At 64.6% G+C, this 55,529-nt stretch carries 54 protein-coding genes and 1 tRNA gene (2 of these 55 running past the window's edge); 24 read left to right on the top strand and 31 right to left on the bottom strand.

Translation table 11 applies throughout. The annotated features are described in order from the left end of the window. On the bottom strand, positions 1 to 952 hold the 5' portion of the coding sequence (locus AC1RQK_RS27800; protein ID WP_492812400.1) for a porin. It extends 206 nt beyond the left edge of the window; only the first 952 of its 1,158 coding nucleotides appear in the window; the start codon lies at positions 950 to 952; the stop codon falls past the left edge of the window. A 355-nt stretch (positions 953 to 1,307) separates the two neighbouring features. Between AC1RQK_RS27800 and AC1RQK_RS27795 the strand changes: the two genes are divergently transcribed. From AC1RQK_RS27795 to AC1RQK_RS27785, 3 genes are all read left to right on the top strand, one after another. Beyond that, a complete protein-coding gene (locus AC1RQK_RS27795; protein ID WP_492812398.1) occupies positions 1,308 to 3,653 on the top strand; it encodes an arylsulfatase in 2,346 nt (781 codons plus the stop codon). An 11-nt stretch (positions 3,654 to 3,664) separates the two neighbouring features. After that, positions 3,665 to 4,918: an alkyl sulfatase dimerization domain-containing protein gene (locus AC1RQK_RS27790; protein WP_492812396.1), complete on the top strand. Its 1,254-nt coding sequence runs from the start codon at positions 3,665 to 3,667 to the stop codon at positions 4,916 to 4,918. Positions 4,919 to 5,030: 112 nt separating this feature from the next. Further along, on the top strand, positions 5,031 to 6,014 hold the full coding sequence (locus AC1RQK_RS27785) for a Bug family tripartite tricarboxylate transporter substrate binding protein (protein ID WP_492812440.1): 984 nt from the start codon (positions 5,031 to 5,033) through the stop codon (positions 6,012 to 6,014). A 305-nt stretch (positions 6,015 to 6,319) separates the two neighbouring features. Here AC1RQK_RS27785 and AC1RQK_RS27780 read toward each other — a convergent pair whose 3' ends face one another. The 9 genes from AC1RQK_RS27780 to AC1RQK_RS27740 form a co-directional block, all read right to left on the bottom strand. Further along, a complete protein-coding gene (locus AC1RQK_RS27780) occupies positions 6,320 to 6,631 on the bottom strand; it encodes an SDR family NAD(P)-dependent oxidoreductase (protein WP_492812394.1) in 312 nt (103 codons plus the stop codon). A gap of 333 nt (positions 6,632 to 6,964) precedes the next feature. After that, entirely contained in the window at positions 6,965 to 7,531 is a 567-nt protein-coding gene (locus tag AC1RQK_RS27775) for a tripartite tricarboxylate transporter substrate binding protein (protein ID WP_492812392.1), read from the bottom strand. Positions 7,532 to 7,680: 149 nt separating this feature from the next. Beyond that, complete coding sequence (catC, locus tag AC1RQK_RS27770) at positions 7,681 to 7,956, bottom strand: muconolactone Delta-isomerase (protein ID WP_416051852.1); 276 nt, start codon at positions 7,954 to 7,956, stop codon at positions 7,681 to 7,683. A gap of 95 nt (positions 7,957 to 8,051) precedes the next feature. Further along, positions 8,052 to 8,387 (bottom strand): 4-carboxymethyl-4-methylbutenolide mutase MmlI, encoded by a 336-nt coding sequence (gene mmlI, locus AC1RQK_RS27765; RefSeq protein ID WP_492812390.1) that lies wholly within the window; start codon positions 8,385 to 8,387, stop codon positions 8,052 to 8,054. Between the two features lie 58 nt (positions 8,388 to 8,445). Next, positions 8,446 to 9,744: an MFS transporter gene (locus AC1RQK_RS27760; protein ID WP_492812388.1), complete on the bottom strand. Its 1,299-nt coding sequence runs from the start codon at positions 9,742 to 9,744 to the stop codon at positions 8,446 to 8,448. Positions 9,745 to 9,817: 73 nt separating this feature from the next. Then, the gene (locus tag AC1RQK_RS27755; protein ID WP_492812386.1) at positions 9,818 to 10,480 is read right to left on the bottom strand and encodes a 3-oxoacid CoA-transferase subunit B; all 663 of its coding nucleotides are present in this window, start codon (positions 10,478 to 10,480) and stop codon (positions 9,818 to 9,820) included. 5 nt (positions 10,481 to 10,485) lie between these two features. Then, positions 10,486 to 11,232, bottom strand: a complete 747-nt coding sequence (locus AC1RQK_RS27750; RefSeq protein ID WP_416051848.1) for a 3-oxoacid CoA-transferase subunit A — start codon at positions 11,230 to 11,232, stop codon at positions 10,486 to 10,488. Positions 11,233 to 11,525: 293 nt separating this feature from the next. Then, positions 11,526 to 12,440 (bottom strand): LysR family transcriptional regulator, encoded by a 915-nt coding sequence (locus AC1RQK_RS27745; protein WP_416051847.1) that lies wholly within the window; start codon positions 12,438 to 12,440, stop codon positions 11,526 to 11,528. A 106-nt stretch (positions 12,441 to 12,546) separates the two neighbouring features. Then, positions 12,547 to 13,437 carry an MBL fold metallo-hydrolase gene (locus AC1RQK_RS27740; RefSeq protein WP_492812384.1) on the bottom strand — a complete coding sequence of 297 codons (891 nt, stop codon included), beginning with the start codon at positions 13,435 to 13,437 and terminating at the stop codon, positions 12,547 to 12,549. 340 nt (positions 13,438 to 13,777) lie between these two features. Between AC1RQK_RS27740 and AC1RQK_RS27735 the strand changes: the two genes are divergently transcribed. The 10 genes from AC1RQK_RS27735 to AC1RQK_RS27690 all read left to right on the top strand — a co-directional run bounded on the left by AC1RQK_RS27735 (position 13,778) and on the right by AC1RQK_RS27690 (position 21,861). Next, positions 13,778 to 14,317, top strand: coding sequence for an ATP-binding cassette domain-containing protein (locus AC1RQK_RS27735; RefSeq protein ID WP_492812382.1), 540 nt, complete (start codon positions 13,778 to 13,780; stop codon positions 14,315 to 14,317). Beyond that, entirely contained in the window at positions 14,287 to 14,817 is a 531-nt protein-coding gene (locus AC1RQK_RS27730) for a hypothetical protein (RefSeq protein ID WP_492812380.1), read from the top strand. Before AC1RQK_RS27735 ends, AC1RQK_RS27730 begins: the two co-directional genes overlap by 31 nt. A gap of 173 nt (positions 14,818 to 14,990) precedes the next feature. Further along, positions 14,991 to 15,608 (top strand): GbsR/MarR family transcriptional regulator, encoded by a 618-nt coding sequence (locus tag AC1RQK_RS27725; protein ID WP_492376826.1) that lies wholly within the window; start codon positions 14,991 to 14,993, stop codon positions 15,606 to 15,608. A 4-nt stretch (positions 15,609 to 15,612) separates the two neighbouring features. Next, positions 15,613 to 16,992, top strand: a complete 1,380-nt coding sequence (locus AC1RQK_RS27720) for a cytochrome ubiquinol oxidase subunit I (RefSeq protein WP_416051818.1) — start codon at positions 15,613 to 15,615, stop codon at positions 16,990 to 16,992. Beyond that, positions 16,989 to 18,011, top strand: a complete 1,023-nt coding sequence (locus AC1RQK_RS27715; protein WP_150986716.1) for a cytochrome d ubiquinol oxidase subunit II — start codon at positions 16,989 to 16,991, stop codon at positions 18,009 to 18,011. The genes AC1RQK_RS27720 and AC1RQK_RS27715 overlap by 4 nt, the downstream gene beginning before the upstream one ends. Positions 18,012 to 18,078: 67 nt before the next feature. Next, the gene (locus AC1RQK_RS27710; RefSeq protein WP_492387154.1) at positions 18,079 to 19,053 is read left to right on the top strand and encodes an oxygenase MpaB family protein; all 975 of its coding nucleotides are present in this window, start codon (positions 18,079 to 18,081) and stop codon (positions 19,051 to 19,053) included. Positions 19,054 to 19,108: 55 nt separating this feature from the next. Then, on the top strand, positions 19,109 to 19,729 hold the full coding sequence (locus tag AC1RQK_RS27705; protein ID WP_253932072.1) for a 3'-5' exonuclease: 621 nt from the start codon (positions 19,109 to 19,111) through the stop codon (positions 19,727 to 19,729). Positions 19,730 to 19,886: 157 nt separating this feature from the next. Beyond that, positions 19,887 to 20,381, top strand: coding sequence for a hypothetical protein (locus AC1RQK_RS27700; RefSeq protein ID WP_492376816.1), 495 nt, complete (start codon positions 19,887 to 19,889; stop codon positions 20,379 to 20,381). 85 nt (positions 20,382 to 20,466) lie between these two features. Then, a complete protein-coding gene (locus AC1RQK_RS27695; RefSeq protein ID WP_492376817.1) occupies positions 20,467 to 21,264 on the top strand; it encodes a YdcF family protein in 798 nt (265 codons plus the stop codon). 36 nt (positions 21,265 to 21,300) lie between these two features. Beyond that, positions 21,301 to 21,861: a hypothetical protein gene (locus AC1RQK_RS27690; RefSeq protein ID WP_492376818.1), complete on the top strand. Its 561-nt coding sequence runs from the start codon at positions 21,301 to 21,303 to the stop codon at positions 21,859 to 21,861. Positions 21,862 to 22,112: 251 nt separating this feature from the next. Here AC1RQK_RS27690 and AC1RQK_RS27685 read toward each other — a convergent pair whose 3' ends face one another. From AC1RQK_RS27685 to AC1RQK_RS27645, 9 genes are all read right to left on the bottom strand, one after another. Continuing rightward, positions 22,113 to 22,565: a hypothetical protein gene (locus AC1RQK_RS27685; RefSeq protein ID WP_492812375.1), complete on the bottom strand. Its 453-nt coding sequence runs from the start codon at positions 22,563 to 22,565 to the stop codon at positions 22,113 to 22,115. Between the two features lie 583 nt (positions 22,566 to 23,148). Then, positions 23,149 to 23,439 carry a barstar family protein gene (locus AC1RQK_RS27680; protein WP_150985393.1) on the bottom strand — a complete coding sequence of 97 codons (291 nt, stop codon included), beginning with the start codon at positions 23,437 to 23,439 and terminating at the stop codon, positions 23,149 to 23,151. A 122-nt stretch (positions 23,440 to 23,561) separates the two neighbouring features. Continuing rightward, a complete protein-coding gene (locus tag AC1RQK_RS27675) occupies positions 23,562 to 24,011 on the bottom strand; it encodes a hypothetical protein (protein ID WP_492387152.1) in 450 nt (149 codons plus the stop codon). A 152-nt stretch (positions 24,012 to 24,163) separates the two neighbouring features. Further along, entirely contained in the window at positions 24,164 to 24,658 is a 495-nt protein-coding gene (locus AC1RQK_RS27670) for a hypothetical protein (protein WP_492387151.1), read from the bottom strand. 359 nt (positions 24,659 to 25,017) lie between these two features. Beyond that, complete coding sequence (locus AC1RQK_RS27665; protein ID WP_492387150.1) at positions 25,018 to 25,476, bottom strand: DUF2846 domain-containing protein; 459 nt, start codon at positions 25,474 to 25,476, stop codon at positions 25,018 to 25,020. Further along, entirely contained in the window at positions 25,473 to 25,883 is a 411-nt protein-coding gene (locus AC1RQK_RS27660) for a hypothetical protein (RefSeq protein ID WP_492387149.1), read from the bottom strand. The genes AC1RQK_RS27665 and AC1RQK_RS27660 overlap by 4 nt, the downstream gene beginning before the upstream one ends. 91 nt (positions 25,884 to 25,974) lie before the next feature. Continuing rightward, entirely contained in the window at positions 25,975 to 26,277 is a 303-nt protein-coding gene (locus tag AC1RQK_RS27655) for a hypothetical protein (RefSeq protein WP_492376835.1), read from the bottom strand. Then, on the bottom strand, positions 26,277 to 34,103 hold the full coding sequence (locus tag AC1RQK_RS27650; RefSeq protein WP_492812371.1) for a two-partner secretion domain-containing protein: 7,827 nt from the start codon (positions 34,101 to 34,103) through the stop codon (positions 26,277 to 26,279). Before AC1RQK_RS27650 ends, AC1RQK_RS27655 begins: the two co-directional genes overlap by 1 nt. A 78-nt stretch (positions 34,104 to 34,181) precedes the next feature. Continuing rightward, positions 34,182 to 34,988 carry a peptidylprolyl isomerase gene (locus AC1RQK_RS27645; RefSeq protein ID WP_492812369.1) on the bottom strand — a complete coding sequence of 269 codons (807 nt, stop codon included), beginning with the start codon at positions 34,986 to 34,988 and terminating at the stop codon, positions 34,182 to 34,184. A 938-nt stretch (positions 34,989 to 35,926) separates the two neighbouring features. On the opposite strand from AC1RQK_RS27645, the gene AC1RQK_RS27640 reads away from it, so the two are divergent. After that, a complete protein-coding gene (locus AC1RQK_RS27640) occupies positions 35,927 to 36,091 on the top strand; it encodes a helix-turn-helix domain-containing protein (RefSeq protein WP_492812438.1) in 165 nt (54 codons plus the stop codon). Between the two features lie 310 nt (positions 36,092 to 36,401). Here the strand turns inward: AC1RQK_RS27640 and AC1RQK_RS27635 are convergent, their stop codons facing one another. Beyond that, positions 36,402 to 36,797 (bottom strand): DUF1484 family protein, encoded by a 396-nt coding sequence (locus tag AC1RQK_RS27635; RefSeq protein ID WP_492812367.1) that lies wholly within the window; start codon positions 36,795 to 36,797, stop codon positions 36,402 to 36,404. A gap of 177 nt (positions 36,798 to 36,974) precedes the next feature. Continuing rightward, positions 36,975 to 37,268 (bottom strand): DUF1484 family protein, encoded by a 294-nt coding sequence (locus AC1RQK_RS27630; protein WP_492812365.1) that lies wholly within the window; start codon positions 37,266 to 37,268, stop codon positions 36,975 to 36,977. A gap of 350 nt (positions 37,269 to 37,618) precedes the next feature. Between AC1RQK_RS27630 and AC1RQK_RS27625 the strand changes: the two genes are divergently transcribed. From AC1RQK_RS27625 to AC1RQK_RS27610, 4 genes are all read left to right on the top strand, one after another. Next, positions 37,619 to 37,864: a helix-turn-helix domain-containing protein gene (locus tag AC1RQK_RS27625; RefSeq protein WP_492812363.1), complete on the top strand. Its 246-nt coding sequence runs from the start codon at positions 37,619 to 37,621 to the stop codon at positions 37,862 to 37,864. A 510-nt stretch (positions 37,865 to 38,374) separates the two neighbouring features. Further along, on the top strand, positions 38,375 to 39,505 hold the full coding sequence (locus AC1RQK_RS27620; RefSeq protein WP_492376292.1) for an FAD-dependent monooxygenase: 1,131 nt from the start codon (positions 38,375 to 38,377) through the stop codon (positions 39,503 to 39,505). 51 nt (positions 39,506 to 39,556) lie between these two features. Further along, positions 39,557 to 40,420 carry an IclR family transcriptional regulator gene (locus AC1RQK_RS27615; RefSeq protein ID WP_492812361.1) on the top strand — a complete coding sequence of 288 codons (864 nt, stop codon included), beginning with the start codon at positions 39,557 to 39,559 and terminating at the stop codon, positions 40,418 to 40,420. A gap of 25 nt (positions 40,421 to 40,445) precedes the next feature. Next, positions 40,446 to 41,267, top strand: a complete 822-nt coding sequence (locus AC1RQK_RS27610; protein WP_492812359.1) for a DODA-type extradiol aromatic ring-opening family dioxygenase — start codon at positions 40,446 to 40,448, stop codon at positions 41,265 to 41,267. 132 nt (positions 41,268 to 41,399) lie between these two features. Here AC1RQK_RS27610 and AC1RQK_RS27605 read toward each other — a convergent pair. Continuing rightward, positions 41,400 to 41,474 (bottom strand) — tRNA-Thr (locus AC1RQK_RS27605). Positions 41,475 to 41,773: 299 nt separating this feature from the next. Between AC1RQK_RS27605 and AC1RQK_RS27600 the strand changes: the two genes are divergently transcribed. Genes AC1RQK_RS27600 through AC1RQK_RS27585 form a run of 4 tightly spaced genes read left to right on the top strand, consistent with a single transcriptional unit; the run spans position 41,774 to position 46,828 of the window. Beyond that, entirely contained in the window at positions 41,774 to 42,517 is a 744-nt protein-coding gene (locus AC1RQK_RS27600) for a DUF3348 domain-containing protein (protein WP_492812357.1), read from the top strand. Between the two features lie 9 nt (positions 42,518 to 42,526). Further along, the gene (locus tag AC1RQK_RS27595; protein WP_492812355.1) at positions 42,527 to 45,514 is read left to right on the top strand and encodes a DUF802 domain-containing protein; all 2,988 of its coding nucleotides are present in this window, start codon (positions 42,527 to 42,529) and stop codon (positions 45,512 to 45,514) included. Next, on the top strand, positions 45,511 to 46,158 hold the full coding sequence (locus AC1RQK_RS27590; protein ID WP_183035725.1) for an OmpA family protein: 648 nt from the start codon (positions 45,511 to 45,513) through the stop codon (positions 46,156 to 46,158). Before AC1RQK_RS27595 ends, AC1RQK_RS27590 begins: the two co-directional genes overlap by 4 nt. Before the next feature lie 7 nt (positions 46,159 to 46,165). Then, a complete protein-coding gene (locus AC1RQK_RS27585; RefSeq protein WP_492376296.1) occupies positions 46,166 to 46,828 on the top strand; it encodes a DUF2894 domain-containing protein in 663 nt (220 codons plus the stop codon). Between the two features lie 21 nt (positions 46,829 to 46,849). On the opposite strand, the gene AC1RQK_RS27580 is transcribed toward AC1RQK_RS27585, so the two are convergent. The 8 genes from AC1RQK_RS27580 to AC1RQK_RS27545 all read right to left on the bottom strand — a co-directional run bounded on the left by AC1RQK_RS27580 (position 46,850) and on the right by AC1RQK_RS27545 (position 52,154). Beyond that, positions 46,850 to 47,245, bottom strand: a complete 396-nt coding sequence (locus AC1RQK_RS27580) for a hypothetical protein (protein WP_492376287.1) — start codon at positions 47,243 to 47,245, stop codon at positions 46,850 to 46,852. Between the two features lie 28 nt (positions 47,246 to 47,273). Then, the gene (locus AC1RQK_RS27575) at positions 47,274 to 48,590 is read right to left on the bottom strand and encodes a hypothetical protein (protein WP_492376286.1); all 1,317 of its coding nucleotides are present in this window, start codon (positions 48,588 to 48,590) and stop codon (positions 47,274 to 47,276) included. Then, positions 48,571 to 49,296 (bottom strand): hypothetical protein, encoded by a 726-nt coding sequence (locus AC1RQK_RS27570; RefSeq protein WP_492812352.1) that lies wholly within the window; start codon positions 49,294 to 49,296, stop codon positions 48,571 to 48,573. The genes AC1RQK_RS27575 and AC1RQK_RS27570 overlap by 20 nt, the downstream gene beginning before the upstream one ends. Positions 49,297 to 49,379: 83 nt before the next feature. Then, positions 49,380 to 49,580 (bottom strand): hypothetical protein, encoded by a 201-nt coding sequence (locus AC1RQK_RS27565; RefSeq protein ID WP_492812350.1) that lies wholly within the window; start codon positions 49,578 to 49,580, stop codon positions 49,380 to 49,382. Between the two features lie 220 nt (positions 49,581 to 49,800). Beyond that, positions 49,801 to 50,688 carry a DUF4261 domain-containing protein gene (locus AC1RQK_RS27560; protein WP_492376283.1) on the bottom strand — a complete coding sequence of 296 codons (888 nt, stop codon included), beginning with the start codon at positions 50,686 to 50,688 and terminating at the stop codon, positions 49,801 to 49,803. A 138-nt stretch (positions 50,689 to 50,826) separates the two neighbouring features. After that, positions 50,827 to 51,438, bottom strand: coding sequence for an ATP-dependent Clp protease proteolytic subunit (locus AC1RQK_RS27555; RefSeq protein ID WP_492376282.1), 612 nt, complete (start codon positions 51,436 to 51,438; stop codon positions 50,827 to 50,829). Between the two features lie 45 nt (positions 51,439 to 51,483). After that, positions 51,484 to 51,843 carry an SRPBCC family protein gene (locus AC1RQK_RS27550; RefSeq protein ID WP_492376281.1) on the bottom strand — a complete coding sequence of 120 codons (360 nt, stop codon included), beginning with the start codon at positions 51,841 to 51,843 and terminating at the stop codon, positions 51,484 to 51,486. After that, a complete protein-coding gene (locus AC1RQK_RS27545; RefSeq protein WP_183035720.1) occupies positions 51,840 to 52,154 on the bottom strand; it encodes an ArsR/SmtB family transcription factor in 315 nt (104 codons plus the stop codon). Before AC1RQK_RS27545 ends, AC1RQK_RS27550 begins: the two co-directional genes overlap by 4 nt. A gap of 227 nt (positions 52,155 to 52,381) precedes the next feature. Between AC1RQK_RS27545 and dhaL the strand changes: the two genes are divergently transcribed. Beyond that, complete coding sequence (gene dhaL / locus AC1RQK_RS27540; RefSeq protein WP_492376280.1) at positions 52,382 to 54,094, top strand: dihydroxyacetone kinase subunit DhaL; 1,713 nt, start codon at positions 52,382 to 52,384, stop codon at positions 54,092 to 54,094. A 24-nt stretch (positions 54,095 to 54,118) separates the two neighbouring features. Here dhaL and AC1RQK_RS27535 read toward each other — a convergent pair whose 3' ends face one another. Then, a complete protein-coding gene (locus tag AC1RQK_RS27535; RefSeq protein ID WP_492812442.1) occupies positions 54,119 to 54,544 on the bottom strand; it encodes a hypothetical protein in 426 nt (141 codons plus the stop codon). A 610-nt stretch (positions 54,545 to 55,154) separates the two neighbouring features. On the opposite strand from AC1RQK_RS27535, the gene AC1RQK_RS27530 reads away from it, so the two are divergent. After that, on the top strand, positions 55,155 to 55,529 hold the start of the coding sequence (locus AC1RQK_RS27530; protein WP_492812346.1) for an efflux RND transporter periplasmic adaptor subunit. The gene runs 816 nt beyond the window's last position; the window shows 375 of its 1,191 coding nt (coding positions 1-375); it begins with the start codon at positions 55,155 to 55,157; the stop codon falls past the right edge of the window.

Below are 55,529 nucleotides of genomic sequence, written 5' to 3'. Positions count from 1 at the left end.
GCGCCAGATACTGCTGCGGATTCGGTGGATTGACCTTGCTGCCGGCGATGGTGGCCTGCTTGATGTCGTCGTAGTAATAGGCCAATGTCAGGCGCAGCGCCGACGTCGCTTCCCAGTTCAGGCCCAGCCAGTACATATCGTCGCGATGCGGCAGCAGCGTAGGCGTGCCGGTGGCGGGCGCCACCGAATTGCCCCAGCGGTAGCCGCCCATCAACTTGACCTTGCCAAGCGTATAGCTCGCGCCGATGGCGGCGCGCATGTCGCGGCCATAATCGTTCGAGCCGGAAGCGCCAGTGGCCTGGGCAGTGTTAAGCGTCTTCACCTCGTCATAGGCCACACCAAGGCCAAAGCCATCGGAAAAGTAGGAGGCGCCGATGCCATAAGCCGACCCCGCGGCCAGGCTGCCACTGCGCTCGCCAAGGGACCAATGCGTGTTCAGCGAGACCCCACCGAACTGGCCCTGGTACTGGACCATGTTGTTCTCGCGGAAGTTCGGACCGGCAAAGCCCACTACCGGTTCGAACTCGGGCGCGTAGGCAGCGGGCATGAAGTTGCCCATGGTCAGGAAGGAAGACGTGTACTGGCGCCCGAAGGTCACCCGCCCGTAGCCGCCCTTCAGGCCCACAAAGGCTTGCCGGCCGAACAACAGGCCACCGCCAAGCTGGCCGTTGTCGGTGTTGAACTGACTTTCGAGCACGAACAGGCCCTGCAGCCCGCCCCCGAGATCCTCCACGCCGCGCAGGCCGAAGCGCGACTGGGCGATGCCCGACGAGTTCATCAGGTATTGGGAGCCGCTGCCGGGCGCCAGCACGCCGTTGGCTACGTTTTGCGCGTGGTTCACGTACTGCATGCTTGCGGTCACGACGCCGTACAGCGTCACCGACGATTGCGCATAAGCCCCCTGCCCCAATACGCTGGCAGCGGCCACGGCGAACAGCACTTTCTTCTTCATCAGTCTTCCTCCGTTGTGTTCGTTGAAGGGATCGCACATGGACACGCGTGCCGCGCTCGACCGCGCCATGCCCTTGTTTAATCCGATGTCTTAATTTGTAATGCGAGAGATTAAGCGCACGAATTCGTTCGGGCATCTGGGGATTTCCCGATCGCGTTGCGTCCTGTTCTCGGCTCATCAATGATGGCGTGTATCTTGCAGCACAATTTCGACACAGTTGCGGCCAGGACGCCACATGACTGGCGGTCCGCGCATCAGCTCGCTAGGGATAATGCTAAGTATTAATGCAGGAGATTATTGCTATCCTGACCCGTCCAGTACACGTATGCAGCGCCAAAACATGGAGAGAGACGACATGGAGAAGCCCGAAAAGACCGAGGCCGGGTCCGGTATCGGCACCTACAACACCACCCCCGGTGCGGGCAGCCACCTGCCCTTTCCAGCGCCGCCCAGTGCCAGCGTGGCAGGACGCAAGCTGTCCGAGTCCACCCACCAGCGCCGCAAAGCGGAGCCGCTGCTGCGGGACGCGCCCAACGTGATGATCGTGATGCTGGACGACGCGGGTTTTGCGCACCCGGACACCTTCGGCGGTGAAATCCATACGCCCACGCTCACGCGGCTAGCCGACAGCGGCATCCGCTACAACGCCTTTCATAACTGCGGCGTGTGCTCGCCCACGCGCGCCTCGCTGCTCACCGGGCGTAACGCGCACCGCGTCGGCTACGGGCATATTTCCGAATACGCCACGGACTGGGACGGCTACGTTGGGGTAATTCCCCAAAGCGCCGGCACCCTGGCCGAAGTGCTTCGGGCCTGGGGCTACAACACCGCCGCCTTTGGAAAATGGCATAACACACCCGCCAACCTGACCACGCAGATGGGCCCGTTCGACCGCTGGCCCACAGGTCACGGTTTTGACCACTTCTACGGCTTCCTGGGCGGCGAAAGCTCCCAGTACGAGCCGCGCCTGGTCGAGAACACCACGCTGATCGAGCCACCGCATGACGAGAGCTACCACCTGACCGAGGACATGGCCGAGAAAGCCGCGCGCTGGCTGCGCCGCCATACCGCCATCACGCCGGACAAGCCATTCATGATGTACTGGGCGCCTGGCGCGGTGCATGGGCCACATCAGGTCTTCAAGGAATGGACCGACAAGTACAAGGGCAAGTTCGACGACGGATGGGATGCCTACCGGGAACGCGCTTTCGCGCGCCAGAAAGAGATGGGCTGGATCCCGGAATCCGCAGAGCTCACGCCGCGCCCCGACACCCTGCCAGGCTGGGACAGCATCCCCGAAGCCGAACGCCCTTTCCAGAGGCGGCTGATGGAAGTCTATGCGGGCTTCCTGGAACATACCGACGCGCAGCTTGGCAAGATCATTGATGAACTGGAACGCCTGGGCTTGCGCGAGAACACGCTGGTGTTCTTTGTGTTCAGCGACAACGGCGGCAGTGCGGAAGGACAGAACGGCACCGTTGTCGAATTGCTTGCGCAGAACCGCATCCCCAGCACGATCGAGCAGCATCTTGACGTTCTGGACGGCCTGGGCGGGCTCGACGCGCTGGGCGGCCGCAAGACCAACAATATGTACCACGCCGGCTGGGCCTGGGCCGGATCCACGCCATTTCAGAGCACCAAGCTGATTGCCGCCCACTTCGGCGGCACGCGCACGCCCCTGGTGGTCTCGTGGCCACGCGGCATCAAGCCGGATAGCGTGCCGCGCACGCAGTTCCATCATGTAAGCGACATCGCGCCCACCATCTACGACATCCTGGGCATCACTGCGCCGCTTGAACTCAATGGCGTGGCGCAGGATTCGCTGGACGGCATATCGATGGCCTACACCTTCGCCGAGCCGGCCGCGGCCGGCCGCAAGGGCGTGCAGTACTTCGAGGTCGCCGGCAGCCGCATGGTGCATCACGATGGCTGGACGGCAGGTGTGTTCGGGCCGCGCATTCCCTGGGTGACCACGACGCCTGGGCTGGATACCTGGGATCCGGACAACGATGTCTGGGAGCTTTACCACATCCGCGCGGACTATTCGCAGGCACGGGACCTGGCCCAGGAACAGCCCGGGAAGCTGGCGCAGATGAAGGATATGTTCGCCGCGCAGGCGGGGATCAACAAGGTCTACCCGTTGGGCGCGGTCTATCGGGTGGTGATCCATCCGACAGACCGCGTCGCCCCCAAGCAGGCTGCCTGGCGCTTTAGTGGGGACATCACGCGCATTCCCGAGAACGCCGCGCCGAACATCCGCTCCCGCGACCACATCGCCACCGTGGATGCCGAGTTCGGCGAGCGCGCCAGCGGCGTACTCTATGCCATGGGCGGCTTCAACGGCGGCGTCAGCCTCTTCATGGACGACGGCTACCTCGCCTACGAATACAACATGCTGGGGATGTGCCGCTACAAAGTGCGCTCGCCCGATCGCCTCCCTGCAGGCAGGCACGCCCTGGAGATCGAGTTCACGATGTCCGAAGGCCGGGCACCCAGGCGCGCCGCCAGCTATGTGCTACGCGTGAACGGCGAGCAGATTGCCGCGACGGAGGTGGGCATCACGGTGCCTGGTGCCTTCAGTGCATGTGAAACCTTCGACATCGGGTGCGACCTCGGCTCGCCCGTCGCGCATGAGTATTTCGACCGCGCACCGTTCCGGTTCAGCGGCACCGTCCATGAAGTCTGGCTGCGCTACAAATAAGGAGACAGAACATGCAAGACATCGAAGACCGTCCTTCGGCACTCGTGACAGGCACTGGCTGCGAGGCCGTGGCAGAAGGCGTATGGCTGCTGCACGGCCAAGGTCAGTCTTTCGTGGCCGACGTTGGCGGCGGCTTGCTGGTAGTGGATGCTGGCCCCGGCGGCAAGGTCACGCGCGGCATGATTGCCGCCCTGCGCGCCAGTACGGACCTGCCGGTCATCGCCATCTGCTTCAGCCACGGCCACATCGGCTACAACGCCGCCCTGCCCGAATGGTTGGCACATGCGAGCGGGCGCGGCGAGCCGGCGCCGCGCGTGCTCGCCCACGCCAATGTGATCGGCCGCCGGGCCCGTTACCAGGCCACCATGGGCCTGCAGGAACGCATGGCCGAAATCCAGTTCCGGCACCGCGCCGGCAAGCTCGCCGGACGCCTGGTTTGCCCCGCGCCGACCGAGACCTTCACCGATGGGATGACCCTCGGACAGGGCGCGCGGCGCGCCGAGATCATCTGGGCCCCGTCGGAAACCGACGACGCCATCGCCGTCTGGCTGCCCGGCCTGCGGCTGCTGTATGGCGGCCCGGCCGTCATCGATTCGATCCCGAATATCGGCACACCTTTCCGCACCCTGCGCGACACCGTGCGCTGGGCCGAGACGCTGGAGCGGCTTGCCGCGCTCCAGCCAGGCACGGTGGTACGCGAGTTTGGCGCAACCCTTGAAGGCAGCGAATCGTGCCAGCACGTCTTGACGCAGACGGCGCGCGCGCTGCGCTGGCTGCGCGCCGAGGTTGTCAGGCTGATGAATGCGGGCTGCGGCGAGCGCGAGGTACTGGCGTCGCTAGAACTGCCGCCCGAGCTGTTCGACCAGCCCTGGATGCGGCCGACCTATGGCGATCCGAGTTACATCGCACGCGACATCTACCGCTCGGAGAATGGGTGGTGGGACCGCAACCCGACCTCCCTGCATCCGGCGCCGCCCGAGCGGGCGGCCGCGGAGATCGTCGCGGCCATCGCCGACCATGACGCCGTGATCCGCCATGCGCAGGCGCTGGCGGAACGCGGTGAGACTCAGCTCGCCCTGCATGTGATCGACGTGCTGGCTACCGCGCGCGACGATACGCCCACGCTCGCCAAGGCAAGGTCGCTCAAGGCCCGCTGGCTGCGGGAGCGCGCTGGCCAGGTCCGAAGCTATGTGTCGCGCAGCCTCTATACGGCAACCGCGGACATGATCGAGCAAGGCAACGGGCACGCCTTTGGCATTCGCTGACGCTGGCACAGGCCCCTCACGGGCTCCAAGAGAGACAAACATGTCCAACATCGCAAAGCAATGCCCATCGCCCAACCCTGTGCGGAGCGGCGTCATCTCACGGCGGCATGCCATGCGCAGCCTCGGCGGGATCGCCATGGCGGCATTGGCAAGCGCCGGCAACCTGGCGGCGGCTGGCGCGGCCCATGCCGAACCCGCTTGGCCGGCGCGGCCTATCCGCCTGGTTGTGCCGTCTTCGGCCGGTAGCGGCACCGACCTCTTTGCCCGCCTGCTAGCCGAGCGCCTGGGCAAAGCGCTCAAGCAAAGCATCGTGATCGACAACAGGACCGGTGCTACCGGCATGATCGGCAACGACGCCGTCGCCAAGGCCAAGCCGGACGGTTACACGCTGTTGTTTACCTATGCGGCGTCCGTGGTGATCAACCAGACCCTGCAACCGAAGCTGCCCTACGATGCCTTGCGCGACCTGATCCCGGTGGCCCAGGTTGGCTCAGGGGGCAATTTCTTGGTGGTTTCGCCGGATTTCCCCGCGCGCAACCTGAAAGAGTTCGTCGCCTACATCAAAGCCAATCCCGATGCCTACGACTACGCCTCCTGGGGCGTGGGCTCCGGCGGCCACCTGACTATGGAGTCGCTCAAGATGCAGGCCGGCATCAAGCTGCGGCACGTGCCATACAAGACGGTGCCGCAGATCCTGAACGACCTGCAGGGCGGCATCGTCAAGGTGGCCTTCGTCGATTCTTCCTCGCCCTTGCAGTTGATCCGCGCCGGCAAGATCCGGGTCATCGCGCTGAGCGGCACGCGCCGCGGTCCGGCCCTGCCCGACCTTGCCACCATGACCGAGCAGGGCTTTCCCTTCCATACCGATAGCTGGTATGGCATGTTCGCGCCGGCCGGCACACCAGCGCCGATCGTGCAACGCCTTAACGCGGAGGTGAACCGCGTGCTGGCCGACCCGGAGATGCGGGAGCGCTTCATCCAGTTGAACATGTCCGAGATGCCGCCCAAAAGCAGCGAGCAGTTCGCGCAGACCGTGCGCAGCGATATCCGGATGTGGAGCGAAGTCATCCGAGCAAACCAAATCAGCGCCGAGTAAGACGCTCTCCATCTCCGGATTGCCAGTCACCAACCCTCTAGTGCCTTGCGGTCTTGGTGGCTGGGGCGTTGATCTGAGTGAGCTCGGCGACATTGCCTTCACCATCGACGACAAACCTCCGAACTTCTCCGACACCGCCACCATACCGCGGCATGGTGTTCACGGGCGCGCCCAATCTGGTCTGGGTCTTCGGGTATTTCCGTGCGAGCCGGATCATGCCGCATCGGCCAGTCTTATCAATGCCTTCCGCCGCTGGCATGGGCAGACGCCGCATCCGTTCCGGCCGGCTAGCGGGGCCAGCCCCGCTAGCCGGCGCGCCGCATCAGGCTGAAGCTCTGGGCAGTCGGCCCGGCATCACCCAGTCCTACCAGGAACAATGCCAGCGGCACCACGTCTTCCGGATTCTTCATCCATTCCCCGGCTAGCGCGAGTGTCTCGCCGAAGCCGGTCATCTCGGTGCGAACAGGCCCGGGGATCAGTTCATTGACGCTGATGTTGGCGTCCTGCAATTCCACGGCCAGTGTCTGCATGAGCATCCACATGCCTAGCTTGGCGCTGGCGTAGAATGACATCCCCGGATTTGGCCGGTAGCGCGAGCCGGAACCGGTAAAGATCATCTTGCCGCCGCCACGCCGCCACGCCGGCGCAGATGCGCGATGGCGGCGCGCGCCGTATGGAAGGCGCCAATCAGATTGACCTCAATTCAGGGATTTGCCGCGAATCGTGCCTGTGTCCGCCCTTCGCGTATCCGCACCACGCTGTCGGAGCCCTTTGCATATTCGATCGACGCATCCACGATGCCGAACAAGTGCATAGTCCCCGCGCAAACATCGCCTGCCAGCAACGCGAGTCCCCAACACCGTCCATACCTTGTTCTTCGCCTGCTCTGTCTCCCGTTCTCGCTAGTTGTTTAATCTCTTTTGATCTGGCGTCGCGCCGCTACTCCGCCTTCAGCCCGGCGATCTTGACGGCTTCGCCCCGGGCGGCAAGGTCGTCGCGCACCAGCCGGCCAAGGTCTTTGGGCTTGGACGGCGCGCCGGGCCGTAGGTAGATGGCCTCGAAGCGCGCTCGGTGGGCGACGCGATTATCTTGCTGATCTCCGCGTTGAGCCGCGAGACGATCGACGCCCGCAGGTTCCGGGGCCCGAACACGGCCAGCCAGCTGGCGTAGTCGAACTTCACCCCCTGCTCCGACATGGTTGGCACGTCGGGCAGCGGTAGCAGCCGCTCCGGCCCGGAGACCGCCACGGCGCGAATGCGGCCGGACTTCAGGTGCGGCAACGCGGATACCGAATCAGCGAAGCCTATCTGCACGTGCCCGGCCGCCAGGTCGTTGCTGCATTGGGTGGCCGTCTTGTAGGGCACATGTCGCAGCTTGATGCCCGTCCTGGCCTTCAGGACCTCCATGGCGAGATGGCCGCCGGAGCCAACGCCCCAGGAGCAATAGGCCAGCTCGGTCGGGCTGGCCTTGACGTAGTCGAAGGCGAACCTGCCGTACGACCCGGTCAAGGACTTCACGCCCAGGCCCAGCGAGAGCGTGCTCTTCGTGGCGCCGATCGGCTCGCCCAGGCTATCGGCTGGGATCTCATGGTTGTCTCACGCAAGGCCGGCCGGCTTTGTCATTGAAGCGGTCCGCGGCGGTATGGCCAGAGCCTGCCCCGCCGCCATCAGATCGCCGACGGATGCTGCGCCAGCGGCGTGACCTGGACGGTCATATAGGGAAACAGCGGCAGCGACGACAGCAGCGCGTGCAGTTCATCGTTACTCTCCACATCGAAGATGCTGACGTTGGCGTAGCGGCCCACGACGCGCCACAGATGAGGCCACTTCCCGGATTTCTGGATCTCGATGGCCCGCGCCTTCTCGGCGGCCTTGATGGCGTCGGCCTGTTCGGCCGGCAGGGAGTCGGGGATCTTCACTTCCATCTGCACGTGGTAAAGCATGGTGTGTCCTTGAAGGATGGTTGCTTGGCGGGGCACGGTCGCGCGATGCGCCGGCCGGGGCCCGCCCGGTAGTGGACAGCGTGGGCTGGTCCGGCTCAGCCCGCGCCGTCGCCGACCGTCTCGGTGCGCAAGGGCTTGAGCCGGCCGATGAAAGTCTTGCCGTGCTCGAACCAAGTCTTGCGGATGTCGGAAGCCATATAGGTGGCGTAGGCCGCTTCGTTCTCGAACCAGCATTCGCCGATGGCATCGACGTGGCCGATGCTAAAGAAGGGCACGTGGGTGTCGGTGGGCTGCTCGGCGACGAGTCGGACCTCGTATTTGTGAAGGCCCGGCACGTCGTGCGACATGTCGTAGTGCCGCCGGCATTCGGCGCGGAAGGTGGCATCGGACATGCCTTCTGGCTTCACCAGCAGGTACAGCATGCGGATCATCGTGTCTCCTCTTGGTATGGATCAGTTCTGTGTGGCGCGCGCCTGCCGGCGCCGCGCATCAAGTATGCGCCCGCGCGGGCTCGGCGAGCGCTGTCACGGCGCGGGTATCGGCGTTGGCGCCTTCCGCCGCGCCGATGTGCTCGATGACGATGCCTCGTGTCTCGGGCAACAGCAGGATGCCGAGCACGGCGACGGCATAGGCCACCAGGCAGAAGGCGCCCATGGCGTTGGCGAGGCCGATGTGGGTGGATAGCACGCCGACGCCGACGACGGAGCCCGCGCCCACAGACTTGCCGACGTTGTAGGCGAAACCCATGCAGGTGGTGCGCACCTGGGTGGGGAACATCTCGCTCAGGAAAGGCCCCAGCGCGGCGAACATACCGATCGCGGAGAAGCCGACCAGGAAGCCGAGCACGGCGGCCAGCACCGGGTTTAGCGGCAGCAGCATATAGCAGGCGGTGACGATCCACGCGCACACGGCCAGGCCTATCAGCGTGGGGCGCCGGCCGATGCGGTCGGCCAGGTCTGCGGCCACGGCGAAGCCGCAGAACGAGCCGAAGGACATGATGAATACGGTGACGATCATCGAGGACGCGGCCACCTGGCGCTGGGCGAGCAGCGAGGGCAGCCAGATCAGGATGGCGTAGCAGCCGGCCTGCAGGCCGATCACCAGTACGCTGGAGAGGATCAGCGAGCGCGCGTACTGGCGGCTGAATACCGAGGCCAGCGAGGCGCGCGCCGTGCGGCTCTGCCTGGCGCGCTCGAACATGGCCGAGTCCTTGATGTGGCGGCGGATGAAGAGCACGATCGAGGCCGGGATCACGCCGCTCCAGAAGGCCACGCGCCAGGCCAGCTCATGCGGCAACCAGGCCAGCAGCGCCGTGGCCACCACCACCGCCAGCGCCCAGCCCAGGGCGAAGCCGGATTGCACGAAGCCCATGGCCTTGCCGCGGTGCTTGGGGTCGATCACCTCGGCCATCAGCGCGGCGCCGACGGCCCATTCGCCGCCGAAGCCCAGCCCTTGCAGCGTGCGCGCGACCAGCAGTTGGTTGTACGACTGCGCGAAGCCGGCAAGCACACCGAAGAACGTGAACCAGACGATGGCGAACACCAGGATGCGCGCGCGGCCGTAGCGGTCGCTGAGGATGCCGGCGCCCCAGCCGCCGATGGCAGTGACGACCAGCGCCACGGTGCCCAGGACGCCCACTTCGGCCTTGCTCAGGCCCCACGCCGCGGTTAGCGCGGGCAGCAGGAAGCTGAACATCTGCATGTCGAAGGAATCCAGCGCCCAGCCGGAATAGCAGGCCCAGAACGTCTTCTTCTGCTGGGCATTCCCAGCCTTGTACCAACCTGTCATTGTCGTCTCCTGTCTGTTCTGACTCTTCTGTCTTTTCTTGGTCCTGCTGCCGTGCGCGGCTCCCGCCCCGTGCTCAGGCGTACTCGGCCATGACCATCGTCGTGAAGTCGAGCGCCACGTCGGTGACCGACTGCAGCGCCTGCGGCGACATGTCGCCGACGATCTCGATGACCGACACCCCTTGCGGGCCGATGGCGAAGGTGCCGAGTTCGGTGTACACGCGGCCTACGCATGCCATCCCGGTGAGCGGGTAGCTGCACTGGTGGCGCAGCTTGCTCGCGCCATCCTTGGTCAGATGGTCCATCATCACGAACACCTGCTTGGCGCCGATAGCCAGGTCCATGGCGCCGCCCACCGCGGGGATGGCGTCGGGCGCGCCGGTGTGCCAGTTGGCGAGGTCGCCGCGTTCCGAGACCTGGAAGGCGCCAAGCACGCAGATGTCGAGATGGCCGCCGCGCATCATGCCGAAGGCGTCGGCGTGGTGGAAAAAGGCCGCGCCGCGTTCCAGCCGGATCGCTTCCTTGCCGGCGTTGATCAGCTCCCAGTCTTCCTGGCCGGGTTCGGCGGCCGACCATTGCCCCAGCACGCCGTTCTCGCTGTGCAGGATGACTTCGCGGTGGCGCGGCAGATGGTTGGCCACCAGCGTGGGCAGGCCGATGCCGAGGTTGACGTAAGCGCCGTCGGGGATGTCGCGCGCGACGCGCGCGGCCAGCAGGTTTCTTGCCACTTGGTCCATTTGCCTCACCTTGCCTGTACGTTTGCGTTTGCGCTTGCCTGCAGGTTTGCCGCCGCGCCTTCCAGCCCGCGCATCGGCAGCGCACGGGCACCGTCGCGCAGCACCACGCGCTTGACGAAGATGCCGGGCGTGACGACGGCCTCTGGGTCCAGTTCTCCCAGTTCGCACACACGCGTCACCGCGGCGATGGTGGTGGTGGCGGCCATCGCCATCACAGGTGCGAAGTTGCGCGCGGTCTTGTTATAGACGAGGTTGCCCCAGCGGTCGGCTGCCGCGGCGTTGATCAGGGCCACGTCAACGTGGATGGGATACTCGAGCACGTAGTCGCGCGCGCCGATGCGGCGCGCCTCCTTGCCTGCCGCCAGCAGCGTGCCGTGGCCGGTCGGCGTATAGAAGCCACCGATGCCGCAGCCGGCCGCGCGCAGGCGCTCTGCCAGCGTGCCCTGGGGAATCACTTCGAGCTCGATCTCGCCGGCGCGGTACAGTGCCTCGAAGACATAGGCATCGCGCTGGCGCGGGAAGGAGCACATCAGCCTGCGTACGCGGCGCGCCTTGAGCAGCGCGGCGAGGCCGGTGTCGCCGTTGCCGGCGTTGTTGCTCACCACGGTGAGATCCTTGGCCCCCTGTTCGACCAGGGCATCGATCAATTCGTCGGGCATGCCGGCGCCGCCGAATCCGCCGATGGCGATGGTGGCGCCATCGGCCACGTCGGCCACCGCCTCGCGCGCTGTTGCGTAGAGCTTGTCGATCATGTCTCGCGTCGTTGTTATCGGGTACGGCAAGATTGCCATGCACCTGCCAGCCAAACAATTTCGCGATTTGCAAGCACCCTTAGCACTGCGTTAAAGACTGGGTCAGGGCCGTCGTGAAGGGCCGGCGGGAAGCCTTCGGCAAGGTGCGCTTATGCCATGCGCGACGAACGGCGAAGGGCCTCGCGCGCTGTGCCGAGGGCAACTGCGAACGGTGAAAGGAAGGCGAAGAGAAGGGAAAGAGAAGGCGCCCCGGGTGGGCGGGAAGAGTGACAGGTGGCCCGCCGCCCCCGCAGCTAGGCCGCGCCGCCGGCGGGCGCGTAGTGGCCGATCAGGCGGTTGGCGAACTCGCGCGCAAAGCTGGACAAGCCTTCCAGGTCCCGCGCGCAGACCTGGAAGGTGCGCACGGCCCAGTCGTCGAGCAGGTCGCTGCAGCCGATGCGCTGCTCGGCCTTGAGGCGCGCGAAGGCGGCCTTGGGCATGATGGCAATGCCGGCGCCGGCGGCCACCATGCGGCAGGTGGCGTCGTAGCTGGCCACGTGCACCCGGATTGTCATGGGCTTGTGCAGCGCGCCCGCAGCGCGCGTCAGGAACATCTGGTAGGCGCTGCCCTCGAGCAAGGCGACGAAGGCATGCTCAAGCGACTGCTCGAACCACACGGCCGGCTCCGCGAGCAGCGGATGGCCGAGCGGCGCGACCAGGATCAGCGCGCTCTTGACGAAGGGCACTGCCTGCAGGCCCGCGGTAGGCACATTGCCGGAGATGATGCCGAGATCGGCGCCGCCCTCGCGGACCACGCGCACCACGTCATCGCTCAGGCGCTCGCGCACGTCGATGCGCACATCCGGATGGGTGGCGAGGTACTCCCCGATGACCGGCGGCAGGTATTCGGTTATGGCGGTGGTGTTGGCCACCAGCTTGACCTGTCCGCTCAGGCCCGCGGTGAAGGGCTGCAGGTTGCCGGTGAGCCGCTCCAACTCGGCCAGCACCACGCGCGCGTGGTGCAGGTAGACCTCGCCGGCAGCCGTCAGCGCCACGCCCTGCGGCGAGCGCTCCAGCAGGCGTACGCCGAGCGTGTCCTCGAGATTCTTGATGCGGTTGCTGACCGCCGGCACCGAAAGAAACGAACGCTCGGCGCCGCGGGTCAGGCTGCGCGTTTCCGCCACGTTGACGAAAAGGCGGAAGTCGGTGATGTCGAAGGGAACAGCCATGCAGCAGGTCTCGCGGCTCAATCATGTAGCAGGGAATGATAACCCCGATGCGGGAGAAACCTGGCGCCATGGCGCGGGCGCCGGCGCGCAGCCCGGCCGCCTTGTGCTACCAGCCCGCCGGCTCGAAGCGGAAGCCCTGGCCCTGGCGCCGCACGTAGCCACAGTACGGCTCGCCGAAATGCACTGGCAGCACCAGCGCGCCGGTGTCTGCGGCCTGGTTGAGGAAGGTCAGGCGCGTGCTGCGGGCAAGGTCCGGGCGGATACAGTAGCCGGAGTTCACGTCCGGGCGCACGATCTGCAGCGGACTGTGCAGGATGTCGCCACAGAAGATTGCCTCCTCGCCGCGCGAACGGACCCGAAACGCGACCTGTCCCGGGCTGTGGCCGGCGGCGGACTCTACCTGCAGGCAATCGGCGATCTCGCGCCCCGGCTCGATCATCTCGGCCAGCCCCGCGTCGACCACCGGCATCACGCTGTCGAAGAACGATTCGCCGAACACGTCCACCACGCCCGGCTCCTTGTTGCGGCCCTGCTCGCAAAAGACGAAGTCGTCCTTGGGGAGGTAGTAGCGCGCGTTGGGGAAGGTGGGGACCCAGCGGTTGTCCTGCCAAGTGGTGTTCCAGCCGACGTGGTCGGCATGCAGGTGCGTCATGACCACGTGGGTGACCTTCTCCGGCGGCGCCCCGGCCGCGATCATCCATTCGCGCACCAGGGTATTGAGCATGTTCATGCGTGCGATGCCCGCGCGCGGCTTGAAGTTGCCCACGCCGGTATCGACGACGATGATATGGCTCCCCGCGTGCACCACCCAGAACTGGATCGTCACAATCAGCTTGTTCATGTGAGGGATCCAATGGTGCGGCGCCATCAGGCCGGCATTCGCATCCAGGACCGAGCGGTCGATGTCGGGGAACAGGAAGGCCGGATCGTGCGTGGGACCGGCATATTCGAGGATACGGGTGACCTTCAGGTCGCCGACGGTGCGCGTTTGCATCATGATACGGTGTCTCCTTCTTTGTTCTATGCGGACCGGGACCGGTGCGCCCGGCGGCTCCGCTTGGCAGGCTCCAAGCATCGACGATTTCGCCGCAGGTGCCAATTTCGCTTTCCGAAAGTGGGGTTTCGGACGGCGTTACCCGCCGCAGCCAGCGGCATCCGGCGACGTCCGCCCCTGCCCTCCGCCTCGCCTGACTGCCACCCTCCCCCTGCGCCGCCTGAGAGGCTGCGACGGCAGTTCCCCGACTTGCTCCCTGTGCTCGGCACAAAACCGTGTCGTATTTCCAAATTGTGAGGTGTGGGAAGCGTATCAGCAGGGTGAAGGCCATCCGTGGGGCAACATGCTGTCTTCCGGCCGCCCCTATATCGAATCCGCTGCCTGGCTGGGCATTGCCCCGAGCGTATGCATAGCGCTGACGCTGCTCAGCGCGGCCGGCGCCCAGATCCTCAACGGCATCTCGTTCGACATCGTGCCGGGCGAAGTGCTGGCGCTGGTCGGCGAATCCGGCAGCGGCAAGACCATGGCCGGCCGCGCAGTGATGCGCCCCTTGCCGGCGCAGGTGCACCAGACCGGCGGCACCATCGCGCTTGCGGGCAGCGACATCGCTATCCCTTCGGAGCGCGGCATGCGCGGGTTGCGCGGTCAGGTGGCGGGCATGGTCTTCCAGGAGCCCATGGTCTCGATCAACCCGGCGATGACGGTAGGCGCTCAACTGCGCGAAGGCTTGATGTTGCACGAGAAGCTGACGGCGCAGGCCGCGCGCGAGCGTGCCGTGGCCATGCTGCGGCGCGTTCAGATCGCGGACCCGGAAAACTGCATGGCGTCATACCCCACGCGTTCTCGGGCGGCATGCGCCAACGCATCATGCTGGCCTCGGTGATGCTGCTCAAGCCCCGCCTGCTGATCGCCGACGAACCGACCACAGCGCTGGACGCGCTGAGCCAGCGGGAAGTCATGCAAATCATGGCCGACCTCACGCGCACCAGTGGCACCGCCGTGCTATTGGTGACGCATGATCTGCAACTGGTCGCCCACTACGCCGACTCGGTGCTGGTGCTAAGGCGCGGCAGCCAGGTCGAATCGGGCCCGGCCGAAGATGTGTTGCGCAACCCGCGCGAGGCGTATGCGCGCAGCCTGATCGACGCCCTGCCAAAGCGCGACGACAATCGCCCGCCCGTGCCGGGCCCGTCGAAGTGGTTGCGGTGGTGGGCGGCTCTGGCTCCGGCAAGACCACGCTGGGCAGCGCTTCCCTGCCAACGCAGCAATACGAAAATGCCGACATCTGCACTTCTGGTTATGTGTCGTTCGGGACAAAACTCAACAACTTTGAGACGTGACACTTGGCATGGCGCCCCGCCGGCCGTTCCTTTTACCCACTAACTTTGTTTGAGAATTCAACCCACTAACTGCGAAACAAAACCCACTAACTTTGAGACGTGACACGTGACAGTGACGCCAGACAGCAGCGACCCGTTGTCGCACCCCGCACCGCAGCATAGATCGCCTTTTCGTACTAAACTTTCACAACTTCCTAAAAATTCAAAACAAACAAGATGCATCTGTCGCCCCTGATCCAGCGCTTCGTGCTTCACTTCGGTGAAATGGGCAGCCGCTGGGGCATCAACCGCACGGTTGGGCAAATCTATGCCTTGCTGTTTACCGCCTCCCGCCCGCTCAACGCCGACGAAATCGCCGAGGCGCTGGGCTTCTCGCGCTCCAATGTCAGCATCGGGCTGAAGGAGCTGGAGTCGTGGAACCTGGTCAAGCTATCTCACCAGCCGGGCGACCGCCGCGAGTATTTCTCGGCACCTGACGATGTCTGGGCGATTTTCCGCACCCTGGCGGAGGAACGCCGCCGGCGCGAGATCGACCCCACGTTGTCCATGCTGCGCGAAGTCCAGCTGGAGACCGTGAGCGATCCGGACGATCGCCATGCGCAGGAGCGGATGAAGGAGATGTACGGGCTGATCCTACTGGTGACGAGCTGGTTCGGCGAGATCCAGAAGCTGGATGTGGCCACGCTGGAGAAGCTGATGAAGCTCGGCTCCAAGGTCAACAAGCTGCTGGACGTGAAGGACAAGCTCAGCCTTGCCATCGGCGGAAAAGCCCGCGCCGGCACGCCCCCTGCCAGTGCCGTGAAAGCCAAGACGACCCGCACCCGGAAGGAGTAATTGCATGTTCTCGTCGCTCGACCCGGTGGTGCTTGCGCGCGTGCAGTTTGCCGCCAACATCACGTTCCACATCTTGTTTCCCACCATCAGCATCTCGCTGGGCTGGGTGTTGCTGTTTTTCAAGCTGCGCTTCAATAAAACCGGCGATGAACGCTGGATGGCGGCGTACCGTTTCTGGGTGAAGATCTTTGCGCTGACCTTTGCGCTGGGCGTGGTCAGCGGCATCACCATGAGTTTCCAGTTTGGCACCAACTGGCCGGGCTATATGGAGACCGTGGGCAACGTGGCCGGTCCGCTGCTGGCCTATGAGGTGCTGACGGCGTTCTTCCTGGAGGCGACCTTCCTCGGCATCATGCTGTTCGGCATGCGCCGGGTGAGCAACCGCACGCATACCATCGCCACCTTGCTGGTGGCGGGCGGCACCACGTTGTCGGCGTTCTGGATCCTGGCGCTGAATTCGTGGATGCAAACCCCGGCGGGCTTCGAGATGATCGATGGCCGCGCGCACGTGACGAGCTGGCTGGCGGTGATCTTCAACCCGTCGTTCCCGTACCGCTTCGTGCATATGCTGCTGGCGTCGGGGCTGACCGTGGCGTTCCTGCTGGCAGGCATTTCGGCCTATCGCTGGCTGCGTGGCGACCGCGCGCCGGAGGTGCTGTCGTCGCTGCGCACCGGCGTGACCATTGCCGCGGTGCTGATCCCGCTGCAGATCGTGGCGGGCGACCTGCATGGCCTGAATACGCTGCACCACCAGCCGGCCAAGATCGCCGCGATGGAGGGGATCTGGAAGACGGAGAAGGGCGCGCCCGCCGTGTTGTTCGGCGTGCCCAACGCAAGCACGCAAAGCAATGATTTCGAGATCGCCATTCCCAAGCTGGCCTCGCTCTACCTGACGCATCACATGGATGGCGAGATCAAGGGCATCGATGCCTTTGGCGACAAGCACCCGCCGGTGGCGCCGCTGTTCTTCGCCTTTCGGATCATGGTGGGCGTGGGCCTGCTGATGCTGGCGGCATCTTGGGTGGCGGCGTGGCAGTTGCGCCGTGGCGGCCAGCCCGCGCCGTGGATGGCGCGCGTGCTGATTGCCATGACCTTCTCCGGCTGGGTGGCCTTGGTGGCTGGCTGGTACGTGACCGAGATTGGCCGCCAGCCTTACCTGGTGTACGGCGTGCTGACCACAGCGCAGGCCGCGTCCAAGGTGCCGGCGGCGATGATCGCCTCCACGCTGGCGATGTACCTGGCACTCTACCTGGCGCTGATCGCGGCCTATGTCTCGGTGGTGTTCCACCTGGCGCGCAAGGCCGGGACCGACCCGAAGGCGGATAACCCGCGGACCGAACCCCCTCAAGCCGTGTTGCCTGGCGAACTGCGGAGCGCAGAATGACCGACCTGACCCAACCCGCCGGCTGGATGCCGCTGGTGTTCCTGGCCCTGATGGGCATCTCCATGCTGGTCTACGTGATCCTGGACGGCTACGACTTGGGCGTGGGCGTGCTGCTGCGCCGCGCGGACGATGCCGACAAGGACACCATGATCGCCTCAATCGGCCCGTTCTGGGATGCCAACGAGACCTGGCTGGTGCTGGGCGTGGGCCTGCTGCTGGTGGCCTTTCCCATTGCGCACGGCGTGATCCTGACCCAGCTCTACCTGCCGGTGGCGCTGATGCTGGCGGGGCTGATCCTGCGCGGCGTGGCGTTCGACTTCCGCGTGAAGGCACGCGCGCACCACAAGCCGTGGTGGAACCGCGCGTTCTACGCCGGCTCGCTGCTGGCCGCGTTCTCGCAGGGCCTGATGCTCGGCCTGTATATCACGGGATTCCAGCACGGCTGGCTCGACCTGGCCTTTGCGGTAGTGGTGGGCTTGTGCCTGGTGGCGGGCTACTGCCTGCTGGGCGCGGGCTGGCTGATCATGAAGACCAGCGGCAGCCTGCAGCGGCGCGCCATGTACTGGGCGCGCCGCAGCCTGTGGCTGACGGGCATTGGCGTGGCGGCAATCTCGCTGGTCACGCCGATGGTGAGCCAGCGCATCTTCGACAAATGGTTCTCGCTGCCCAACATCATCCTGCTGGCGCCGATCCCACTGGTCACGGTGGCGCTGTTCATCCTCATCGACCGCCTGCTGCGGCGCCTGCCGGCCATGCACGACCGCGGCAACGACCGCTGGTGCTGGGTGCCCTTCGCCGGCACGGCGGTGATTTTCCTGATGGCGTTCAACGGCTTGGCCTACAGCATCTTCCCCTACCTGGTGGTGGACAAGATCGATATCTGGCAAGCTGCGAGCGCGCCGGAGTCGCTGGGGGTGATCCTGGTGGGCGCGGCAGTGGTGCTGCCGACCATCCTGGGTTACACGGTGTATGCCTACCGTGTATTCTGGGGGAAGGCGACCGACCTGCATTACTACTGAGCATTACTACTGAGCATTGACTGAGCGGCGCTCGATCAACCTCGCATATCTCGCACCCCAGGCACCTATGAGCGGCTCACAAGGCCAACAACCCGGCACCCCACCCTCGACGCCCCAGGCCGTCCCCCTCCCCCGGCGGCTGCTCGACCGCCTGCGCGCCCGTGCCGGCGCGCAGGTGCGGGGCCTGACCCGCAGCAACTCCGGCCTCAGCCTCGACTACGACAACCCGCCCGGGGATTCCGGCCTGTTCGGGCCGGACGCAGTCTGCTGGCGCGTGCACGCGGATTTCCCCGCGATGCTGGCCGGCGGCGTCAGCGCCCTGCTGATGCAGACCATGCATCCGCTGGCGCTGGCCGGAGTATGGGATCATTCCACCTTTCGTACCGATATGCAGGGCCGCCTGGGCCGCACCGCGCAGTTCATCGCCGGCACCACCTACGGCAACCGCGCCGATGCGCTGGCGCTGATTGACCGGGTCAGGCGCATCCACGCGGCGATCAAGGGCACGGCGCCAGATGGCCGCCCCTACGCGGCCGACGATCCGGCGTTGCTGACCTGGGTGCATGTGGCGGAGGTGTCGAGCTTTCTCACCGCCTACCTGCGCTATGTCGGCCCGCTCTCGGTCACCGAGCAGGACCGCTACTACGCGGAAGTGGCACAGATCGCCGAGCGCCTGGGCGCCACCGGCGTGCCACGCAGCGCCGACGCCATCGCCGGCTACCTGGAGCGCATGCGCCCTCAACTGGTAGTGAGCGAGCGCACCCGCGAAGTGGTGCGGTTGGTCATGGCCATGCCGGTGGCCAGCCCGCTGCTGGTGCCGGCGGTGCGGGTCATGGGAGACGCTGGCATTGCGCTATTGCCGCGCTGGGCGCAGCGCGAGCTCGGGCTGCATGGCAGCACCGCGATCCGCCGTCCGGTCTCGCTGGCCGGAATGCGCGTGCTGGCGCCCACGTTGCGCTGGGCATTGGGCAGCGGCCTGGCGGCGCGCGCGCGGCGGCGGGCGATGCAGCCCGCACCGGCAGCGCAGACGCAGTCGTCCTGACCCGCCACCCCGGGGCGGGCGATTCACTAACCATAGGAAACAGGAAAAGAACACCATGCAGACCGTTGCGGTTCTGGATTTTGAAACGACAGGACTGTCACCGCGTCAAGGCGACCGTGCCACGGAAATCGCAGTCATGCTGCTGCGCGACGGGGAAGTCGTCGACCAGTATCAAAGCCTGATGAACGCGGGCAGACGCATTCCCTCGGACGTCGTGCACCTTACCGGCATCACCAACGACATGATTGCATCGGCACCCGCAGCGTCGAAGGTGATGCGGGAGGTGGCCCAGTTCGTCGGCAAGCATCCCGTGGTAGCCCACAACGCGGGGTTCGACCGCAGGTTCTGGCAAGCCGAGCTCTCGCTGCTGGGCATGCCGGCCGATCAGACCTTTGCCTGTACGATGCTCGTTTCGCGGCGCGTCTACCCGCATGCGCAGAACCACAGGTTGTCGACGCTGGTGGATATGCTGCGCCTGCCGAAGGCCGGGCGCGCCCACCGGGCCATGGCCGACGCGCAGATGACCTGCCACCTCTGGCACCGCCTGCAGCACGATATCGCCGAGACTTACGGCATGCGCCGGGTGGATTACGATCTCATCACCCGCGTGCAGGCCACCAGCAGCGCCAAGGTGCCGGCCCTCCTGCGTTCGCTGGGCGAGAGCCAGGCTCGATGATGCGTGGGCCGAACGCCGGCAATGCACCCGTGACGCAATGACGCATCCTGTGCCCAAGCGGTGGTTATGGCTGGACACCGCGCTGAGCTGGATTGCCCTTCTGGGCATCCTGACGTGTCTTGGCCTGATCGACTTCCATGGGATGCGGCCACTGGACGTGGGCGGCACCCTGTTCGGCGGTAGTTTCAATCAAATGATGTATGCCGGCGCCTGGATCGCGGCGATGGCGGGCTTGCTCCTGGCAACGGCATTTCGTCTGGACGGGCACCGCGCAGCTTGGTGCATGGCCGGGATCGTGCAGACAGGCGCGGGGGCCTGGTGGCTGGTGCACTATCCCGCAACGCACGATGGCAACCTGTTGCTATCGCCAGAGCGGGAAGAGATTGCCGCGGCGATGCTGGTCGGCGTGGCGCTACTGATTGGCGGGGTATTCCTGCATGTCAGAGCGGCCCGCGCACAGCGCCATCGCCCGATATCAAGCACAAGGATGCTCGCGCGGTCCGTGGTTGCCGGCTCATTGATCCTGATCTTCGTCGCCATCCCCCTCGCCAACGCGCTGCGCGCGCCGCTACCGCATTGCGCCTTCAGCAAAGCAGGCTCGCAACTGACCGTTTGCCTGGATGCAGGTGACACGCCCGTCATTGTCGATTGATCTGAAGGCCGCATGGCCAGGCAGCCAGCGCCTGGCCTTGCATCACGCTTAAACATACTGACTAACGATATGGGTCCAAACAACAATGCATGACTTGAAGACTGGCGCATTCTGGCGGCGCGCCTGCCTTGCCCTGCTTGGCGCACTGCTGGTGGCCGATGCCATCGCCCTGATGCTGATGGGGCTGTTCAACTTCGGGGTCGTCCTCCCTCTGGCGATCGGCGCGGCCTTTCTCGCGCTCTCATGGCGCTGGGAGCGGGTAGCGCGATGGCGCGCGGCCAGCCCACGGCATCGATGGATCTGGGCGCTGGGCCGCACAGCATTTGCCGTGTGGCTGGTGACGCTCGGGATGTTCTTCTATTTCATCAGCGCCAGCAACGCGAACTTCCCGGCAACGGGACCGACGGCAAACACCATCCTCATACTGGGCTCCGGCACGCCACGTTGCGCCGCGTCGCCCACCCTGGCTGCACGGCTGGACAAAGGGCTGGCGCTGGCGCGGCAATGGCCGGCAGCGCGAGTCGTGGTGAGCGGCGGCCAGGATTTCGGGCTGCGGTGCAGTGAGGCGGACATCATGGCGGACTACCTGATCGCGCACGGCCTGGCACCGCAGCGCCTGATCCGGGAGGACCGGAGCACCAGCACGGAGGAAAACCTGCTCTTCAGCCACCGGTTGCTTGCGCAACAGGGCGTGAGCGCCGCAGACCCGCTGGTGCTGGTGACCAGTGATTTTCATCTGGTGCGCGCAAAGCGGATCGCGCGTAAGGCTGGGTTCCAGGCAGTGTCTGGCGCAGGAGCGCCAACGCCGCTTTACTTGCGTTACAACGCCTGGCTGCGCGAGTATTTTGCGTTTATCAGTGGCTGGGTATTGCGTGAATTCTGACCGGAAAGAGGCAAGGAAAACGATGAAAGGAAAACGATGAAAGACCGAGGTGACGAAGTACGTGCCGGAATCAGTCGGGAGACGCGCCCAGGTGAGGCCGCACGTTACCAGAGATGGATTGGTGCCCTCACCATGATGCTCGGGCTTGCGCTTGCTTCGCCGCCTGCCGCAGCCGATACCCTGCCCCGGGCGCAAGTCGCAAGCGCGTGCGCCCCATTTCTCATGGCGTATTTCATTGGAGAAGAGCGCGAAGACCTGCTTCATATTGAACGCAACAGCGGCGGCGAGTACGTGCTCCGGATGGATGCCCAATCGGCAGAGCTCCATGTTATTTCCGGGAAGGAAGAGCTCTCCGAGCTTGCCCGGCTTCTCCATGTCGATGCGATCGGCGAGTGTGTTCTGCAAAGCCCTGGCGGCCTCTACGTAAAGCTTCCGATCGGCAGCCGCGTCAACAAGACCGAGGTTGTGAAAACGGGCTATGTATTCGTCGAGATCGGCATCCAGTTTGGCGCAAAGGGCCTGAATTCCGCTGGCAAAGCCTTCATTGCCTCAATCAGCACCGTCTACCCCGTGAACCGCGAGCAGGCAGTCAAATAAGGAGATCCGCCCGTCAATGTGGCGGCCGGTACCGCGCCGCCGAGGGCTGCCACGGGACCCAGCGGAATGACTTGCTGCGTGCCGGTTGCGTGCGGCGTGGCATTGGTCAGGTCGCCGGTGCCGGTGAGATTCAGGTTGCCTCCGGCGGTGAATTGGCCGGCTTTGCCGAGCTGGTAGCTGGTGGTTACCTGGCTGGGCGCGGCGACAGCCGCGCCAGTGGCAGGCTGGCGTATCGCGCCGCCGGACCACAATTATTGCCTGGACACTGCCTTTCGCGGAATGTCGACCTGTCCGAAGGAGCGATACTCCATCACCCCGCCGCGGACAACGATCAACGCACCAACCAGCGCGGCGGAATCTGCAGGCATGCAGGCCGCATCGAGCACGAGGCGCGCTGCGATGTCCGCACCCGGGCGCAGCGTAAGTAGCTGCGTCGGGAGATCCGTGCCAGCGGTAATCGGCAAATCTGCAGAGCTGAGATCTCTGCAAAGCCCGGTGTGCAGGTCCTTGCCTGATAGTGCAATCTCTAATACATCGGTGCCAGGGTTGGATATGGACACACGGAGATAGCCAGGATCGTCGTCATCAACGGCCTTCAGCGCACCGACAGAGATTTTGACGGGCGTCTGTAGCGCTTCAGATGGCCAGTGGCTCACAACATCGCCAGCAAGCGCTTGCGTTAATGCATCGATTTGTCGGCGCATACCCGCTTGCCACTCCAGCATCGCAGGCGTCCCACAGCCATTCGTCATGTTCAGCAGCGTCTGAATGTCTTTGCCGAGGATAGATTGCCACGCGGAACTCTTAGTCAGCTCCTCCGCATATCGTCGGGCAGAGAACCTATGGGACGGGGCAACCGCCTGATCGATGCGATCGAGTCGCCAACGCTCATCGGCCCCCCCCCCCCGGACATTCGCTTTGGATCTTTTGCAGGATAGTCCAGCTCCGCACGACCGCCATCGCGCCGTCAGGCTGGCCGGATGCCGCATTGGCACGCGGAATTCCTTGCGTGCCACCCAACATTGCGGCTACCACCAACAGATTGGCAAGGCGCTTGAATTGCCCCTTCGTCGAAGGCAGGAAATAATCCGTCCAGTACATAAATGCACGATCTCCAGTCGCAATTTGATCTGCCGGCCGATTGGCGAGCCAAATGCCGGAGGGCCGGAATAGCTGCCAGGCCCCTGGCCGTTTAGGCGAAGGTCCGGTTGGATCGCCGCGCCGAACATGGAGGCCGAGCGTAAGAAGTACATGTAACAAAATTGAGATGATCAGTATTTTCTCGCCCTAAAAATCGATCTTATAAGTAAATTTTTCAACCCAACCGAATCCCTCATCCTGCATTTTCACTCTCTCCAGGATGTTTAAAATATCAAAATACGATTTACCCATGATTTTTTTTGAGACACCTGCATTCACCCATCTTAAAAAAATGGGCCTCCCCACACCTGAACTAAGCAGGTCCCATAACGCGTCCGTATTGAAGCCGTAGGATGACTCAACCCCAAGGATGGAAGCTAGTTCTCGATGAAAATCCACCTCGCTTCTCACCACTTCGCCATTTATCTGAATATTCATTGCGCACCTTACAGCCATCCCCCGCCGCCACGGCGGCTCCACGCCGAGCCGTGCGGCCCTAAATCCAGGGAAAATCGCTCCCTCACACACACAGGATTGCCCGTCCGGTCACGTCGTGGTGTTCACTTGCCCGGCGCTTCACAAGTCTTCAGAAACCTGGCGTCTACCGGACGCTTAAGAGCAACGCCATCAGGCCCGCCTGCCTCTACCTTGGAAACGGTCAATTGGCACGCGCTGCCCGTCCAGTGAAGCACCGCCTCATAGGCTGCCCCGGACTCCGGGCTCCACAATGCGGCGACACGACATTGATATGAATTTTGAACGTTGGCGCCTATGACAAATGCATCGAGCAGGAAAGGCCTGCCTGCATGAATGTAGGCTTCCGAGAAACGCTGGCTAGCCTGGGCGTCATTGCCGGGAATCCCAAGGCTGGCGTTGTAATGAGCCAATGGGTTGTCAAACAGAGCGATACGCTGCTCGCCAAGCTCCACGCCCTGCTTGATACAGTCTCCCGCCGGCATGTTGGAAAAAGTGTGGAAGCTTGTGCTTGCCGACGGACCTGTCTTCACCATCCGGATCCTGGCACGGTCGCCCGACGTGGGCTCCGGATATCTCGTCACGCAAGCGGTCAGGACGAGTGCACAAGCGCTCAAAATCAAGGTTCTCATCATTCCTGGCATGGAGGTTGGCTTTCACTCATATCAATGTTGCTCATTTCGCGAAGTTAGCGCTCGGCCACCGCCCGGGGCCGCAGCATGAACGGCACGCGGTTGTCCGGGCCTGCGCCAGGCTTGAGCTCATAAGCGAGCAGTCCGCATCGTCCATTGCCGCCAATCGACGTCCCTTGCAGCAGAACGACGAGCTCGTAATCGTGCCCTGCTTCAGGTGTCATCACTGCCGCCGCGCGACACACAAGACTGCCGTCAAGCGTGGCCGTAAACATTAGCGAGAGCGGCTGTCCCGCGCTCACGTAGCGCTCGAGCACGGGCATGTTGGTATCCTGATCTGTCGAGGCCGGCATGCCGATGCGCTCGCTTTCCTTCGGGGTCTTGCCGATCCCTGCCCATCCCTTCGAAAAGACGGCAAGCAACTGCCGCTTGGGTTCGTTGTCCTGCTCGACGGTCCCAAGAATGATGGCGGGATACGCGTACATATCCATCGCTTTGATGCGCAGGCGTGCCTGCGTGTCAGGGGCGCCTTTTGGCGCGTATTCGGGCATTACGGCACATCCGGTGAGCAAAAGCGGTAGCGCTATCAGCGCACCCAACAATGACCGGCGGGGCAAGAAAGACGTCATGGGAGAACTTTGAACAATTGGGAATTTGGACGTCGCGTGCAGCGCGAGACGACGCCCGTTGGGCCGGCGGCGGCATCCTCATCCGCCGCGCACTGGCTGTCGCCGTAGGTGCCACCGGGATTGCAGCCTCCAGCCACCGGGCGATCGCGACGAAGGACGCGGCGGAAGGTCACCCGTAAAGCGGAGGGAAGTGGACGGCGCTAAAAAAACTGTTCGCCCACCCTTGTTCCTCGATCAATCGAGCGATGCCAGCATGACGCCGCCCAGCCTGAGTTTCCAGCTCACTTTGCCGACGCCTTCACCACGTCCCCGGTATAGCTCAAGGACGACAGCTCCTCCTTGGCTTTGTCGGGCGTTTCCAGCTCCAGCACCACGCGGCCCACCATCAGGCCCATTGACGGCGAACTGCGCACATACTTCGTTTCCCCACCGTCCAGGGCGAAGCTGAGCGTCTTCTCCGTTTCCGTCGCCGCCGAGGCCACATATTTGCCGGCAGGCCGGTCCACGAAGAAGAAGCCGCCTGGCTTGGATTCCCCCACAACCTGGCCGTTTAGGCGAAGGTCCGGTTGGATCGCGGCGCCGAACATGGACGCCGAGCGCAGGAAGTAGATACGCCCCTCGCCCGGCTTGATCGTCGGGATCGAGGCCGCCATATCGGAATGCTTCACACCCGATGCGCAACCCGCCATCAGCAACGACATCGCCATCCCACCCATTGCCATACGTACAACTCGTTTCATTCGGTTTCTCCAAAGGTCAGAGGTACTACGGTTGAAAGCGGGGAGTAGTTCTGCTCCCCCGGCAAATAGAAGCCCACCAGTTTTTTGTCTTTGAGGACAAGGTAGGCTTCGTGGACCTGACGGCCCTCGATCGTGAAGATCGTTCCGACCGGCCGGTAGACGGCCCCTTGCGGCACGCGTCCCACCGGCTTCCATACGGATTTGGCAGCCAATGTTCGCGAGTACCCCGTATCGAGCTGGATCACTGCTGGTGCCTGGATCGTGATGGATCGCGCCGTGGTCCCATCCTGTGCAAGTTCGACGGATGACGGTGTTGTTGCGATCATCGGGGCGCAACCGGACAAGGCCACGCCGCAGGCAAATAGCACCCAGAGGCGGCGCAGACGCATCAGAGCTAAGGTGTTCATAGGAGCGTATGTTTGGATTTAGTTTCTGAAAGCCATCAACCATCGTAGCGGGCAGCGAGCCATGCTACCAATCATTGGTCTCATAGCGAACTCACCGGGTGTCACGTATCAAACGAATGAATTTTCGCCACCCGTATCGGGATACTGCATAAATATTTAACAAAATAAATCCGAGAAAAATAAATATTTCACCATTTAATAGATATTTAACGTAGAACCACTGCCATCCATCGCCACGGTACACCCTGACAATCGCAACAAACAACCATCCAACCGGATACATCAGAAGCAATCCGATAAATCTATTTACCCCCCACATAATCCCCGGATCGCGATCATCACGTTTGGGTTGACAATACAATTCTGCGAAAATTTTTCGAATATGTTTATCCACTATGGTTTCCTCCCATTAGCTGCAGGCGTTTCCGGTAGATGCACGCCCCCGCCGGCGGCAGGCAACAGCATGCCATTCATATCGCGTAGGATACTTGGCAAACTACTTTGAACGGGGTTGACTATCAACCGCCCTCCTGCTGGCTGAAGCAATACACCAAGAGAAGGGTCGTATTGTCTCGTGTAGTTCAGTACGCGGCCCGCAAATAGTCCTGTGGTATCCCCGAGAAATTTGGCTCCGGCTCCGAAGGTCATGCCTACTGCTCCGGCCGCCAAGATTGAATCATTCGAACCAGATTGACTATTGTTATAAGCCGTGGCAGCCGCATTGGCGCCGCCACCAAGCAGTGCGGTGCCAGCATAGCCGGAAAAGACGCCGGCGAACGGCGCCGTCGCGGCGCCAATGATTGACGCATTAACTATGCGCTCATAGTTGAATGAGCCGTCGCCAAACAGAAATTGATTTAGCGCTTCGCCGCTGCCAGCACCAAATCCGGTCGCTAGGCCAACTGTGGGGTTGGCAAGCCCTAAGCGAATCAACGCCGCTGCAGTAATGGGATCTGCCGTCGGCACCACAGCTCCGCTACCCGCTCCAGGCAGCTTGGCCGCGACCCCCGAAAGCTCCTGCGCACTTGGCTGATAGGCTGCCAGACAATCAACCACCCCACCACCACAATCTTTCACGTCTCCCTTCGCGATCTTGTTCAAAAGCGACACCGCCGATTGTGCGGTTTGGCATGCAACTGCGCTTCCGTTCGCGCAAGCGTCCGCCAACGCATTCAATTGCTTGCGTGAAGTCGCGTCCAGCGACAATAGCTGATCCCGCAGAGTACACTGGGACGCGTCACCTGCGGCGCATTGCGCCTTGGCTCGCTCTAGCGCGCCGGCTTGCTTTGGCGACAGGTAGTTGTTTGCGGCCTCGTTCTGGGCAGCACCTGCCGCCGATATGCCATTCTGCCCAAGCGCGTTGGCAAGGGCACCGCCGGCCAACATCGAAGCACCGATCACGACAACCTGATTCAACATATTGGACCGGTCAGCGTTCGTCTCGATTCCCAGCGCCCCGCCAACCAGCGGCGACATGACCGCACCGGTAGCCCCACCAATGGCGCCGGCCGCGCAATCGCCGCTTCCGGCCACGCCCGCGACGCATCCAAGCGCCGCATGGCTGGCGATGCTCTCGAAGGAACCCGCTTCGGTATTCGCGCCGATGCTGTTGGCACCCAACGCCCCCGCCTGCGCCACCAGGCTGCCCTTGAGCGCATTCCCAAAGCTGCCCCCGTTGAACACCGTGCTGACCCCGGCATTGATCAAGCCCGTGCCAACGAAGCCCACGGCCTGCTGTGCCAGCGTGCCGGTCGCGCCATTCTGGGCCGCCTGCATTACGCCACCGACGCTGTTCGTGCCCGCCAGGTTTGCCAGGGTATTCGTTCCCTCCAGGGACTTCCCCCATGCACTCACCCCGAAGCTGCTGCCGTCAAAGGTGATGCCCTTGGTCAAGCCCGCCGTGATCGCGCCAATCGCACCGGCCGTCGCCAGCTTCCCGAAGTTCAACCCTTGGCCGGAAACGAGTTGGGTGAAAGCGCTACTGGCCATGCTGGAGAGGGCGGCCACGATCATCGCCTGCGCCAGCGTCATCTGCGCCAAGGCCACGCCCATGACCGCCGCAGCAGCCCCCGCAGTCACGATCGAGATGGCAACCGCCGCCACCATCATCACAATCTGACCAAGCGGTCCGAACCCCTTCTTCTCCTTAATAAACTGCGTATGAATATCGTCAGCGACCGTGCCTTCGGTGTAGTTCAACCCCAGGTTGGCCTTCAGCTGATTCACCAGCGCCACGGTTGCGGCCTCGTCGACCGTGCCGTCGGCGTTGCGGATCAGGAACGCGTTGTTGACCGCGTGGATGCTGCCGGCCTCGATGTTCATGCGCATGGCGCTCATGAACCCGCCGGGCTGCACCACCGTGCCGGTGATCACGTTCCAGCCGCCCTGGGCCTTGTAGGCTGAGGTGCCGATGTCCACCACGTTGGGGCCGGCGTCGATGCTGCCGGCTTTCACGTTGAGCGTGTCGGCTGCCGTGATGGCGCCGCTGTTGCGCAGTTGGCCGGCGATGTCCAGGCTCACCTTGTCGCCGGCGATGGTGCCGCCGATCGGCTTGGTGAGCGCCTGTGCGTAGCCCTCGGGCAGGTACACCTGCGGCACCAGCGCGTTCACCGTGGGGCACGCGGTGCTGGCGACCGTGTTGCAGTTCGGGTCGGGTACGGCTTTCTGCACGTACCAGAGCAGGGGCTTGTCGAGCTCGTTGACCTGCGTCTGCGTCAGCGCCGTGCCCAGCGCGATGTTGTGCGCTTTGGCATAGTCGGCCGCGTTCTTGTAGAGGCTCAGCTTTTCCTGGTCGGTGACCGAGAGCTGGTTCTGGCTGTCCCAGGCCAGGCCACTCACGAAGCTGGCTTGGCCGGTCTGTTGCAGCGCGGCTTGCTGGAGCCTTTGTCCTTCGGTGTAGGGGTCGTAGTAGAAGCTGACCTTGCCCGGGCGCAGTTCGGCGGGCAACTGCGCGAGCAGGCTGTCGGGCGTGACGCCGGCCAGCACGGCGGTGGCCGGGCTGTTGTTCAGGTATTGCGCGCGGTCTGTGGTGCCGTTGGGCGCGGTGACCGGGTTGCCGGCGAGGTTGGCGTTGAAGTGCCAGTCGATGGTCGGGCTGCTGCCGGTGGTGGGCGCTGCCGGTGTGGCCACGATGACCGAGTTGAACTGCCAGGGGGTGGTCGGGTTGTTCACCGGCGTGGCGGCCGGTACCGCGCCGCCGGGTGCTGCCACGGGGCCCAGCGGGATGACTTGCTGCGCGCCGGTTGCGGGCGGCGTGGGTTGCGTGGGGCTGGTGTAGCCGTTTACCAGCGCGGCGCCGGTGACGTCGACCGTGCTGCCCATCAGGTTGCCGGTGTTGAGCACCTGGCCGCCGGCCGTCACCGACAGCGCGTTGCTGGCCTGGATACCGGACTCCAGGCTGCCGAGCGTGGCGCGCCCGCCGGTGTTGTGCCAGCGGTCGCCGCCGCTGTGGTCTTCCTGCCAGCGTCCTACCCAGTCGGCGTTGAGCGGGATGCTGTTGTTGTCGATGGTGCCGGCCATGCCGACCGTGACGTTGCGCCCGCCGGTGATGAGGGCGCCCTTGTTGGTCAGGTTCGTGCCGGACAGCTGGACGTCGCGCGCGGCGGAGATGACGCCGGCTGGGCCGGCGGCGGCGTCCTCATTCGCCGCGCACTGGCTGTTGCCGTAGGTGCCACCGGGATTGCAGCCGCCGGCGTAAGGTGGGTTCTGGCCGCCGTAGCTCTTGTACAGCCGCGCGGTATCCATGGTGGTGTTGACCAGCGTCGGCGCGGTGATCGAGACATCGCCGGTCAGTGATTGAATGGCGCCGGAGCGGTTGGTCACGCTGCTGGTGGCGTTCAGGGTGATATCGCCCTGCGCGGCCAGCGTTGCGTTCAGGTTCTGGATGTTGGCCGCGCTGATCGTGAGCGTCTGGCCAGCGGCCACCGTGCCGGGCGTCTGCTGCCAGGCGAGGGAATCCACGCGGGGATTGCTGTCGCCCGGGCAGTCCGGCGCGCCCGCCACGCAGCCGGGCGTTGTGGTGATCTTGCTGTCGTAGACGCCCTTGTTGGTGAACGTGCCCGGCGTCTTGATGGCGACCTTGCCCGCCGCGGCCAGGTCGCCGGCATTGGTCAGGTCGCCGGTGCCGGTGAGATTCAGGTTGCCGCCGGCGGTGATCTGGCCGGCTTTGCCGAGCTGGTAGCTGGTAGTGACCTGGCTGGGTGCGGCCGCAGCCGCGCCAGTGGCAGTCTTGCCTTGCGCGACCGGCGACCATGGCGGCGGCGCGAAGCAGCTGTCGCAGGCACTCATGCTCGGCGGCACGCCGTAGACCAGCGGCCCCGGTCCGTGGACGTCGGTATTGCCCGTTGTGAGTGCCGCGAGCTGCGCCATGAAGGCCGAGAGCTCGCCCTGGTTCACCGCATCCCCGGTACTGTTGACCAGCGTTGCAGAACGGCTGTTGTCCAGGCTGCCGACGTTGAGCGTCGCGTTCCTGCCCGCCGAAATAATGCCGCCCTTGTTCGAGAGCGAGGCCGTGCCGATGTCGAGGTTCCCGCCGCTGATGATCTCGCCGGCGGTCCCGTCGGCCTGGCGCACCACCGTATGGTCGACGGTGGGTACGCCAATATTGAGGGTGCTTTCGGGCGTCAGCAGGAAGGGCGGCACCCTAGCCGCACCCGGGGCGGCCGGGATCAGGTGCCACAGGTCTTGTCCGTACTGCTGGTCCCCGTTCGAGGGAATGATCTCCGCACCGCGAACCAGCAGTACGGAACCATCGGGATTGCGCCTGACGTCGGCCAGCGTGATGTTGGATATTGCGCCTGGTGCATAGGCAGGGCAGCTGTCGCAGGACCCCCCTGGCAACCACGGCGAATAGCTGCCGATGATGGTCGCGTTGAGCAGACTGTCGTTGACCACCTTGGTGAAGGAACTGCCCGCATCCACCGGCGCGGTGCGGTCGTTGATGACCGCGCCCGCGGCGATATGCAAATTGCCGTTGGCGCCGATCACGCTGCCGATGTTGTTGAGCGTGCCGGAGATATCGACCTTGATGTCGCCGCCGGCCTGGCTGGTGCCACCACGGTTGTCGTAGTCGCCGCCGGTGACAGTCAGGTTGCCCAGGGCCTCGGCGGTGCCCTGGTTGGCCACGTTGCCGCCCAGCGCCAGATTGCCGTTGGCGTGCAGGGTGCCGGTGTTCGTCAAGGCGCCAGCGGACAGCGAGAGATGGCTGCCGCTGACGATCTGCCCGGCATTGGTGAGCGTGCCGCCGGTGGCCAGGGTCAGGTCGCCGGATTTCTGGATCGTGCCGGTGTTGGTGATGCCCTGGCTGGCATTGAGCACCACGTTGCCGCCTGGCACGTTCCACGTGCCGGTGTTGTTGATGGCCAGCGCGGCGAGGGTCAGGGTGGCGTTGGCGTTCAGCGTGCCGGCGGTGGCCGCCGATGGGTCGAACACCTGGTTCGGCGTGTTCACGCTCAGGTTGTTGCCCGCCAGGATCTGGCCTGCCGCGTTGTTGAAGCTCCCGCTGCCGCCGGTGATGCTCAGCGTCAGGTCGCCTGTCGTGGGCGCGTGTCCGGTGAGGTCGCCGGCGAAGAGGGTGCCGCCCTGGTTGCTGGCGAGCGCGCCGCTGGTGACGGCGAGATGCTTGGCGCCTGCGATCAGGCCCTGGGCGTTGTCCAGGGCGTTCGCCACCGTGACGTTGACGGTCTGGCCGCCGACAGTGCCGCGGTTGGTCAGGCTGGAGGCAGTCAGGCTAACCTGGTTGCCTGCGAGCGTCCCGGCGTTGCTCACCGCACCGCCGTTGACCGTGAGCTGCTGCGTGGCGATCGTCGCCCCACTGTTGGCAATGGACTGGCCGCCCAGCGTCATGTTGGCGGCCGTGGTGTCGCCGGTCAGGGCGAGGCTGCGCGTGGCGGTCGCATCGAGCGTGCCGGTGACGGCATTGCCCCCGGTTGTGCCGGAACCCGCCGCCGAGCCGACCTGGATATCCGTGCCACGCAACGTCGCGTTGCCGCCCACCCAGGTGAGCTGACCCGCCTTGAGCGTCTGCCCGGCCGTGGCCGCCAGATCGGCGCCGGTCAGCACGCTGCCGCCCAGGGTGAGGTTCTGTCCCGCATTCACGGTGGCGCTGCCCACACTGGAGAGTGTGCCGCTCACCGTGGCCGATCCCGCCGCAGCCTGGATCGTGGCGTTGCCGCCGCTGGCCACGCTGCCGGCCACGTTGGCGTTCTGCCCCGCCGCGATAGCGGCGTCGCCATCGCTGGTCAGCGCGCCGTTGATCGCGGCGCTGCCGGCGGTGGCGGTAATGGTGGCCTTGCCCGCGCTCTGGGCCTGGCCGCCCACCGTGACGTTCTGCGCGGCGGTGAGGGAGAGGCTGGCATTGCTGCCGATCTGCCCGCTGGTAGTGATGCTCCCGCTGCGGGCGGTGACGCCAACCGGGCCGGTGGCGAGCACCTGGCCGCCGAGATTGGCATCGGTGCCCGCGGTGACGGCAAGCGTGCCGGGCGACACGACGTTGCCGGTGGTGGTGACGTTGCCGGTGACGCCGGTGAGCGACACATTGCCGCCGGTGCTGCCCGCCATGCCGTTGATGGTGAGATGGCGTTGGGTGGACAGGTCCAGATCGGAAGCGGAGACCGCGCTGCCGTCGATGGTGGTGTCGCGCGCCGCGTTGAGCTGGATCGTGCCCGGCGCGCTGACATCGCCGCGCAAATGGATATCGCCACGGCCATCGTTGCCCGCCGCCGAGATGGCGACCTGCGATCCACGGACCGCGCCGCCCACATCCACGCTGCCGCCGGCGGCCAGGGTCACGGCGTTCTGCGCCTGGATGCCACCGGCACCGTGGATCGAGCCACCTGCCGACACCGCCGCGGCCTTGCCCGCGTTCAGCGTGCCGCCCAGTGTGGCGTCCTGCCCGGCATTGAGGGTGTATCCGGCCTCGCTGTGGCCATTGCCCGACGCCACCACGGCGCCGGCGGCATTGAGCGCGACCGCCTGCTTGGCGTAGGTGCTGCCAACCTTCAGGTTGCCGGCGGAGTCCAGCGTCAGGTTGCTGGCCGACGCCGCGAGATTGCCATCGGCGCGCACGCCCAGGCCCGCGGCGGTGCTCACGATATGGATCTGCCCGGCGGTCATGGCACCGAACGCGGTGGCGTCGATCGCCAGGCCGCTGGCGGCACTGGTGTTGCTGGCCGCGTTGTTCGCGCCCGTGGCCGTGGTGGCAAAGGCGCCGCCGGATGGTGCAGCGGTGGGCGTAGCGGTGGGCGTGACCAACTGGCGTCCGGCCACCAGGTTGATCTGGTGGCCCGCATAAAGCGCCGCATCGACACCGATCGACTCGGCGATCAGGTTGATATTGCCGACCGTGCCCTCGATGCCCACGCCGTTGGGGTTCCCCGGCGACGGGTTGGCGATCTGCACGCGCCCGCCCTGCACGAGGAAGCCGGCGGCCGTGGCGGCATCGAAGCTGGTGGCTGCCCCGGTGCCCGACAGGAACTGCGGCACGCCGGTGGTGAGCGTCACCTGGGTGGTGTTGGTGAAGCTCGCACCACGGGTATAGACCCCGCCGGGCGCGGCGATCACAACCCCGGCCGGGGCGCCGAACACTTCGATGGTGCCGTTGACCTGGGCGGGCGTCTGGCTGGTGACCTGGTTGATGATCAGGCCAGCCGGCCCAGAGGTGGCCAGGTTGGCGTTGGCGCCCACCTGGCCGCCGAGGAACGTGCCGCCGCCGGTGGTGCTGTTATTGAGGATCAGACCGATCGGATCGACCACGAATGCGCGGTACTGGTTGAGCGAGATACCCGCCGCGTTGGGCGTGGTGATGCCCACGACGGGCACGCCGCCCGCCGGCGCACCCGGTCCGCTGGTGATGCCAATCGACGGGGTGAAACGCACCGGCGCGTTCGGGTCGGTGACCGGCGCGGCATGGGCCGCCGCAGGACCAAAGCTGACCGTCACCGGCAGGTGCGCGACTGCCCAGCGCATCAGGCTTTGCCGCGCGGCGCCGGACTGTATCGCAAGACTAGCCGGATCCGAGGCGCCCGCCGCCAACGCCCCTGCCGCCTGCCGGGCTTGCTGCAAGGACATCTGCAGCGGCGCAATCCAGGTCGTGATGGCCACCACGCCAGCCAGCGCACGCACCCACCAGCGGCGACGGCCACGCTCGGCCATGGAGAGGCCGAGCGATGGATCGGGTTGTGCGTTGTCCTGAGGCAGAGCGGCTTGTTTCACGCGGTACATGGTGCTTCCTGGCAGTGCGTCGAACTGGATGTCTTAGGGCGGGTCGCGTAGGAGGGCGGGCGGCCTTTGCGTGCCGCCTTACTGCGTGATCTTTGCCTTGCCCAGCAACTGCGTGACCAGCGTGGTCGTGGCCCGCTCAAGTTCCTGCGCCTGCAACGCTTGCTGGATGCCGGGCTTGACGGTGTCATAGGCCGGGACACGGGTCGCGCGCACTTCGTCAACCTTGACCAGGAAGCGGCGGTTGTTCCAGGCCACGGGGGTGGCGCTCACCGCGCCAGCGGGCAGGGTGGACAGCGCCTGCGCAAGCGGCAAGGGCAGGTTCTGGGTCTGGCCTTCCTGCGCCGGCACCTTGAAGCTGAGCCAGTCCATCGCGCCACCACTGGCCTTGGACGGCACGAGGCTCACCTGCTGCGCCACCTTGGCGAAGTCCTCGCCGGCCTGGATGCGCGCGAGCGCGGCGGCGGCCGCGGCATCGTCGGCGAGCTCGATCAGGCGGCCCTTGTATTCCTTGTCGCCCAGGCTTGCCACGATGGCGTTGTAGCGCGAGCGCACCTGTTCCTCGGTGACCGGCGCGGGCTTGATATGGTCCTTGAGCCAGGCCTGGGTCAGGATGGCGTCCTTCGCCTCGCGCAGGGCCTGCTGCACATCGGGCCGCGCTTCCAGCCCCTTGGCCTTGGCCGCCTCCTGGCGAAACAGCTCGCGCGCGATCAGCTGCTGCTTGATGGCGTTGCGTGTTGCGTCGTTGTCGGGGAGTTGTGCCTGCTGCATGGCACGGGTGATCTGGTCATCGGGGATTGCCACGCCGTTGACCGAAGCGGCAAGGACAGGCTGCAGGCTGAAAGCCAATGCGGTGGTGGCGATAAGGCGAAAGATCCGGGATTGCATGTTGGTTCCTTTGACATCGGATATCGGGTATCGGAGTTCTGTGTTCTGTGTTCAGGCAGGCCGCTTCAGGCCCAGCTCATCGGCCCAGCTCAATAGGTCCAGTTGAGCGTGGCCAAGAAAAGCGGCGCCTTTGTGCCCTGGTAGCTGGGCTGCGCGAGCGGCACGCCAACCGCATTGGTGATGCCAACGGTGTGCGGCCATTGCCCCCCCAACCGTGACTGTGGGCGCAGTGGTGCCGCCATCGGGCACCACGCCGGCGGCAAGGCAAGTGTCCGTGAGCGGGTGCGCCCACAGGCCAGCGCGTAAGGGCGCAGGCCGTGCGCCGCCATTGCGGTGACCGTCTTCCCTTGGTGCCTCATCCCGGTCTCGCCATACCGCACAGGGCTCCTACCATTCCTAAGGTGCACGTAGACGAAATCGGATAAGACGATGCGTGGGACGCTTCCCATGCTCAACGAGGTGGCGCCGCTGCAATTCTGTCGCGCTGGATTTTGACGCGACATTAACAGAGTGAAATCGCCAGAACTTTGGGAAATTTCCCAATCTTTCGGTGTTTATTCGCTTCTGATGGCTCAGCAAACGAATCAGTCAGTGGATTTAACAAAAAATTAACACTTTGGCCCACAATAACGGCCATGCTTTAATCAGATGTTAGTAAGACTGAATTCAGAGTCTCAACCGATCTTTCCACAGGGGCAGCGATCGCTCGCAGAGGGGCGAGAGGAAGGAAGGTGTCCGCTTATGACGGCGGCCTGACAGCGAGGCTTCACCCTACATTGTGAGGGCGAGGCACGCGTGTCGATGACCAGAGGGATGCGGGCGAAGGAAGGCAGTCCACGTATTGAAATTGACGCGAGCCGACGACAGCCTGTCAACGATGCCTATGCTGTGAGAGACAGCAGGGTTTTCGGGGTTTTCAATCTTTTCCAGCCCGTCGAATCCGTGGAATTTGCTCGTCGGGGGCCCATCGGGCCGGCATCGACCGCTCCTATATGAGTTCGGTGGAGCGCGGAGGGCAAAACCTGGGGATGATGCATCTTTTGAGAATTGCGACCGCGCTTGACGTTACGGTCGCGGAGTTGATGGGTGTTGCCAAGCTCTAAGCGTCAACCCTAGCCGACTCGGGAGGTCCAACTCCAGGAACACGCCGCGCATCGGCCCACGCTTGCACTCTGACCGGCGGCGAACAACGGCAAACCCGGCTCGATGCTCTGGGGTCCCAGACATGGCATGCCGCTGCGTGCCTGCCAAGCCATTGCCAACGACGACGCTCCAGAGGTGGAGATCACCGCTGGCGTATGGCGGCAGATTTCGTAGTGATCAGCGCTCGGCAGCAAGCTGCCGGCTTCGGTTTCCTGCCGGCCAGTTCCTCCGGCGGACTACCGCCAACGCATCACCCCTGCTCCTCCCATTTCACTTCCCCTGAGGCCCCAATGCGGCCTCTTTTTTCGTTCTCCCCGCGTAAGCCCTCGGATTGACATCCTCACTTCGAGACACGGGTGCGGATACCGAACGCCCCCCGCAGGCCCGGGTACAGCGCCTGCACCGGTTCACTGCCTGGTCCAACTGCTGTTTTAGCGGTGTCAGCAAGGCATGCAGGCGGCTATCGCCCGCGTGCAGGTTCAGCAGCGTGATGACGGATTCCAGATGCGCACTGATGCGCAGCAGTTCGTGGCAGCCTTGGTGGGCAGTCTCGTGGCTCGGATCCGCTTCGTGGTCCGGCAGCAAGGGCTCGGCTATCAGCCTGGCTTCCACGGCGGCTTCCCGTGCTTCGGCAGCGGTGCGGGGGCGACGTTGGTGGGCGGTCATGGGTACCTCCTGTTTTGTGATCGGGGTGCGAACTCAGACATCGATATGGCGATGGGCGGCGTTGGCGACCATCGTCCCGGCACGGGGCTGCGGCTGGGGCTTGCTTCGATAGGCGTGTGTATCCCCACCACCTGCGGCCTTGCGAGCCGCAGTGCAGGTGTGGGCAACGGGTGCGGCTCAGTACAGTGCTTGCACGCGGTTCACTGCCTGGTCCAACTGCTGCTTTAGCGGCGCCAGCAGGGCATGCAGGCCGTTGTTGGCGGCTTGCTCGTCGGCCTGTAGCTCCAGCAGGAGCAGGAGGGATTCCAGGCCTGCGCTGACGCGCAGGAGGTCGTGGCAGGATTGGTGGATGGTTTCGCGAGTGGAGTCAGTCGGCGCAGGCGTGGACTCCTCCGGCAGCAGCGCTTGGGCAAGCATGCTGGCCTCGGATGGATCGGCGGCGGGAGCGAGAGTTTTCAGACGCGCGGTCATGGGATCACCTTTTTGGCGAATGGCAGGGTGTGTCGATTAATCGTCCCGCCCGTGTCGGCTTGCTGCATTAGGCCGACCGGCCGAGGGGGCGCGATTGCCTCGCTCCCCAGATGCTCAACAACCGGTTGCCCGCCAAGCTTCTGGCGGGTGCCGGGCACTGCGGTTACCCCGGTCATGTCCTGCAGGTCCCCTCTTGTGAGGGACTGCTACAGGGATCCCGTTTTTGATTCAGTGGCGGCGATATTCCGAAGTCTGACAAGCGTGTTCAGAGCCCTCTCCATTCGCTGGTGTGGCGCGCTTGGGTAATATCGTCCGTGGTCTTATCGTCATCATAGACCGAGCATGGCGAAATGCCAATAGCTTCCCCAAGGCACGGTGGTGCCGCCCCTCTTGTTCAGTTGGGATCCGCGATCAGAGAGGTCCGCCTTCGGCGTGACCTTTCCCAGGAAGAGCTTGCCCATCGGGCCGGCATCGACCGCTCCTATATGAGTTCGGTGGAGCGCGGAGGGCAAAACCTGGGGATGATGCATCTTTTGAGAATTGCGACTGCGCTTGACGTTACGGTCGCGGAGTTGATGGGTATTGCCAAGCTCTAAGCGTCAACCCTAGCCGACTCGGGAGGTCCAACTCCAGGAACACGCCGCGCATCGGCCCACGCTTGCACTCTGACCGGCGGCGAACAACGGCAAACCCGGCTCGATGCTCTGGGGTCCCAGACATGGCATGCCGCTGCGTGCCTGCCAAGCCATTGCCAACGACGACGCTCCAGAGGTGGAGATCACCGCTGGCGTATGGCGGCAGATTTCGTAGTGATCAGCGCTCGGCAGCAAGCTGCCGGCTTCGGTTTCCGGCCGGCCAGAACCCCCGGCGCACTACCGCCAACGCACCATCGCCCTCACTCCCCCACTCCGCTTCCCCTGAGGCCCTAATGCGGCCTCTTTTTTCGTCCTCTCCGCGTAAACCCTCGGATTGACATCCCCACCTCGTCTTTATATTCTTTTATGAACACTACGTTCATATTTGAACACACGCCGGCAAGCGCAGCCGCTGAGCAGCGAGGCGCACACCCGGGCCCACACCAAGGCGACCCCAGAGGAACAAGCACCATGGCATCACAAAAGATTGGCATCAACGGCGCCGGCATCGGCGGACTCGCCGCGGCGATTGCGCTGCGCAAGCTCGGGAAGGACGTGGTGGTGTTCGAGCAAGCCTCGCGCTTCGCGCGGGTCGGCGCGGACATCAATCTCACGCCCAATGCCGTGCGCGCGCTGGATGGCCTGGGCGTGGGCGAGGCATTGCGCGAGACCGCCGCGCGGCCCAGCCACCGCATCAGCCGGGTGTGGAACACCGGCGAGGAGACCTCGCGGCTGGCCATGTCCGACGAGGCGCAGATCCGCTACGGCGCGCCGCAGCTCACCATGCACCGCGGCGACCTGATGACCGCGCTGGAAGCCGCGCTGCCGGCAGCCTGTGTCAAGCTGGGCAAGAAGGCGACGCAGATCGAGCGGCATGCGGCCGGCGCCACGCTGCATTTCGCCGATGGCACACAGGAAGACGTGGATGTGCTGATCGGTGCCGACGGCATCCACTCGGCCGTGCGCACCGCGCTGTTCGGGCCCGAGCATCCGGTCTTCACCGGCGTGGTGGCCTACCGCGCGGTGGTGCCCGCCGAGCGCCTTGCCGGCGTGCCGAACCTGCAGGCCTTCACCAAGTGGTGGGGCCCGGAGGCGACGTCGCAGATCGTCACCTTCCCCCTCAACCGCGGGCGCGAGATCTTTATCTTCGCCACCGTGGCGCAGGAAGCCTGGCGCAACGAATCCTGGACCACGCCGGGTCGTGTGGAAGACGTGCGCGCAGCCTACGCTGGCTTCCATGCCGAAGCGCGCGCGCTGCTTGATGCCTGCGACGACGTGCTGATCTCCGCCCTCTACGTGCGCGACCCGCTGCCCGCCTGGTCGGCCGGCAACGTCGCGCTGATGGGCGACGCCTGCCACCCGATGATGCCTTTCATGGCGCAAGGTGCCGGCATGGCCATCGAGGATGGCGTGGTACTGGCGCGCTGCCTGGCCGAAGCCAATGGCGACGACATCCCCAGCGCGCTCGCACGCTACCGGGCCGCGCGCTTTGAGCGCACCAGCCGCATCCAGATCGGCTCGCGCAGCAATGCCTGGCTCAAGGAAGGCGGCAACGCGGACTGGGTGTACGATTACAACGCCTGGCAGGTAGCCCTCGGCTAAGCACCAAGTCCGCAGGCTGACCTCGCCGCCCCCCCCTTTTCCACGGAACCGATGAGCAAGAACCCCAAGCTGAACCAGCCCGTGCCCGACGCTAGCGATGCCGCCGATCTCGCCGACGGCGGCGACGAAGACAAGACGCAACTGGTCAGCCCGGTGATCCGCGCCATGCGGCTGCTGCGCTTTATCGCGGAAGGTGGGTCCACCACCAACCTGAGCGAAGTCGGCCGGCGCATCGACGTGAACCGCGTCACCGTGATGCGCCTGCTCGCCACGCTGGAACACGAAGGCATGGTGGAGCGGCTGCCGCAGGGCGGCCACCAGGCGGGCTTCGCTCTGCTCAAGCTGGGCGCAAAGGTGCTGGCAGGCAAGGATCTCACGGTCTTTGCGCGGCGCGTGCTGGCCACCCTGAGCGAATCGCTGCGGCTCTCCGCCTATCTCGGCGTGCTGGATGGCGGCGACGTGCTCTACCTGCTGCGCGATATGCCGCAGACCTCGCTGGTCAGCAATATCCAGGTTGGCAGCCGGGTGCCGGCGCACCTCACCACGCCCGGCCGCATGCTGATTGCCGGCCTGCCGGAAGACACGCTGCGCGAGCGGCTCGGCGAGGAACCGCTCGCGACCGTCACCGGGCAAAGCCCGGCCACGTATGCCCGCCTGGGCGACATCCTCGCCGCCGACCGCGAGCGCGGCTGCGCCTGGAGCTTCTCTGCGTTCGAGCCCGGCATCGACTCTTGCGCGGCGCCCGTGTTCGACGCCAGTGGCGCCACGGTGGCTGCCATCAGCGTGGCCGGCCCGGACATTCGTTTCGAGCGCGACCTCGATCTTCGCGAACGCGTAGAGCGCGAGGTCAAGCGCGCCGCACGCGATTTGTCCGGCCTGCTCGGCTACGCCGCCGGGCAGCGCCACCCACACTGACACCACGTCAACAGGAGACGCCCGGATGACAACGCCTGCACTCCCTACATTCTTCATCTCGCATGGCGGCGGGCCCTGGCCCTGGATGGAGGACCAGATGGGCAGCCGCTACGACAAGCTCAAGGCCGCGCTGCAGCAGATGCCACAACTGGTACAACGCACGGGCAGTGCGCCCAAGGCCGTCCTGATGATTTCGGCGCACTGGGAAGAGCCGGAATTCACGGTCATGGCCAACCCGAAGCCGCCCATGATCTATGACTACTACGGCTTCCCGGATTACACCTACCAGATTCAGTACGCGGCACCGGGCGCACCGCAGCTCGCCGCGCGCGTGCAAGGTTTGCTCGAGGACGCCGGCCTGGCCGCGCGGCTCGATCCGCTGCGCGGCTTCGACCATGGCATGTTTGCGCCGATGGCCGCCATCTATCCCGACGCCGATATGCCGACCGTGCAGCTCTCGCTCAAGCGCGGGCTCGATCCGCAAACGCATCTCGCACTCGGGCGAGCGTTGGTGCCGCTGCGCCACGAAGGCATCCTCATCGTGGGCAGCGGGCTGAGCTACCACAACCTGCGCGCATTCGGCCCCGCTGGGAAAGCACCATCGGCCGCATTCGATGCCTGGCTCCAGCAAGCGCTGACGACAACCACCCCAGCGCAGCGCACTGCCGCGCTAACGGACTGGGAAAGCGCACCCGCCGCCCGGCAGGCCCATCCGCGAGAAGAGCACTTGTTGCCATTGATGGTTGCCGTGGGTGCGGCCGAAGACGACATTGCCACGCGCGTCTACCACGAAGACGACTTCGCCGGCGGCATCACCGTGTCGAGCTTTATGTTTGGGGGAAGCTGAAACTTGAAGGCAGCCGGTGCGGGATTCCGCATTGGCGAGAGTGGCGTGGGCCGGGAGGAACAGCTTGTCGGCGCCAGCTAGCTTGATAAGCCCGCGCGAAGAACGCGAACCTGGGGACCTGGGGAAAAGACATGGTGCCCATGGGCAGGATCGAACTGCCGACCTCTCCCTTACCAAGGGAGTGCTCTACCACTGAGCCACATGGGCAACGATTACGCGTTGCTTTACTACCTTACTGCTTTATCCTTACCACCAAAAATCACTCTAACCCATTGATTTTTAAGGAATTTTTTGAGTTCCCGCCGAATCAATGGACTGCATTATGGACTAATCGACCCTGCTCGGCAACCCCTTAATCGCGAAAGTTTCCATCTCTGTTCCGGCAGAAATATCTCGCGGCATGTGATTCCGATGTGACTCTGCGTGGGTATTCGCAATTCAAAGCGAAATGCGGTAGGTCCACCCCTCGCTGGCGTGTAAACTGCAGGGTTTTTGATTCAGCCGGTATGGTGCAAGCTCCACAGCACACAGGTTGCAGCGGCCCGACGCTCATTCGCTTGCTTGCGCGCCTTGCGGACGTCGATGTTCCCGAACCCAGACAATCGCTCTCGGACCGACTGAGCCAGTGGCTCGGCTGGGCCGATGCCATCGAACTGTCCACGGCCCTGAACGGCAACCCACCGTCGGTAGGCCCGGGCGGGCGCGCCTTCGGCAGCGCCGAAGCGCTTGCGTGCGACCGTGTGCGAGCCGCGCTGGCGAATGCCATCGCAGGCGATAGCGCCGTTGCTTCCGCCAAGCGGCGCGGGCAACCGCAAGCGCCTGCCCAGGGAGATTCCATGGATGCAGCGGTCGATTACGCGACTTATCGTCAGCGTTATCTCTCGATGCAGCAGGCGATGGAGACCGATATCGGCAGCTTGCGCAGCCGCCTGCGGGCGATGCTGGCCGCCAGGACGCCCGCCCTGTCGCAGCTCGCAGCGGTGGATGCTGTCATGGAGGGGGCACTGGGTGCGCGCGAGCGCAGCCTGCTTGGTGGCGTGCCCGCTTTGCTGGAAGCTCACTTCGCGCGCTTGCGCCAGGCCGAGCAGGCAATGCTGGCCGATGCCCAGGCCTCGGGCGAGCCCGCGGCGGTCACGTCCGGCGCATGGCTGGACGTGTTCCGCAGGGATATGCGCAGCGTACTGCTTGCCGAACTGGATATTCGTTTTCAACCGGTCGAAGGGCTGCTTGCCGCCCTTCGCTCCAGCTAATAGGACGCCATGTCCAGATATCTTAATTTCGCTGTTTTTCTGGTCGGTCTGGCCGCGGTGTGCTGGATCGGTGTCGGCTACGCCGGCTCGAACTCCCTGGCGCTGGCTGTCACCATGCTGATCGGCGCCTGCTATGTGGCAGGCGCACTCGAGCTGCGGCGCTATCACCAGGCCACGTCCACCTTGGCGCGGGCCATAGCTGGCCTGTCCGAGCCGCCGGCCAGCCTGGATGCCTGGCTGGCGCTATTGCCCGCGAGCCTGCGCAATGCGACGCGCCTGCGCATCGAAGGTGAGCGCGTGGGCTTGCCGGGTCCGTCGCTCACGCCGTATCTGGTGGGCTTGCTGGTGTTGCTGGGCATGCTGGGTACGTTCCTGGGCATGGTGGCCACCCTGAAAGGCACCGGCATGGCGCTGGAAAGCGCGACGGACTTGCAGGCCATCCGCGCCTCGCTGGCCGCGCCGGTCAAGGGCCTGGGATTTGCATTCGGCACTTCGGTCGCGGGCGTGGCCACCTCCGCGATGCTGGGGCTGCTTTCGACGTTGTGCCGCCGCGAGCGGACACAAGCGGCGCAGATGCTCGACACCAGGATCGCGACGACATTGCGCATCTACTCGCTGTCCCACCAGCGCGAGGAGACCTTCAAGCTCCTGCAGCGGCAGGCCGAGGTGATGCCCACCTTGGTCGATCGGCTGCAGGCCATGATGGCGGCCATGGAACAGCAGAGCCTGGCCTTGCACGAGCGCCAGCTCGCCAACCAGGACGCTTTCCACGGCAAGGCCGAGGCCGCGTACACCCGCCTGGCTTCCTCGGTGGAGCAATCCTTGAAGGAGAGCGTCGCCGATAGCGCCCGCGCCGCCGGTGCGGCGCTCCAGCCGGCGGTGGAGGCCACCATGGCAAGCCTCGCGCGCGGGACAGCCGCGCTGCAAGACACCGTCACGCAGGCCGTGCAGCGGCAGCTGGACGGCCTGTCGACCGGTTTCGAGGCGACCACCACCACCGTGGCCGGCATCTGGAACGATGCGCTGGCGGGGCACCAGCGATCGAGCGAAGCGCTTACCCAGGACCTGCGCACCTCGCTCTCCCGGTTCACCGACACCTTCGAGCAACGCTCCGCAGGCCTGCTGGAGGGCGTCTCCACCCGCCTGGAAGCCACGACCGGCAGCCTGTCGGCGGCCTGGAACCACGCGCTATCCCAGCACGAGCGCGTCAGCCAGAAAATGGCGGGCGACAATCAAAACGCTTTGGCGGCTGCCGCGGCGAGCCTAGAGCAGCAATCGACGGCACTCGTTCGCACGGTAGGCCAGTCGCATGCGGACCTGCAAGCGGAACTGGCTGGGCGAGACCAGCAGCGGCTGGCGGCCTGGGCCGATACGCTCGGCACGCTGGCTGCGACGCTGCGCAAGGAGTGGGAACTGACGGGCGCGCACACCGCGAGCCGGCAGCAGGAAATCTGCGACACGCTGGCGCAGAGCGTGCGCGACATTTCCGCCCAGACGCAAGCACACGCCAGCAACACCCTCGTCGAGATCGACCGGCTCGTGCAAGCCGCTTCGGCGGCCCCCAAGCTGCTGGAAAGCGTCTCCGCCCGCCTCGAGACCGCGACAAGTGGCATGTCGGAAGCGTGGAACAACGCGCTCTCCCAGCACGAGCGCGTCAGCGAAAAACTGGCGGGCGACAACCAACACGCCCTGGCGGCGGCCGCGGCAACGTTCGAGCAGCACTCGGCATCGCTGGTGCGCACCATGGGCCAGTCGCATGCGGACCTGCAAGCGGAACTGGCTGCGCGAGACCAGCAGCGGCTGGCGGCCTGGACCGATACGCTCGGCACGATGGCGGCATCGCTGCGCCAGGAGTGGGAGCAGGCAGGCACGCACAACGTCAGCAGGCAGCAGGAAATCTGCGACACGCTGGCGCAGAGTGTGCGCGACATCTCGGCCCAGACGCAGGCGCACGCCAGCAACACCGTCGCCGAGATCGACCGGCTCGTGCAAGCCGCTTCGGCGGCCCCCAAGCTGCTGGAAAGCGTCTCCGCCCGCCTGGAAACCGCGACAAGCGGCATGTCGGAAGCATGGAACAACGCGCTCTCCCACCACGAACGCGTCAGCGAAAAACTGGCGGGCGACAACCAACACGCCCTGGCGGCGGCCGCGGCGACGTTCGAGCAGCACTCTGCGTCGCTGGTGCGCACCGTGGGCCAATCGCATGCGGACCTGAAAGCGGAACTGGCCGCGCGGGACCAGCAGCGGCTGGCGGCCTGGACCGATACGCTCGGCACGATGGCGGCGACGCTGCGCCAGGAATGGGAGCAGGCAGGCACGCACAACGCCAGCCGGCAGCAGGAAGTCTGCGACACGCTGGCGCAAACCGCGCGCGACATCTCGGCCCAGACGCAGGCGCATGCCAGCAACACCATCGCCGAGATCGCCCGGCTCGTGCAAGCCGCTTCGGAAGCCCCCAAGGCAGCCGCCGATGTCATTGGCGAATTGCGCCAGAAGCTCTCGGACAGCATGGTCCGCGACAACGCGATGCTGGAGGAACGTGGCCGCTTGCTGGAAACGCTCGAAACCCTGCTCGATGCCGTGAACCACGCCTCCACCGAGCAGCGCACGGCCGTCGACGCGCTGGTGGGCACGACGGCGGATCTGCTGGATCGTGTTGGCACCCGGTTCACCGACAAGGTCGAGGCTGAAGCCGGGAAGCTGGAAGCCGTCGCCGCGCAGGTCACCGGCAGCGCCGTCGAGGTGGCAAGCCTGGGCGAAGCCTTCGGCATGGCGGTGCAGCTGTTCGGCGAGTCGAACGACAAGCTGGTGGCCCACCTGCAGCGCATCGAAGCCGCGCTGGACAAGTCCGCCGCGCGTAGCGACGAACAGCTTGCCTATTACGTCGCACAGGCCAGGGAAGTCATCGACCTGAGCATGCTGTCGCAGAAGCAGATCGTCGAAAACCTGCAACATCTCGCAGCACAGCGGGCGCCCGCCAGCGCTGAAGCGGCATGAGCGAGGAGATCGACGCCGGCGTGGAGCCGACCGTGCCGATCTGGGCCGTCTTCGGTGACCTGATGTCGGTACTGCTGGGCGCCTTTGTGCTGATCCTGGTGAGCGTCATCGGCGTGCAGCTTGAACTCTCGACCAGGCTGGAGGAGGAGGTCAAGCAGCGGCAGGTGGAGAAGCATCGCCGCGAGGCCCTTGAGCAAGCGCTGGCTGGCCCGCTGGCGGCGGGCCGGGTGACGCTGGTCAACGGGCGCATCGGCATCAAGGGCAGCGTGTTGTTTGCCCTCAACTCCGATCAATTGCAGCCCGAAGGCCGGGAGGTGTTGAAGAGCCTGGCCGCGCCGCTGTCCGCTTACCTCCAGGCCCGCGAGGAGATCCTGATGGTGAGCGGATTTACCGACGACCGCCAGGTGCGCGAGGCCAACCGCCGCTTTGCCGACAACTGGGAGCTGTCGGCCCAGCGCGCGCTGACGGTAACCCGCGCGTTGATCGATGAAGGCGTCCCGCCCTCCTCGGTGTTTGCGGCCGCCTTCGGCGCCGAGCAGCCCGTGACCTCGAATGCCAACGACGAGGGACGGGCCAAGAACCGGCGCGTGGAAATCGCACCGATTCCGAGGCCGTCCAACGAAACGGGGAAGCCGCGTGATTAGTGGCGAGATTGGTGGCGAAGGCCACGACGCCCTTGCCACGCTCGACGCATGGCGCGCGCGTGGCGCCGATCGCCTGAATCCTGTCCGCTTTCGATTCATCGAGGCGCTGGCCCGACGCGCGGCCGCCTACAGCGGCGATGCGCGACACATCCTGGACGGCAGGCTGGCCAAACTACTCGAGGCCTATGCCGGCGATCTTGAAAGCGCCGGTTGCAAAGACAGCAAGGACGGCAACGTCGGCGGCACAGCATTACCAGGCGCTCCCCCTCGCGGGCCGCTGGCCGGACTGGTCAACTACATCGCCATCCGGGCGCCGTCGGATCGCGGCGCCCCCGCGGCGATTGCTGGCGTGCCCCGTCGCGCGTCCTTACCGGACATGGAGGTGCTCGACTACTTCCGGGAAACCTGGTCCAGGGTCAGCACCGATCGACGGTTGCGGCAGTCGCTGGAGCAAGTGCCCGATAATGCCGGCCCGCTCAATTCGAGCCGCCTCGTGCATCGCTCGCTCTCCCTGATGCGCGATCTGTCGCCTGAATATCTCCACCAGTTCTTGTCGTACGTCGATGCCTTGTCGTGGATGGAGCAGATGAACGGCGGCGGTGTCATGGCGGGTAAAGACGCGCCGCGCGCAGGGAGCATCAAGCCGAGCGCTCGCAGCAGGCCACGCTAGCGCAGCTTGGAGGACGACGGGTCAATATCGGCTTAGTTCGTCCCGGCGAGCCGTACGATGCCACGCCACAGGTGCGAGGAGCAGCACCGCCAGAAGGAACCCCACCTGCGAAAGATAGAACGGCTCGAGCCATTGCCGATTCAATGCGACGTAAAACGTGTTGTGAACGACGTCGACAATAATGATTGCCGCGGTGAGAGCAATGCCCACCCTTGGTTTGATGAAAAGAAGCAGTGCCGCCAAGGGATCGACAATCGTCAGCGCGCCCCAGAACACCCGGCTGGCCAAGTACGCGCCATTCCCATAGCCGTAGTCCCAGAGAAAGCCATGTTGAAAATCTGCCCGCACGTGATTGGCTGTCGCGACCAGAAGACAGCAGGCAAAGAGAAAACGAATGGAAAATGAAACGCTTGGCATGGGTTGATCTGTCTGCTTGGTCGTCTATCTAGCGTTTGCCCGTGGCGATCGGCGGCGCTTCGCAAGCCTGCGCCGTGAGCTCCGATGTATCCGCGCACTGCCGCCACAACGCCTCCGGCATTGCCGCCACCAGCACCAGGTCCTGCCCCGGCGCATAGTTCCAGAACACCCGGCCCGGACGCGCGCGCGCGGTTTCCCAGATCTTGCGCTTCTGTTGCGCGGTGAGGCGGATGTCGCTGCCCCGCCCGCTGTTGCCAGCGGCGAGCACCTCGCGCTGCCCGGCGCTGAACGCCATCATGTCGCCCGCGGCCTCGTCGCCGGGCAGCAGCAGGATCTTCCATGGGTAATGCCAGGACTCCACCGATGGAACACGCCAGTCCGGGCCGTTCAGTACCATGGTGTATTGCGCGGGATTGCTCGCGGCATAGCTTGAGTCCTGCCCCTCCTGGGCGCCCAGGCTTTCGGGCAAGCGATACGGCAGGCCTGCGTTTATCGACGAGTAGCCCTCGCTCGGGCTTTCCTTGACGTACAGGTGCTGTGGCTTGCCTTGCGCGTCGAAGGTGCGCACCTGCACACGCCGCCCATGGGCATCGCGCTGGATCATGCGCAGCAGGTGGCCATCGGCATCATGCACATAGCGCAGCGCGGCCGTCTCGCCGGAGCCGGACTCGCATGCCCCTTCGCCCGACGAGGCAAGCCAGCCTGCCTTGTCGTAGCGTAGGCAATGCTGGCTGGACAGCTTTGGCGGCGCGTCGTCATCGCTGTCATACGTGTCGAACCCAGCCAAGCGTGCCGCGCCGTCGTAGCGCAGGACGAGCGTGCGCTCCCGCTTGTAGTCTTCAGGCCCGGCCGCACGCGCATCGTTGGCACGATTGCCCGGCTGGCCGTGCCGCCGCTCCGATGCGTAACGAAGGCTCTGCGCCGGACTCAGCAGCGCCTCGCGCCTTTGTTCGAACGCTTCGGTGAAGCGGTACTGCTCCACGCGGCACAGGTGGCGCGCGCTGTCGCCCGCATCATCGAAGTACAGCACGGTTGGGCCCACGCGCTGGTCCGTGGGCAGGCCGTAGACCGACCAGTCGACCTGCTCAGCCCATAGCAAAGCCCGCGCGCGGCCGGCAATGGAGATGCGCAGCGGCGTGTCCAGGTTGTCCGACTTGACGCGCGCGCCATCCAGGCCCAGCAGCGTGCCCGCTTCGTCCAGCGGAAAGTCCACCACAACCCGCGTCATCGCAGCCGAGGCGCTGGCCGCCGGATCGCACACGGCGTGAGCGACCGGCGAGACGGAAAGCGCGAGCAGCAGTGCCAGCGTTTGCGCTGGACTAGGCCTATTGAAATTGCGTGGCATGGAGGTAGGACACCAGGTTCCAGAACTCGGCGCTGACGCCGCCCAGGCGCAATGCGCCGCTCTTGTCATCCATCAACAGGAAGGGATAGGCACGCCGCTCAAACCTGCCCGCCGGTGGCAGGCGATAGGGCTCGAAGCGCTTGGGGTCGCTGAAGTAGCGCTCCGTGGTGTCGCCACCGCCGCCGTTGATGTGCATATACCAGACGCTAAGGTTGTGCGCGCCGATCGTCGCTTCGTTCTCCGGATAGATGCCGCCGTCACCCGCCGGCACCGCGTCGCGCAGCAGGTCGAAGAAGATGCGCCCCGCACCCACCACCGCGAAGCCGCTGCCCGCGCTAATGTCGCTCTGTTCCGCCAGAGCCTTCAATAGCGGCACGGCACGCGATTCCGGCACGACTGACTTTGCGAAAACCTGCTCGATCTGCGCCTCAGTGATCTGCGCGCCCGCCTTGCGCCGCTGCTGCAGCGTGGCGAAGTCGGTTTCGAATTGCTGCTGCCATGCGCGATAACGCTGCGCTTGTGCCGCGCGGTCGAACTGCTGAGAAAATGCGGACGTCGTGAACAGAAGAGCGAGCATCCAGAAGGCCAGCGCCCGGATGCTTGCGCTCTTGCCAGGTCGTGTTCTCATGATGTCGACGGCGAAGTGGTTCTTCTGTTGCGCGGCGCGGCGCAGGGTGGTCAGGCGTCTTTGCAAGGCGGTGGGCATTCAGGTGGAATTCGGTGTAAGCGTTTCAAAGTTGACTAGGCAATTGGATCGGCGACAGCCTGGCGCATTGGTTCATCCGCGCGTCAACCTGTCCTTCGATGGATGGCGCGCCGCGTGAAAAGCGTTGCCAGCATGCCGATCAGATAGCCACTGCCGGTGGCCACGCTGATGAATAAAACCAGAAGGCCCGAGTACGGTCGCCCCCAGATTGTCGCTGCGGCAAATGCTGCGATTGCCATGCTGGCCGGCAAAACCACGCGCCATATTACCGAGCGCAGCTGCATGCTCCCGACGGCTGCGGAAATGCCCCCCAAAAGCAGGCCGAGGCCAAACGCGATGTCTTCGATGTCTACTCTCCGTTGAGTGCGTGGATGATGCGTTCGCGGCAGCGCCACTGTCGCGCGGCCAGGCTGCCTCGCACCTGCGCGCGCGAAGGCGCATGAGAAGGAGTACGCTGGCCCCGGGCCACTAATATGTTCGTCAAGCGGCAACCGTTACGCAGTGCTACAGATTGATCTGCGCCTCCGTAATCACCTCTGCAACCAGCACCTTTCCGGGGCCATCCAGAAAATACTCCACCTCGGCCGGCTCGCGCAATTTCAAATAGGTGGATTCGCCGATCTGCATGGTATGCCCGGCCGCCAGCTCCGCGCCGCTTTCCATCATATAGCCCATGATGTTGTTGAAGATGTCGGCATACCGCTGGCCCTCTTCGTGCCCACTGGCAAGCACAGCAAAGTCGGGGAGTCCGAACAGGTCGCCGCCATAGGTGCGCATCCACACGCCCTGTACATCCTGCACTTCATACTTGACGAACCCGCAGTAGAGGGCATTGATCGGCAGGCTGCGCAGCAATTCCAGGCTCTCGCTGCCAAGACTGTCTGGCGCCAGGATACCGGCGGGCAGTGAGGTGCGCGCATGCTCGTTCAACACCGCCAGGGCACCGAAGCCCGCCAGGGCGCCGGCTACGGCGGCGAGCGCTACGTACTGCTCCAGCGGATTGTCGTCAAAACCAGCGTAGTACAGGATGATGTGGCTGGTGTGCGCGCGTACCTCGTCCTTGACCTGCGCCGGGTAGGCTGCGGGCGCCACGCAGGCTTCGAGCGAGTCCTGCGGATAGGGGGCATCGAAACCAATCAGCCGCACCACATGCTTGCCCCAGCCGATGAGCCCGAACAACTCCTGCATATCTGGCGCAATCTCGGCGCGGGCCTTGCTCATGGAGGGATGAAAGGCGCGCAAGGCGGTCGTCAACGTAGCCGCCTGCATCGTGAGCGGTCCGCAGAACAGCACCTGCAGGCTAAGCGGATTCTCGATAGCGGCGTTGGCGGTCAGGGCGGTGGCATCGGCAGATTCGTCGGCGCGTCCGAAGTAGCGGGAGAAGATGTTCATCTGTTGTACGGGCGGAGTAAGGTAAGCGCGATATCCACGCATCGCGCCGCCAGTTTACAGGCCGCAATCACAGCTGTCGCCTTCCCGCATCAAGATCCGAGTTCTCCTGGCCGGCGCCAGGGGGCTCGGCTCGCTCGCTCACCGCAGCGATGTCGGCTCCCGTTGCATGAGAACGCGGTCGATCAGCCCCCATTCCAGCGCTTGCTCCGATGTCATGTGGCGGTCTCTGTCAAGGGTACGCTCGACCTCCTCGTAGGTGCGCCCGCAATGTTCGGCATAGAGCCGGGTGACACGATGCTTGGTCCGCTGCATCTCCTCGGCATGAATGAGGAAATCCGACGCCTGCCCTTGAAAACCGCCCAGCGGTTGATGGACGTGCAGACTCGCATTGGGGAGCGCCACCCTTTCGCCTGGCTCACCCGCCATCAGCAGAAACGAGCCCATGGAGCGCGCAGTTCCCATGCACAACGTATGCACCGGCGCTTTGATGTATTGCATGGTGTCGTACATGGCGAGACCGCTTGTAATGACCCCGCCGGGCGAGTTGATGTAGAGATGGATAGGCTTCGCCGGATTCTCGGCTTCCAGGTACAGGAGCTGCGCACAGACCAATGCGGATACCGCATCGTTGACCTCACCGTTCAGGAAGACGATTCGCTCGCGCAGAAGCCGCGAATAGATGTCGAAGGACCGTTCTCCCCGGCTGGATTGCTCGACGACCGTAGGGACGAGTTGCATCATTTCGCGCATTGGCGAACTCCTGTCTTCCAGATTTGCGGTTGTCGGCGCGAGGCGTCAGGCGGCGCGCATGAGGTAGGGCCAGCGGTCGTTCGCAGCCGTCCGCGCGTGGTGCTCTAGTCGGGCGTCTTTCAGTATGTGGATGATTCTAAGCACGGTGCCGCCAACGGCATTGGGCCTGAGCTGCAGCGTCACGATGCTTTCGAGGAAAGGCGGCTCTTCCTCCCGCATCCTGTAGCGAATTTCCTCATCTGGCGTCGAAGAAACCGGCTCGGCATCGGCCAATGCTCCCTGGGGCAGCCATTTCTCACGAAACGCGGGGATACTGATTGCCCGCCAGACCTTCTCGGGCGGCGCGTCGAGTTCGTATTCGAGCACCAGATCCCTCATCTGCCCTTCGGTTTGCATGCCGTTCATTGGTCCATGTCCTTCAGCAAAGCCTTCAACGTGTCGACGCGCGCAGGCCAGTAGGCGCGATACTTCGCCAGCCAGCCCGCGATGAGCGCCAGGCCCTCTGGGTTGACCTCGTAATTCACGAAACGGCCTTGCCGCTCTTCACGCACCAGCCTGGCGTTGCGCAGGACCGAAAGGTGCTGGGACATGGCCGACTGGCTGATCTCCATGCCTTGCCGCAAGGCACTGGCGTTCATGCTGCCAGCCGCCAGCTTCTCGAAGATCGTGCGGCGGGTCGGATCGGCCAGCGCCTTGAAGATGTCGTTTTCAATCATGACAATACATTAGCGTATACTTATCTGAATCACAAGCACGCCGAAGGTTGATGCGCGGTATTTCTCCGGTACCCCTGACGCGCTTAGCTGCACGTTCAGCCTCGGCCAGTTGATTCCGCTTACTATAAGAAATTGTCACCGTGGCTGGCTGCGTCGCTGGACGGATGCCTTGGCGGTGCCCCAGCCAGCATTCCTGGCGACAGATTCAGGCGAAAGGGAACATCACGATGAAGAAACTGATCAATGACCCGCTTTCAGTGGTCGACGAAATGCTTGAGGGCGTTGTGCTGGCCGACCACAGGCTGACGCTGCTGGCAGGCGAGAACACTGTCGTTCGCAAAGACTTCCAGGCGCTCGCCGCCGCCAACAAGGTGAGCATCATTTCGGGCGGCGGCGCCGGCCACGAACCTGCCCACGGGGGTTACGTAGGCAGCGGCATGCTGACGGCTGCCGTTGCCGGGCCGGTATTCACCTCGCCCAGCGTGGACGCCGTTCTCAACGCCATCATGACTGTCGCCGGCCCGGCTGGCGTGCTTTTGATCGTGAAGAACTACACAGGCGATCGCCTTAACTTCGGGCTGGCCGCAGAGATTGCCAGAACGTTCGGCGTGAAGGTCGAGATCCTGGTCGTGGGCGATGACGTTGCCCTGAACGACAACGGCGGCCTGGTGGGCCGCCGCGGCATTGCCGGCACGGTGTTCATTCATAAGGTCGCGGGCGCTGCAGCCGATGCCGGTCTATCGCTCGCGGAGGTCAGGGCCGAGGCTCAACAGGCAGCCGCTGGCTTGTTCAGCATGGGGCTGGGGCTAAGTGCCTGTACGGTACCTGCCGCCGGAAAGCCAGGCTTCAAGATTGAAGACAACGAAGTCGAATACGGGCTCGGCATTCACGGCGAGAGTGGCGTGCGTCGTGGCCCTATCCAGCGGGCGGATGACATGGTCAACGTTCTCTTGGAACGGATCATCGAGCAAGGCCGATTGAAAGCAGGCGATCGTGTCGCGCTGATGGTCAATAACCTCGGCGCCACACCAGCGCAAGAATTGGACATTGTCACCCGCCAGGCCCTGCTGAGATGCTCTGCGCACGGTATCAAGGTGGAAGCTGCGATGGTCGGCACCTTTCTTACCGCGCTGGAAATGGCCGGCTGTTCGATCTCCCTCATGCGGGTCGACGATGCGATTCTGGCGCGCCTCAATGCCCCCGCCGGCGCCACCGCCTGGCACGGCATGACCGTTCCCGCAGTTGGAATTTCCAGGCAGTCTTGTGATAAGGCGGCGGAACAAAGCGCAACCCAGGGTGCTGCGTGGCCTGCGGCCAACGCCCAGGTGTTCAGGCGTGTCCTGCAGTCCGTCACACAAGCCCTGCAGCGAAACGAGGAGATCCTGACCGAGCTGGACTCTGTTGTCGGGGATGGCGACATCGGCATCAGTCTCGCCCGAGGCGCACGCGCGATCGACGACGCACTCGATACCCTCGCTTTAGATCGGCCGGCCATTGCCCTGCAGCAGATATCGGGCATCCTGCGTCGGGTCCTGGGGGGAACTTCCGGCCCGTTGTACGCGGTATTTGTCCTGCGTGCCGGCGCTGCCCTTTCGACCAGCACAAGCCTCACCTCGATATCCGCCTGGGCCGAAGCGCTGCAAGCAGGCTGCGACGGCATGGTCAGGCTGGGCGGCGCTGGAGCCGGTGACAGAACGATGCTCGATGCCCTGCTGCCTGCGGCCCTCGCGTTGCGCTCGCAGGAGGCAGGTCAGAGCGCATTGCATGCCGCAACTCAGGTAGTGAATGCAGCCTTGGGTGGCGCGGAAGCGACGCGCAACATGATGCCGCTGAAAGGCCGCTCGTCCTACATCGGAGAACGAGCACTCGGGCATGTGGACCCCGGCGCCTTTGCCATTGGCGTATGGACGAAAGCCATCGCCTCGGCCCTGGAAACATAGTGCCGTTGCGGCAGATGGAATGAATTATGGGCCAGTCACTGCCCCTTGGCAGTAAGCGAATCGGCATCCCTGTGGTGACGGGGCGCTAGGATTTCGGTAGTGCCTCAGGCCGAGCGTTGTAGCTGCCATCCGTAAAAGTGGCGTTGAAGCCCGCATACGCGTCGGCATGCAGGATGCCGCGGAAGCCGGCCAGATGAGCTTGGGGGGGCAAGCACTGGCGATTTGCAGCGCGCATCCGGCACTCAAGAACACCAGCGCCACCAGCATCGCCCGCTCTTCGCCCAGCCGGTGTCGCAGCTTCAAGCCGATGACGGAAAACAGTCCCAGCAGCAAAGCAGGCAAGGTGGTGACGAGCAGCGTGATGGTTAGATCGATATCCAGGCGCTTGAGCAAGGGGCCAACGCTGGCGAAGATGATTCGCAGGTTCAAGGCGATCAGAATGAAGCTCACCCCAAGCAATCATTGGTCGCTGGTTCCCCACCCATCCGGGGCGCCAGTTCGTTCTATGTTCCGTTGATCGGTATGTTTCATGCCTAGTCCTATGCTGACGTCAAGATGCCCATGGAGCCGGAGGCGACGAGCTATCCGAGCGACCCGACATTTGGCCTGCCGAGCGGCGCGGCCCTGAGATATTGCAGGGTGAGCATGAGTACCCCCAACAGACCGGCGATAATGCCAGCGTGTTGCGCGTACCCCATACCGCTTGGTGACATAGCCGCCGATCATGCTGGCGACGGCACCGACAAGGCCGCCCGCAACGCCCGCTACCCAGGCAACGTTCTCGGCCTTCATCCCTTGGTCGAGCAGGAGCGGCTTCAGGTGGACAGCCCCGGCCACTCACAACTAGCCTGACGAATGACGGAAGCCGCCCCGTCTTCGGTCATAGCGAGCCGCGTGGTCGTGGTAGCCTGACGCCAACATTTGTCAGGCCGGTGAATGCCATTTCATGCGCGGCCGGCGACATCGCGATTGCGCGCGAGCGTACTGCCCAACACAACTGTCAGCGTGGCGTCAGCGTGGCGCCAGCGATCTTCCGCTATAAATTCCTTGCCAATGATTCATGGCCCGCAATGGCCTACCCGAAATGCAATTGCCGCCCCTCTCCACCCGCTCGCGACGCGCGGCTCTGGCCAGTTCTGCCCTCGCACTGATCCTGCTCGGCACACTGGGCCTGCTCCAGCGCAGCCAGTCGAGCCATTCGCCCGCCCCCGCAGCGCCGCCCCCGCCCGTTCCGGTACTGCTTTCACGCGTGGAGGCGCGGGATGTGCCACGCCAAGCGGAAAGCGTCGGCACAGTGCGTTCGTTGCGCGACGTCGTGGTGCGGGCGCAGATCGATGGCCATCTCACACGCCTTTATGTGGTTGAAGGCCAGCAAGTCACGAAGGGAGAATTGCTAGCGTCCCTGGACGACCGCCCCGTCCAGGCGGCACTCAAC

It is taken from the genome of Cupriavidus sp. GW822-FHT02D05, from assembly GCF_058802485.1.
The sequence above is the reverse complement of the archived record's forward strand: the minus strand, read 5'-3'. Positions and strand labels throughout refer to the sequence as shown.

What these genes read in the sequence shown, in the direction of transcription:
- AC1RQK_RS27795 (WP_492812398.1), top strand. Translation starts at nt 1,308, where the DNA reads ATGGAGAAGCCCGAAAAGACCGAGGCCGGGTCCGGTATCGGCACCTAC.
- AC1RQK_RS27790 (WP_492812396.1), top strand. Translation starts at nt 3,665, where the DNA reads ATGCAAGACATCGAAGACCGTCCTTCGGCACTCGTGACAGGCACTGGC.
- AC1RQK_RS27785 (WP_492812440.1), top strand. Translation starts at nt 5,031, where the DNA reads ATGCGCAGCCTCGGCGGGATCGCCATGGCGGCATTGGCAAGCGCCGGC.
- AC1RQK_RS27780 (WP_492812394.1), bottom strand. Translation starts at nt 6,631, where the DNA reads ATGATCTTTACCGGTTCCGGCTCGCGCTACCGGCCAAATCCGGGGATG.
- catC (WP_416051852.1), bottom strand. Translation starts at nt 7,956, where the DNA reads ATGCTTTACCACGTGCAGATGGAAGTGAAGATCCCCGACTCCCTGCCG.
- mmlI (WP_492812390.1), bottom strand. Translation starts at nt 8,387, where the DNA reads ATGATCCGCATGCTGTACCTGCTGGTGAAGCCAGAAGGCATGTCCGAT.
- AC1RQK_RS27760 (WP_492812388.1), bottom strand. Translation starts at nt 9,744, where the DNA reads ATGACAGGTTGGTACAAGGCTGGGAATGCCCAGCAGAAGAAGACGTTC.
- AC1RQK_RS27755 (WP_492812386.1), bottom strand. Translation starts at nt 10,480, where the DNA reads ATGGACCAAGTGGCAAGAAACCTGCTGGCCGCGCGCGTCGCGCGCGAC.
- AC1RQK_RS27750 (WP_416051848.1), bottom strand. Translation starts at nt 11,232, where the DNA reads ATGATCGACAAGCTCTACGCAACAGCGCGCGAGGCGGTGGCCGACGTG.
- AC1RQK_RS27745 (WP_416051847.1), bottom strand. Translation starts at nt 12,440, where the DNA reads ATGGCTGTTCCCTTCGACATCACCGACTTCCGCCTTTTCGTCAACGTG.
- AC1RQK_RS27740 (WP_492812384.1), bottom strand. Translation starts at nt 13,437, where the DNA reads ATGATGCAAACGCGCACCGTCGGCGACCTGAAGGTCACCCGTATCCTC.
- AC1RQK_RS27735 (WP_492812382.1), top strand. Translation starts at nt 13,778, where the DNA reads ATGCTGTCTTCCGGCCGCCCCTATATCGAATCCGCTGCCTGGCTGGGC.
- AC1RQK_RS27730 (WP_492812380.1), top strand. Translation starts at nt 14,287, where the DNA reads ATGCGCCAACGCATCATGCTGGCCTCGGTGATGCTGCTCAAGCCCCGC.
- AC1RQK_RS27725 (WP_492376826.1), top strand. Translation starts at nt 14,991, where the DNA reads ATGCATCTGTCGCCCCTGATCCAGCGCTTCGTGCTTCACTTCGGTGAA.
- AC1RQK_RS27720 (WP_416051818.1), top strand. Translation starts at nt 15,613, where the DNA reads ATGTTCTCGTCGCTCGACCCGGTGGTGCTTGCGCGCGTGCAGTTTGCC.
- AC1RQK_RS27715 (WP_150986716.1), top strand. Translation starts at nt 16,989, where the DNA reads ATGACCGACCTGACCCAACCCGCCGGCTGGATGCCGCTGGTGTTCCTG.
- AC1RQK_RS27710 (WP_492387154.1), top strand. Translation starts at nt 18,079, where the DNA reads ATGAGCGGCTCACAAGGCCAACAACCCGGCACCCCACCCTCGACGCCC.
- AC1RQK_RS27705 (WP_253932072.1), top strand. Translation starts at nt 19,109, where the DNA reads ATGCAGACCGTTGCGGTTCTGGATTTTGAAACGACAGGACTGTCACCG.
- AC1RQK_RS27695 (WP_492376817.1), top strand. Translation starts at nt 20,467, where the DNA reads ATGCATGACTTGAAGACTGGCGCATTCTGGCGGCGCGCCTGCCTTGCC.
- AC1RQK_RS27690 (WP_492376818.1), top strand. Translation starts at nt 21,301, where the DNA reads ATGAAAGACCGAGGTGACGAAGTACGTGCCGGAATCAGTCGGGAGACG.
- AC1RQK_RS27685 (WP_492812375.1), bottom strand. Translation starts at nt 22,565, where the DNA reads ATGCGCCGACAAATCGATGCATTAACGCAAGCGCTTGCTGGCGATGTT.
- AC1RQK_RS27680 (WP_150985393.1), bottom strand. Translation starts at nt 23,439, where the DNA reads ATGAATATTCAGATAAATGGCGAAGTGGTGAGAAGCGAGGTGGATTTT.
- AC1RQK_RS27675 (WP_492387152.1), bottom strand. Translation starts at nt 24,011, where the DNA reads ATGGTGAAGACAGGTCCGTCGGCAAGCACAAGCTTCCACACTTTTTCC.
- AC1RQK_RS27670 (WP_492387151.1), bottom strand. Translation starts at nt 24,658, where the DNA reads ATGCCCGAATACGCGCCAAAAGGCGCCCCTGACACGCAGGCACGCCTG.
- AC1RQK_RS27665 (WP_492387150.1), bottom strand. Translation starts at nt 25,476, where the DNA reads ATGAAACGAGTTGTACGTATGGCAATGGGTGGGATGGCGATGTCGTTG.
- AC1RQK_RS27660 (WP_492387149.1), bottom strand. Translation starts at nt 25,883, where the DNA reads ATGAACACCTTAGCTCTGATGCGTCTGCGCCGCCTCTGGGTGCTATTT.
- AC1RQK_RS27650 (WP_492812371.1), bottom strand. Translation starts at nt 34,103, where the DNA reads ATGTACCGCGTGAAACAAGCCGCTCTGCCTCAGGACAACGCACAACCC.
- AC1RQK_RS27645 (WP_492812369.1), bottom strand. Translation starts at nt 34,988, where the DNA reads ATGCAATCCCGGATCTTTCGCCTTATCGCCACCACCGCATTGGCTTTC.
- AC1RQK_RS27635 (WP_492812367.1), bottom strand. Translation starts at nt 36,797, where the DNA reads ATGACCGCCCACCAACGTCGCCCCCGCACCGCTGCCGAAGCACGGGAA.
- AC1RQK_RS27630 (WP_492812365.1), bottom strand. Translation starts at nt 37,268, where the DNA reads ATGACCGCGCGTCTGAAAACTCTCGCTCCCGCCGCCGATCCATCCGAG.
- AC1RQK_RS27625 (WP_492812363.1), top strand. Translation starts at nt 37,619, where the DNA reads ATGCCAATAGCTTCCCCAAGGCACGGTGGTGCCGCCCCTCTTGTTCAG.
- AC1RQK_RS27620 (WP_492376292.1), top strand. Translation starts at nt 38,375, where the DNA reads ATGGCATCACAAAAGATTGGCATCAACGGCGCCGGCATCGGCGGACTC.
- AC1RQK_RS27615 (WP_492812361.1), top strand. Translation starts at nt 39,557, where the DNA reads ATGAGCAAGAACCCCAAGCTGAACCAGCCCGTGCCCGACGCTAGCGAT.
- AC1RQK_RS27610 (WP_492812359.1), top strand. Translation starts at nt 40,446, where the DNA reads ATGACAACGCCTGCACTCCCTACATTCTTCATCTCGCATGGCGGCGGG.
- AC1RQK_RS27600 (WP_492812357.1), top strand. Translation starts at nt 41,774, where the DNA reads ATGGTGCAAGCTCCACAGCACACAGGTTGCAGCGGCCCGACGCTCATT.
- AC1RQK_RS27595 (WP_492812355.1), top strand. Translation starts at nt 42,527, where the DNA reads ATGTCCAGATATCTTAATTTCGCTGTTTTTCTGGTCGGTCTGGCCGCG.
- AC1RQK_RS27590 (WP_183035725.1), top strand. Translation starts at nt 45,511, where the DNA reads ATGAGCGAGGAGATCGACGCCGGCGTGGAGCCGACCGTGCCGATCTGG.
- AC1RQK_RS27580 (WP_492376287.1), bottom strand. Translation starts at nt 47,245, where the DNA reads ATGCCAAGCGTTTCATTTTCCATTCGTTTTCTCTTTGCCTGCTGTCTT.
- AC1RQK_RS27575 (WP_492376286.1), bottom strand. Translation starts at nt 48,590, where the DNA reads ATGCCACGCAATTTCAATAGGCCTAGTCCAGCGCAAACGCTGGCACTG.
- AC1RQK_RS27570 (WP_492812352.1), bottom strand. Translation starts at nt 49,296, where the DNA reads ATGCCCACCGCCTTGCAAAGACGCCTGACCACCCTGCGCCGCGCCGCG.
- AC1RQK_RS27565 (WP_492812350.1), bottom strand. Translation starts at nt 49,580, where the DNA reads ATGCAGCTGCGCTCGGTAATATGGCGCGTGGTTTTGCCGGCCAGCATG.
- AC1RQK_RS27560 (WP_492376283.1), bottom strand. Translation starts at nt 50,688, where the DNA reads ATGAACATCTTCTCCCGCTACTTCGGACGCGCCGACGAATCTGCCGAT.
- AC1RQK_RS27555 (WP_492376282.1), bottom strand. Translation starts at nt 51,438, where the DNA reads ATGCGCGAAATGATGCAACTCGTCCCTACGGTCGTCGAGCAATCCAGC.
- AC1RQK_RS27550 (WP_492376281.1), bottom strand. Translation starts at nt 51,843, where the DNA reads ATGAACGGCATGCAAACCGAAGGGCAGATGAGGGATCTGGTGCTCGAA.
- AC1RQK_RS27545 (WP_183035720.1), bottom strand. Translation starts at nt 52,154, where the DNA reads ATGATTGAAAACGACATCTTCAAGGCGCTGGCCGATCCGACCCGCCGC.
- dhaL (WP_492376280.1), top strand. Translation starts at nt 52,382, where the DNA reads ATGAAGAAACTGATCAATGACCCGCTTTCAGTGGTCGACGAAATGCTT.